The sequence below is a fragment of the Thiocapsa bogorovii genome (assembly GCF_021228795.1).
GTDB classification, from domain to species: Bacteria; Pseudomonadota; Gammaproteobacteria; order Chromatiales; family Chromatiaceae; genus Thiocapsa; species Thiocapsa bogorovii.
The window spans coordinates 5499489-5557159 of record NZ_CP089309.1; the positions used below are offsets into that span (position 1 = coordinate 5499489).

Annotated in this window: 45 protein-coding genes and 2 pseudogenes (1 of these 47 only partly in view); 20 read left to right on the forward strand and 27 right to left on the reverse strand. The window is 66.9% G+C overall.

Features of this window, described 5'->3' with window-relative positions; translation table 11 throughout:
* Positions 1-253: 253 nt before the first annotated feature.
* The 6 genes and pseudogenes from LT988_RS24480 to LT988_RS24505 all read right to left on the reverse strand — a co-directional run bounded on the left by LT988_RS24480 (position 254) and on the right by LT988_RS24505 (position 6435).
* Complete coding sequence (locus LT988_RS24480) at positions 254-1309, reverse strand: hypothetical protein (RefSeq protein ID WP_232408115.1); 1056 nt, start codon at positions 1307-1309, stop codon at positions 254-256.
* A 3-nt stretch (positions 1310-1312) separates the two neighbouring features.
* Positions 1313-2392: a trypsin-like peptidase domain-containing protein gene (locus tag LT988_RS24485; RefSeq protein WP_232408116.1), complete on the reverse strand. Its 1080-nt coding sequence runs from the start codon at positions 2390-2392 to the stop codon at positions 1313-1315.
* Between the two features lie 25 nt (positions 2393-2417).
* Complete coding sequence (locus tag LT988_RS24490; protein WP_232408117.1) at positions 2418-4049, reverse strand: hypothetical protein; 1632 nt, start codon at positions 4047-4049, stop codon at positions 2418-2420.
* 279 nt (positions 4050-4328) lie between these two features.
* A complete protein-coding gene (locus LT988_RS24495; RefSeq protein WP_232408118.1) occupies positions 4329-5243 on the reverse strand; it encodes a trypsin-like serine peptidase in 915 nt (304 codons plus the stop codon).
* A gap of 395 nt (positions 5244-5638) precedes the next feature.
* Positions 5639-5893: pseudogene (locus LT988_RS24500) on the reverse strand (toprim domain-containing protein); the annotation flags it as partial.
* Positions 5894-6144: 251 nt separating this feature from the next.
* A complete protein-coding gene (locus LT988_RS24505) occupies positions 6145-6435 on the reverse strand; it encodes a hypothetical protein (RefSeq protein WP_232408120.1) in 291 nt (96 codons plus the stop codon).
* A 309-nt stretch (positions 6436-6744) separates the two neighbouring features.
* Here LT988_RS24505 and LT988_RS24510 point away from each other — a divergent pair, with 309 nt between their 5' ends.
* From LT988_RS24510 to LT988_RS24520, 3 genes are all read left to right on the forward strand, one after another.
* Entirely contained in the window at positions 6745-7596 is an 852-nt protein-coding gene (locus LT988_RS24510) for a hypothetical protein (protein WP_232408121.1), read from the forward strand.
* Between the two features lie 374 nt (positions 7597-7970).
* Entirely contained in the window at positions 7971-8444 is a 474-nt protein-coding gene (locus LT988_RS24515) for a xanthine dehydrogenase family protein molybdopterin-binding subunit (protein WP_232408122.1), read from the forward strand.
* Positions 8445-8999: 555 nt separating this feature from the next.
* Positions 9000-10904 carry a DNA/RNA non-specific endonuclease gene (locus tag LT988_RS24520; RefSeq protein WP_232408123.1) on the forward strand — a complete coding sequence of 635 codons (1905 nt, stop codon included), beginning with the start codon at positions 9000-9002 and terminating at the stop codon, positions 10902-10904.
* A 48-nt stretch (positions 10905-10952) separates the two neighbouring features.
* On the opposite strand, the gene LT988_RS24525 is transcribed toward LT988_RS24520, so the two are convergent.
* The 3 genes from LT988_RS24525 to LT988_RS24535 all read right to left on the reverse strand — a co-directional run bounded on the left by LT988_RS24525 (position 10953) and on the right by LT988_RS24535 (position 16425).
* Positions 10953-12137, reverse strand: a complete 1185-nt coding sequence (locus LT988_RS24525) for a trypsin-like peptidase domain-containing protein (protein ID WP_232408124.1) — start codon at positions 12135-12137, stop codon at positions 10953-10955.
* 12 nt (positions 12138-12149) lie between these two features.
* On the reverse strand, positions 12150-15266 hold the full coding sequence (locus LT988_RS24530) for a coiled-coil domain-containing protein (protein ID WP_232408125.1): 3117 nt from the start codon (positions 15264-15266) through the stop codon (positions 12150-12152).
* A gap of 88 nt (positions 15267-15354) precedes the next feature.
* Positions 15355-16425: a hypothetical protein gene (locus LT988_RS24535; RefSeq protein ID WP_232408126.1), complete on the reverse strand. Its 1071-nt coding sequence runs from the start codon at positions 16423-16425 to the stop codon at positions 15355-15357.
* 435 nt (positions 16426-16860) lie between these two features.
* Here LT988_RS24535 and LT988_RS24540 point away from each other — a divergent pair, with 435 nt between their 5' ends.
* The 3 genes from LT988_RS24540 (at position 16861) to LT988_RS24550 (ending at position 20250) form a co-directional block, all read left to right on the forward strand.
* Entirely contained in the window at positions 16861-17436 is a 576-nt protein-coding gene (locus tag LT988_RS24540) for a hypothetical protein (RefSeq protein ID WP_232408127.1), read from the forward strand.
* 15 nt (positions 17437-17451) lie between these two features.
* Entirely contained in the window at positions 17452-18789 is a 1338-nt protein-coding gene (locus LT988_RS24545; RefSeq protein ID WP_232408128.1) for a hypothetical protein, read from the forward strand.
* An 84-nt stretch (positions 18790-18873) separates the two neighbouring features.
* Complete coding sequence (locus LT988_RS24550) at positions 18874-20250, forward strand: transposase (protein ID WP_232408129.1); 1377 nt, start codon at positions 18874-18876, stop codon at positions 20248-20250.
* A 201-nt stretch (positions 20251-20451) separates the two neighbouring features.
* Here the strand turns inward: LT988_RS24550 and LT988_RS25425 are convergent, their stop codons facing one another.
* A complete protein-coding gene (locus LT988_RS25425) occupies positions 20452-20601 on the reverse strand; it encodes a hypothetical protein (RefSeq protein WP_332460508.1) in 150 nt (49 codons plus the stop codon).
* 715 nt (positions 20602-21316) lie between these two features.
* On the opposite strand from LT988_RS25425, the gene LT988_RS24560 reads away from it, so the two are divergent.
* From LT988_RS24560 to LT988_RS24570, 3 genes are all read left to right on the forward strand, one after another.
* Positions 21317-23998, forward strand: a complete 2682-nt coding sequence (locus LT988_RS24560) for a S8 family serine peptidase (RefSeq protein WP_232408131.1) — start codon at positions 21317-21319, stop codon at positions 23996-23998.
* A gap of 81 nt (positions 23999-24079) precedes the next feature.
* Positions 24080-25327, forward strand: a complete 1248-nt coding sequence (locus tag LT988_RS24565) for a S8 family serine peptidase (RefSeq protein ID WP_232408132.1) — start codon at positions 24080-24082, stop codon at positions 25325-25327.
* Between the two features lie 57 nt (positions 25328-25384).
* A complete protein-coding gene (locus LT988_RS24570; RefSeq protein ID WP_232408133.1) occupies positions 25385-30238 on the forward strand; it encodes an HD domain-containing protein in 4854 nt (1617 codons plus the stop codon).
* Between the two features lie 110 nt (positions 30239-30348).
* On the opposite strand, the gene LT988_RS24575 is transcribed toward LT988_RS24570, so the two are convergent.
* Together LT988_RS24575 and LT988_RS24580 are read right to left on the reverse strand one after the other, a co-directional pair.
* A complete protein-coding gene (locus LT988_RS24575; protein WP_232408134.1) occupies positions 30349-30942 on the reverse strand; it encodes a DEAD/DEAH box helicase in 594 nt (197 codons plus the stop codon).
* Between the two features lie 521 nt (positions 30943-31463).
* Positions 31464-31739 carry a GNAT family N-acetyltransferase gene (locus LT988_RS24580; RefSeq protein WP_232408135.1) on the reverse strand — a complete coding sequence of 92 codons (276 nt, stop codon included), beginning with the start codon at positions 31737-31739 and terminating at the stop codon, positions 31464-31466.
* Positions 31740-32002: 263 nt separating this feature from the next.
* Here LT988_RS24580 and LT988_RS24585 point away from each other — a divergent pair, with 263 nt between their 5' ends.
* Together LT988_RS24585 and LT988_RS24590 are read left to right on the forward strand one after the other, a co-directional pair.
* Positions 32003-32458 (forward strand): helix-turn-helix domain-containing protein, encoded by a 456-nt coding sequence (locus tag LT988_RS24585; protein ID WP_232408136.1) that lies wholly within the window; start codon positions 32003-32005, stop codon positions 32456-32458.
* 453 nt (positions 32459-32911) lie between these two features.
* Positions 32912-33352: a YqaA family protein gene (locus LT988_RS24590; protein WP_232408137.1), complete on the forward strand. Its 441-nt coding sequence runs from the start codon at positions 32912-32914 to the stop codon at positions 33350-33352.
* On the opposite strand, the gene LT988_RS24595 is transcribed toward LT988_RS24590, so the two are convergent.
* The 10 genes from LT988_RS24595 to LT988_RS24640 all read right to left on the reverse strand — a co-directional run bounded on the left by LT988_RS24595 (position 33353) and on the right by LT988_RS24640 (position 43226).
* Positions 33353-33670: a hypothetical protein gene (locus LT988_RS24595; protein ID WP_232408138.1), complete on the reverse strand. Its 318-nt coding sequence runs from the start codon at positions 33668-33670 to the stop codon at positions 33353-33355.
* Between the two features lie 75 nt (positions 33671-33745).
* Positions 33746-34246 carry a lysozyme family protein gene (locus LT988_RS24600; RefSeq protein ID WP_232408139.1) on the reverse strand — a complete coding sequence of 167 codons (501 nt, stop codon included), beginning with the start codon at positions 34244-34246 and terminating at the stop codon, positions 33746-33748.
* A 52-nt stretch (positions 34247-34298) separates the two neighbouring features.
* Entirely contained in the window at positions 34299-37499 is a 3201-nt protein-coding gene (locus LT988_RS24605; RefSeq protein ID WP_232408140.1) for a conjugal transfer protein TraG N-terminal domain-containing protein, read from the reverse strand.
* Positions 37500-37514: 15 nt separating this feature from the next.
* Complete coding sequence (locus LT988_RS24610) at positions 37515-38957, reverse strand: conjugal transfer protein TraH (RefSeq protein ID WP_232406814.1); 1443 nt, start codon at positions 38955-38957, stop codon at positions 37515-37517.
* Positions 38954-39949, reverse strand: coding sequence for a conjugal transfer protein TraF (gene traF, locus LT988_RS24615; RefSeq protein WP_232408141.1), 996 nt, complete (start codon positions 39947-39949; stop codon positions 38954-38956). The genes LT988_RS24610 and traF overlap by 4 nt, the downstream gene beginning before the upstream one ends.
* Positions 39933-40541 carry a FlhC family transcriptional regulator gene (locus LT988_RS24620; protein ID WP_232408142.1) on the reverse strand — a complete coding sequence of 203 codons (609 nt, stop codon included), beginning with the start codon at positions 40539-40541 and terminating at the stop codon, positions 39933-39935. Before LT988_RS24620 ends, traF begins: the two co-directional genes overlap by 17 nt.
* On the reverse strand, positions 40538-40852 hold the full coding sequence (locus LT988_RS24625; RefSeq protein WP_232408143.1) for a hypothetical protein: 315 nt from the start codon (positions 40850-40852) through the stop codon (positions 40538-40540). Before LT988_RS24625 ends, LT988_RS24620 begins: the two co-directional genes overlap by 4 nt.
* Positions 40837-41967, reverse strand: coding sequence for a lytic transglycosylase domain-containing protein (locus LT988_RS24630; RefSeq protein ID WP_232408144.1), 1131 nt, complete (start codon positions 41965-41967; stop codon positions 40837-40839). The genes LT988_RS24625 and LT988_RS24630 overlap by 16 nt, the downstream gene beginning before the upstream one ends.
* Positions 41960-42229, reverse strand: a complete 270-nt coding sequence (locus LT988_RS24635) for a hypothetical protein (protein WP_232408145.1) — start codon at positions 42227-42229, stop codon at positions 41960-41962. The genes LT988_RS24630 and LT988_RS24635 overlap by 8 nt, the downstream gene beginning before the upstream one ends.
* Positions 42219-43226: a ParM/StbA family protein gene (locus tag LT988_RS24640; RefSeq protein ID WP_232408146.1), complete on the reverse strand. Its 1008-nt coding sequence runs from the start codon at positions 43224-43226 to the stop codon at positions 42219-42221. The genes LT988_RS24635 and LT988_RS24640 overlap by 11 nt, the downstream gene beginning before the upstream one ends.
* A gap of 491 nt (positions 43227-43717) precedes the next feature.
* On the opposite strand from LT988_RS24640, the gene mobI reads away from it, so the two are divergent.
* From mobI to LT988_RS24665, 5 genes are read left to right on the forward strand one after another with little or no spacing between them, the layout of a single operon-like run.
* A complete protein-coding gene (gene mobI, locus LT988_RS24645) occupies positions 43718-44863 on the forward strand; it encodes a conjugative transfer protein MobI(A/C) (protein WP_232408147.1) in 1146 nt (381 codons plus the stop codon).
* Positions 44860-47103, forward strand: a complete 2244-nt coding sequence (gene mobH / locus LT988_RS24650) for a MobH family relaxase (RefSeq protein ID WP_232408148.1) — start codon at positions 44860-44862, stop codon at positions 47101-47103. The genes mobI and mobH overlap by 4 nt, the downstream gene beginning before the upstream one ends.
* Positions 47100-48920 carry a conjugative transfer system coupling protein TraD gene (gene traD, locus LT988_RS24655; RefSeq protein WP_232408149.1) on the forward strand — a complete coding sequence of 607 codons (1821 nt, stop codon included), beginning with the start codon at positions 47100-47102 and terminating at the stop codon, positions 48918-48920. Before mobH ends, traD begins: the two co-directional genes overlap by 4 nt.
* 8 nt (positions 48921-48928) lie before the next feature.
* On the forward strand, positions 48929-49315 hold the full coding sequence (locus LT988_RS24660) for a hypothetical protein (RefSeq protein ID WP_232408150.1): 387 nt from the start codon (positions 48929-48931) through the stop codon (positions 49313-49315).
* Complete coding sequence (locus tag LT988_RS24665; RefSeq protein ID WP_232408151.1) at positions 49305-49973, forward strand: DUF4400 domain-containing protein; 669 nt, start codon at positions 49305-49307, stop codon at positions 49971-49973. Before LT988_RS24660 ends, LT988_RS24665 begins: the two co-directional genes overlap by 11 nt.
* 107 nt (positions 49974-50080) lie before the next feature.
* Here LT988_RS24665 and LT988_RS24670 read toward each other — a convergent pair whose 3' ends face one another.
* A complete protein-coding gene (locus tag LT988_RS24670; RefSeq protein WP_232406801.1) occupies positions 50081-50593 on the reverse strand; it encodes a GNAT family N-acetyltransferase in 513 nt (170 codons plus the stop codon).
* Between the two features lie 5 nt (positions 50594-50598).
* The gene (locus LT988_RS24675; RefSeq protein ID WP_232406800.1) at positions 50599-50880 is read right to left on the reverse strand and encodes a type II toxin-antitoxin system TacA family antitoxin; all 282 of its coding nucleotides are present in this window, start codon (positions 50878-50880) and stop codon (positions 50599-50601) included.
* A 205-nt stretch (positions 50881-51085) separates the two neighbouring features.
* Here LT988_RS24675 and traL point away from each other — a divergent pair.
* From traL to LT988_RS24695, 4 genes and pseudogenes are all read left to right on the forward strand, one after another.
* Positions 51086-51367: pseudogene (traL, locus tag LT988_RS24680) on the forward strand (type IV conjugative transfer system protein TraL).
* Entirely contained in the window at positions 51364-51960 is a 597-nt protein-coding gene (locus tag LT988_RS24685; protein ID WP_232408152.1) for a type IV conjugative transfer system protein TraE, read from the forward strand. The pseudogene traL and the gene LT988_RS24685 overlap by 4 nt, the downstream one beginning before the upstream one ends.
* A complete protein-coding gene (locus tag LT988_RS24690; protein ID WP_232408153.1) occupies positions 51957-52958 on the forward strand; it encodes a TraK domain-containing protein in 1002 nt (333 codons plus the stop codon). The genes LT988_RS24685 and LT988_RS24690 overlap by 4 nt, the downstream gene beginning before the upstream one ends.
* Entirely contained in the window at positions 52955-54286 is a 1332-nt protein-coding gene (locus tag LT988_RS24695) for a TrbI/VirB10 family protein (RefSeq protein WP_232408154.1), read from the forward strand. Before LT988_RS24690 ends, LT988_RS24695 begins: the two co-directional genes overlap by 4 nt.
* Before the next feature lie 645 nt (positions 54287-54931).
* On the opposite strand, the gene LT988_RS24700 is transcribed toward LT988_RS24695, so the two are convergent.
* The 3 genes from LT988_RS24700 to LT988_RS24710 form a co-directional block, all read right to left on the reverse strand.
* On the reverse strand, positions 54932-55126 hold the full coding sequence (locus tag LT988_RS24700; protein ID WP_232408155.1) for a hypothetical protein: 195 nt from the start codon (positions 55124-55126) through the stop codon (positions 54932-54934).
* Positions 55127-55372: 246 nt separating this feature from the next.
* Entirely contained in the window at positions 55373-56839 is a 1467-nt protein-coding gene (locus tag LT988_RS24705; protein ID WP_232408156.1) for a mechanosensitive ion channel family protein, read from the reverse strand.
* Positions 56840-56862: 23 nt separating this feature from the next.
* Positions 56863-57671 carry the end of a phosphoketolase family protein gene (locus LT988_RS24710; RefSeq protein WP_232408157.1) on the reverse strand. 1555 nt of this gene lie beyond the right edge of the window, so the window shows 809 of its 2364 coding nt (coding positions 1556-2364); its start codon lies off the right edge, out of view — the gene reads right to left on this strand; its stop codon occupies positions 56863-56865.

The following is a 57671-nucleotide window of genomic DNA, read 5'->3' on the forward strand; positions in this document are numbered from 1 at the left end:
TCGTAAAGCAATAGGCTCCAGCGGCTGCTCGCCTCGGGGTCCGCGGTTACCTCGCAGAGCGGACGAAGCTGCGCCAGCAAGTCCTCGGGCATCTTCGTGTCGTCGCCGACCGCGCGAAGCTCCAGCGGATCGAAGCCCGCGAGCACCGCTGCCGCGTCGCAGAAGGGCAATAGCCCGTCGTCCTCGGCGGGCAGATCGAGGAAACGCTCGAGGTCGTCGAGCGTGAGCTTCGCTTGGGGCTCCTGCGCCTGCGTCATGGCTGCAACCCCTGCTGCAGCTTCTCGCCCATCCGCTCGACCCGGGTCGTCAGCTCCATCATGGCGGCCTTGTCGAGAGCCTGGTACTTCTGAAACAGCAGATCGGCGATCTCCTTGGCACGGCTTCCCTGAAGCGGGTTCGGGCCGGAGCTCGACAGGGCCTGCAAATGCTGTGCGACGAAGGCCGGCTGTGGGTATTCCGCATCGTCCTGCGCGATGTAGCGCAGCTCCGGATTGGAGATCGAGTCGTTGTAGCCGAGCAGTGCAATCCAGAGGTAGTCCAGCTTGAGCTCTTCGGCCGCCTCCGCCATAGCGAAGGCCGCCTCGCGCACCCCGGGCGTCACAGTCGGCTCGTTGAGGTCGTCGATCACCAACCAGTAGCGCCGCTTCAGACCCACGATCTTCCCCTTGAACGTTGCCAACAGCGCATCGATGCGCGCGAGCTGCGGGTCGTCGTTCAATGACGGCAGCGCCGAGAGATCGAGGTCGAGCAGACGGAATACCTCTTCGAACAGATGGCGTGGCGTATAGGCCTCTCCCTTGTCTTTCAGCCGGAGACGGATCGGCTGGACGCCCACGGTCACATGCGCGAGATGCCGCAGATACTCCCAAGTGTAGGACTTGCCACCCGGCGTGCCGCCACGCACGACCAGCATGCGTGTCGAGAAGGGGCTGACGTCGGTGGTGAACTCGCGGATGCGGTCGCGCAAGATCCGGCGCGCAATGAAGGCCGCTCTGCCGAGTACGATCGCGTCGTGCGCGTCGCCGGTCGGGGAGTAGTAGGTCGGCGCCATCAACTGCGCCGCGACTGTCTTCAAGTGCGCATTGCCACGTTCGCGCACCATCTCGAGCAGCTCCGTGTCACGCGGCGGCAGTTGTCCGTTGAGATAGCGAATCAGCGTCGCGACGCGCGCACGGAAGGGCATGATGCCGTTGTTCAGATTCGCCCAGTTGACCCCGAGGTCGGTGGCCATCAACTGCAGCCGGCCATCGTCCGAATGCTCGTCGAGTGCATCGGCGAGCTGGCCGATCTGGATGTCATTGAGCGGCATGCATCAGGCCTCCTGCGAGGGTAGCTTCCAGATCTTCTTGACCACCGAAAACGGGATCGCCTGGTTCCACTTCGGCGGCTCGGCGGGGTCACGCGCGTGGTGCAGCGCCACGAGCCTAAGGTCGGCGTCGAGCACGGGAGAGCCCGACGAGCCACCCTTGCTATTTGCGTCGTAGCGCACGCGGGTACCGGCCTGGTTAAAGCCCACGACGGCGCCAACGGCGAGCTGCAGCGGCTCGCCCCGCGGGTGCTGAAGCAGGAACACCTGGTTGCCGGCGGCGAGCGCGGGGACATCGCCCGCCGTGTCGATGAAGCCACGCGGCTCGGCCTGCACATCAACCGTGTCGCCGCCGACCGGCAGGTCGCCGATCGCCTCCGCGAGGCGGAGGATCGCGTAGTCGCTTTCGCTCTCGCCCGCCTCGCCGAGGGCCGGCTCCCAATCGAATTCGCTCGGCGGCTTGGAGTCCGCCAGCCAATCAGTCGCGAGACTCACCGTTACCGGGTTCTTCCTAGTCGGCACCGAGCCGTCGAGTGCCTGTCGGTAGTCGAAGCGAAGTTTGACGTCCTCGGCCCGCGCCTCACCGTTGCGGATGCGCGCGACGACATGATAGTTGGTGAGGACCAGGTCGGCGGCGACAAGAAACCCGGTGCCACCGCCGCCGGGGATATCGATCCGGCACACCTGGCCCTCGAGCCGCGGCAGGCGCTCGGTGAAGACCGCGGGATTGATAAATCGCGCGTTGTCCCTGATGACTTCCTCGAGCGTCTTGCCCGTCGTGTTGGAGAGCCTTGGTCCCGCGATGGTGAGTCCCAGGGCCTCGGCAATGGAGGCGAGCGCGGCGTTCTTGGGGCGGCGCTCGCGGGCGGCCACCACGAGGTCGAGCAGCCAGTCCTCCATGCGGGCATTGTCCAGCACCTCCTGCACACGAAAAGCGAAGGTTTTTCCAAACCCCGCTGGGGAGATCTTCGCAAAATCCTCTCCGAAGTAGTCTTTGAGTAGCAGCGTGAACGAGCCCTCATCGAAGGCGCCGTCGAGCGCCGTCCTAAACCGTGAATTCCAGGGGCCGCTCGGTGTCCAGCTCATAGCTCGATGCCTTCTAATGCGCGTGTTATCCGGGAACCTTCACGTTCATTTGTGTCGTGACTGAGGTCGGGGTCAGGTTCTGGATGCCGCCGCCGAAGGTGGTCATGCCGAATCCCCAGGCGAAGCTCCCGACCAAGTCCAGCGCTGTCCCGAAGCCAGGGTCGTTGAAGATCCACGCGGCGCCGATGACCAGAGCGATCAGGCCCCATATTGCCCATGCGAGGAGCGACAGACCACCGATCTGGAAATCGAGATCGCGGACCGTGACGTCGCGGCTCGCCGGCGGCTCGGCGCCTCCAGACTCGGCGCCGCTCCGGGCTGTGATCACCCGGGTTCTCAGCGCTTCAACTTTGGTCGTTGCGTCCTGTGCGTTCGTCACGACACCCGCAAGCTCGTCGAGGTCGCCCGCGAATCCACGTGCGGCGACTTCCTGCCCGGCTGTCTTGAGTAGCTTGAGGATGGGCGGGGCACCTTTGCGTAACAGGACCAGCAGACCTTCCAGAACCTTCGAGACCTCGTCGAGCTTCGCCTTCAACGCCGCGGCCGTATCGGGAATCGCGCCGAATCCCGGTCCGATGGCGACAACGGGGGGCAGCAGGTTCAGCCGGCGGAGTTCCGCGTTGCCGATCGACTCGTCGAGGTTGTCGGCCACGCTTCGCATCCGGGGCATTTCGATGTCGGACGGCATGGTTCGGCCGAGCTCGTTCTGGAATTGCGCGATGCCCTGGCGCATTGCGGTCGCCGCGCGCTGCGCCTGCAGGCGCGCCATCAACGGTCGCAGGAGTGCGGTGAGGAACAGCGTCAGCAGCAAGCCGGCGAGGGTGAACGCAACACCGAGCCAACGCCTTCCGTTGGAGCTCGCCTGCACCTTCATGGACACGTCCTTCATCGTCGCGCTGCCATCCGCGGTGAGACGCACCGCCCCATCGAAGGTGCCGAACGGCCCCGCGGAATCGCCGTCCTCGAGGCGCAGAAAGACCGTGCGCGTGCTGTTGCCGGGCACGTCGAGCTGGTCCTTTTCATCGCCATTCGGCTTTTCCAGCAGCCGCAGGCGCTCAACGCCGATCGCTTGGCCCGCGCCATCTTTCAGCGTGCTCTGAACGAGGCGCAGGTTGGCGACCGGCTCAGCGGGATTCTCGATTGTGATTCCGAAGACGCGTGACGCGGGCTTGTCACTCCAGGACACCGTCCAGGTGTCAGTGGCACCGTGCGGCGTCCACTGCGGCACGGTCGCGCTCTTAGCATCGGCCGAAAACGCCAGCGCGTAAGGCTGCGCGGGCTTTCCGAAGCTGAGGGTGAGGACCCAAGTCTGCGATGTGCCGGGCGCAACCGTCGATTTTACCGGCACCCGCCACATCAGACCATCTGCGCCCGTTCGCCCCGCGAATTGGGGCTTTCTTAATGGGAAGCCATTTCCCGGATCGACGATTTGGAGCGAATTCCCCAGCTCCAAGATCGTCTCTGCGTTAAGGGTGCCAACGCCCGTCGCCGTGAGCGTCGTCGTTTCCGCCGGCATGCGGACCACGTTGTTGTCGCCCAGAACGAAGCTTACGGCCCCTGGCTGGGTGGCGTCTTGCCCCTGGGCAACGTTCGCCGCCATGCCAATCGCGGCGGCAAGTGCGACCGAAATGATCCCGCGCAAGTCCCATATATGCATCTGTCACCTTACCCTTGCCGCGGGGACGGCTCGACCCGAATCAGGATCTCGCCACCCTCGCCGCCTTCGACTTCTACCTCACCGGCTGAGCCAGACTCGGTAACCGCCTGCAATCGGAAGACCCCCGGTGGCAACCCGACGTCGAAGCCGCCGTCGCTGCCCGTGCGCCGCCCGATATCCCGCGAGGGGGACGTGCCCCGCTCGACCGACACCCAGGCCCCAGCGACGCTATGGCCTTCGTGGTCCACAACTCGGCCATGGCGGCGCACCCGGTTCAAATTACGGCGTCCCCCTCTTGATCCAACCCTTGAGCACATCCATGACGTCCGGCAGGATGCGCGGGCCTGAGTTGGCGACGACATGGAGGTTGGCCGGCACGCCGCCGACACCGTAGGCATGGATCGCCACCACTGTCGGTACCTCCGAGTTGCCGTCGAGATACGCCCACACAGGGGAGCCGCTCTGCCCGCCGATCGTGTCGACGTCGTAGAACACGCGTCGCGGGGTGACGGCCTTTACGCGGTTTGCGTGGAAGTATTGCTGTCGGCCGTTTCCCGGACTCACCGGGTAGCCGCTCACATTCACGAGGCGACTGCTGAGTTCGGCGTCAGGAAGCACGCCGATCCCGAATGTGCCCACTTTAGAGCCGAGGTCGGCATCGAGGTGGATCGCGGCATAATCGAAGTCGGGGGCCTCGGCCTGAGTTGCGAGCCACGTGTCCGTGGTCGAGAACCTTGCTGATTTCGCCGAACCGAAAGGTTCATCGTCGTCGTCGCGGCCCGGGATGACCTTGATCGACTTCGCCCAGCCGCCAAGCTCGACAGGATCGAACACACAGTGGCCCGCAGTAATGACCGTGCGCGGCGCGGCGAACCAACCGGTGCCGGTGTAGGTTGACCCATTCTGGCTGGTGATCTCAAGCGCGCAGATCATCCGCCAAGGCGTGAGTTCTGTCTCGAGGATCTGTTTTCTGCGATCGACGTCGGTCAGGAGGCTCTCAAACACCGACGCGGGCTTGCGCAACGGCTCGCCACGAGTACCGCGCACCAGGAAGCGCTTCGACGCTCGGGACGGCGCGGCGTCGGCCTCCCCTACAGTACCGCCGATCACGTCGCGCGGCTTCGATGTGGCCGTCTCTCTGTTGCTCTCGAAGGGTCCCAGTGGTTCTGGGCTGTCGACTGATTTCAGTGCCATAGGTCCTCCGGTGGAATGCCGTCCTGCGGGTGAATACCCAAGCAAAGGCCCCGGACCGGCGCCCGACGCCCCCGTTGCGTGGAACAGCTATCACGACGCTTCGTTTATTCTAGGCTAATTTCAAAAGCCACGCGGTTCCCCGGCTCTTCCGACAGCCCTGAAGCATGACCGGCCACTAGCGCAGCCGGCGGCGCCGGCGCGGTGGTGTCGGATGTCGCCGAGCCGTTGAGCGGCGTCGCGGGGCGGCTGTCCGTGGCCGATGATGCGCTTTTCGCGTTGGTTTTCGGTGTTGCAGCAGTTCCAGGACGATGGCGTGCCTGCGCTACGGAGCGCATTGCGAAGGGCCGCCCGGGTTGAAGAGAGGGGGGGAATAGCGGACGTACCTCGGAATGCTGTCAACCGATTGCGAGAGCCACCCCGCTCGCACGCAGAAGCGCATCGTTCCAGTCCTTGGCATCGATCGGGACAGCCCGCTCGACCGCCAAGTCCCCCCTCCCCGTCTCCGCAACCAAGCCCCCGATGATGACCGCAAACCCAGCGCCTTCCTCGTCGTTGTCCGTCGCCATCTGCACCGCCGCCCCAGGCGCCAGGCGCTCCAGGGCCGCCCGGAGCAGGGCCGGCCGAGAGGGGTTCATGGTACCCCCGAAGCTCGCATAGCGGGCGTTGTCGTCAAGGTGCGGTCGATGTTCTCGACAAGCTAGATCGCCAAACGCTGATCATTGCTGAGATCTCGCACGGCCACCTGCACCAGGGTCAGGGCGACGGGCGTCGATGCCGTCCGACAACGTGATATCACCTGGCGAGCCCCGCGAATACTTGCCATGATACCCCAGAAAGTCTGATGAGCACCGACTTAGCCTGGAGCGCCGGAGGCCGCAGCAGAAAGTGGTCGGAGTTATGATCAAGGCCCGTTTTTGCACACCAGGCATTGCGCCTCGCCGTGCCCCTTTCGCTGGAGCTCTGCAGCGAATTTAACCGCAGGTCGCAACCGGCAACTCTCGGAAGTGATTGTTTTACCACGCTTTTTCTGATGGAAAGTATCGGCTTTCTCCAGCCGGCCTGCCACGAGATGTGCGAGCAGGTCTAGCCCGAGTTCGGAGCCGCCGCGACGATCGTCCCGAATAATGCGCTTCGCGCCCGGCTGCCAACTGAACCGAGAGGTCTGATTTTGGATCAAGATGTGAATTCTCATGCCCGGTCTCAGCAGATCGATCGTGCACTGCGCCGCTCCAGCGGCCCATGTGACGGGAGTTGGACGGCTTCCCGCAGAGATTTGCATCTTCCTGAGCCGAGGGACGGAGCCGGATGCAGTGCGCGATCCCCAGTACCTACAGGAGTGTTATGGCACTTGGCGCAAGCGGATCCTTGGTCGTCTGAGCGTGGTCCCTGGCGTAAGGCGGAACGTGTGTTCATCCCAGGTATGCGGATCGTCGGCAAACGCCATAGGGCGCTCTGCCTTTCGGAGCTTTTTTCGACACCAACCGCATAAGAGCTGATTGCGATGGCTGACGACTCCCCAGAAGTGAAAGCACTCAAAGAACAGATAGCTTGCGCCGAATCGGAGCATGATCTGGCGAACGCGCTACTTAACGAGTGGCAGGCAAAGAAGAAGCTCGCCGACAGCAAAGCGGGCACCGATGTCCTTAGCAACGCGGCGCAGGCAAAGGCGCAAGCCGAAGCTCAGACTGCTGTCTTCTTGCAGGAAAAGGCTGCCGCCGACGCCAAGTCCGCGGCAGCGGCAGCTGAGCTTTCTGCACTGAAGGCTAGGTTAGGGACCGTTACCGCCAGCGGGATCAGCGGAACGGTAACGACAGATTCTGGGGCGGGAAGCGGTGAGGCAGGTCTCCTGGCAGCACAAGCCGTCGATGCTGCTGCTCGCAGGATCAAAGAGGTTCTGCCGGAGTTGGAAGCTGGTCAGCGCTACATCATCTTCGCCGGTCCCCAGCGACCGAATCTGGGCCACTGGCGGGGGTTTCAATTGCAGCGAGAGGTCGTCGCGGCAGCATTTCATTCTGCGCAACGAGCCAAGCAGCAGGCAGACAACGCCGCGGCGCGGGTGCCTATGGGTCCAGGCGCAGAGGAAGAGGGTGGCGTTGAATCCGTCGGTGCGGTCTTGACGGGCGCCGGAGCAATCCTTGATCTCGGGTCGAAGCTCGGGAGCTATTTCCAATCGGACTATAAGCTTGGGCAGGAGGCTGTGGCCGGCAGCGATGACGATTTGCTTGCTGTATCTGTTGCAGGGCTACTACAGGGCTCGTGGTTTCCGAACCGATGGGTTCCTCAGGGTAGCGAGACAACACTTTCCGCTCCGCGAGGCATGGAGAGCGGAGCGAGGCCGAGCGGCCCCCGGTAGGCGTCGGCGCGTGCGTGGCGCCGTAGTGGCGAAGCGGCCGTGGTCGCGAAGCCGCGGAGGCGGTATGCAAAGCGCATCGGACACGCCGTCAAGCCATTCGTCGCAGGGCCGTGCGCAGCCCGACCGCGCCCCTCGGGCGCACGTCGTGGCGCAGCGCGGCCCGGAGCGGGGCGAACCGGGGCCAAAACAGGTCGTCGCCAAGGAGCGAGTCCGTCCGGCCGCAGGAGCCCCCGGACGGATTCACGAGCGACACGCGACTCTCCGGCGAACTCTCTCCGCTGCAGGAGATTCGCTGGAACTCACTCGCAGAGCAGAGAGACGCCAAGAACAAGTCAGAGCGTTGGAAGGCGGATGCCGACAAGGAAACGGACGCATTGAGAAAGGCGGAATGCAACGAAATCTCAGGCCTGTACACCAAAACGGGGGATGCGTATTCGGCGGCGCAGAAGCGTTTTGACGACCTGTTGGAAAGCTTGGCAAAAAGCGATAAAGACGGTGTGCCCGCCGCCGAACTGGTCATGACTCAGAAGGCCGTATCGGACGCGCTGAAAAGCGGTAGTTACGCGTTGTTCTTGCGACTGAATTTGTCAGCAGGTGGCTACTACACGAAAAAGAACCTGTGGACCTTTTTTGGCAGTCTCCCATTCTACGTATCTGGTGGAGCGATTGCGAGCTTCGTTGCAGTGGATGGCGCTTCAGGAGACGTGAGGGCGGCGGGGCAGTTTCAGGTACACAGCGGCTACTATCCAGTTGACGAGGTGGAGGCAAGGTTCCTTATGCCAACCGGCCCTGGCGAAACGTCCGGAAGTCACGGGCACACGTCGGTCGAGACCGATGATCCCACCTAAGCTTGATTCGCGGTTTGCTAAGTTCGTCAGAACGTGTCGAGGTAGTGAAGAGAACTCTGATGCGTGCGCAGGTGCTAGGTATCGGGCCTCATGCCCACCAAGATTGTCGAGCAGGCACAGCGCATCCTGGTGCGACGTGCAATGACCAAGAGTCTGTACCAAATGGGAGCCAACTTCGTACCGCCAAAAATTCGAGCGAGGTAGGTTTCTGTCCTTATGAAAAAGGCGCTTTTCCCTTTCCCAAAGGTGCATCGAAAAGTCTTTAGATGATCCCCCGGTACGACCTGGCTCGGAGAAGCAAGGCATTTAGAGACGAGGTTCAAGGTGGAGGGAACATTCGGCAACCGAGTTAACGCTCGAAGGGAGGTAATGTTCCCATTCGCTTGGTCCTTCTCGAACGGAGGATATGCTATTGGGCGCCACTCCTCGCCTAGCACCGTCAGGGGGATAGAGGTCATTCCAAGGCGTTTTCGGTCACCCAAGTGGTAAGGAATCCGGAAATAGACTGAGCCCTAGTCACAGAGTCTTAACCCAAGACAGCGAGGTAGTGATGCCATGAGACAAATTGATTCGATCCGCAGGTTTGCCGGCAATTTCGAGCAGGAACTGGAGGAGGTCGCCAAGCAGGTCGCGGCGGAGTCCTTCGGCCTGGAATCGAGCTCCGCCGATAGCCCCGACCTGGCGCTGGAGGTGCTGCGCGGCAGCCGCCGCCCAGAGTCCGTTGGCGGCGAAGCCGACGCGCGCATGCTCGACTACATGGAGGCCATCATCCTCGATCGGCTGCGCCCGGCCTATTTCATCCAGGACGACGAGATCCTCATCGCCGGCGCCTACGATCATGCGCAGGTGCTGGAGGCCAATAAGGAGGCGCTGGAGACCATTGCCCGCGGCGTCGGTCGCGTGGACCTGGTTAACCACCGAACGCTGAGCTACGGCGGCACAGGCTGGCTGGTGGACGAGGATATCGTCGTGACCAATCGCCATGTGGCGGAGATCTTCACCGAGAAGGACTGGATAGGGCGCTACCGCTTCGCGCAGGGCGCCTTCGACGAGCAGATGGAGGCGCGGATGAATTATGTGCGCCAGCATCGCACCTCCGGGATCAACCGGCGCGCCGACGTGCTGGAGGTGCTCTACATCGCCGGTCCGCGGGAGCCGGATATCGCCCTGCTGCGGGTGGAGACCCGCGACGACCTCAAGCCGCTGGAGCTTTTCACCGGCAGCACCGAGCCCGAGCAGCCCGTGGCGGCGGTGGGCTATCCGGCCTGGGACGGGGGGCGCAATGATCCGGTGCTCATGGAGCGCCTGTTCGAAGGGGTCTATGACGTCAAGCGCTTTTCGCCGGGCATCGTCATGGATCATCGCTCCGATGGTGTGATCGTGCTGGGCGACTACACGTCCTTGGGCGGGAATTCAGGTAGCCCGGTCTTGGACTTGGCCAGCGGCAAGGCCGTCGGCCTGCACTTCGCGGGCGCCTTCCGCGACACCAACTATTCGGTCGCGGCGGATGTGGTGGCCGCGGCCCTGGCGCGCACCAGGATCGGGGTGACCGTGCCCGCGGATCTGGCCACCGAGGCCCCCACCAGCAGGCCGGAGGCCTTCGCGGGACGCAACGGCTACGCGGCGGACTTCCTCGGCAGCGGCGATCTCAGCGTCCCCCTGCCGGGGCTGGGTGCCCATGCGCCTGATGTCGCGCCGGTCTCCGACAGCGACGATGGGGTCTTGAGGTACCGCAACTTCTCGGTGATCCAGTCGGCCTCGCGCCGCCTGCCCCTGCTGACCGCGGTGAATATCGACGGCGACAAGACCTTCCGGCTGCGCCGCCAGGGCACCTGGAGCCTGGACGGCCGCCTCGCCCCTGAACATCAGATCGGCAACGAGCTGTATCGCCACAACCCGCTGGATCGGGGGCACCTGGTGCGGCGCCGGGATCCAGGCTGGGGCGCCACCCGCGAGGAGGCGCAGCAGGCGGAGATCGACACCTTCCACTACACGAACAGCGCACCGCAGCACAAGGATCTGAACCAGAAGGACTGGCTCGGCCTGGAGGACTACATCCTGGAGGCCGCCGAGACCAAGGACTTCAAGGTCAGCGTCTTCACCGGTCCGATCTTCCGCGACACGGATCGCACCCTGAGGTCCCAAGACGGCGCCGAGGACATCCCGATCCCCGAGGAGTTCTGGAAGATCGCCGTGATGGTCAACGCCGACACCGGCAAGCTCAGCGCCACCGGCTATGTGCTCACCCAGGGCCGCATGATCCGGGATCTCACCGAGGCCGCCTTCGTGCTCGGCAAGTACGAGACCTATCAGGTCCAGATCGCCCGCATCGAGGACGCCGCCGGGCTCGACTTCGGCGCCCTGCGCGACTCCGATCCGATGGGGGCGGAACTGGATCGCGAGGCGGTCTTCACGAGCGCCACGCGGCGCATCGGCGCGCCCTCGGACCTGCTGCTCTGAGCGCCGCCGAGCGGCGGGAGACGGATCTCCCGCGGCGGGCCAGGCCGCTCAAGCCTGGCCCGCGAGGATCTCCGCATGCAGGGGCGGATGATCCTGCGCGAGCCGCCCGAGCAGCTTGGCGATGGGGACGCCGTAGTTCTCCCGGCGCACCGGACGACCGCGGATCTCGATGCCCAGGCCGGCGATTTCGCGGGAGCCCCGGTGCAGGGCGGCGACCCACCAGGCGTCATCGCAGACCGGCGAGCCGGAGGAGCCGAAGTCGGTGTCGGTGAGATAGCTCAGCGTATCGTCGTCGCCGACGACGACGAAGTTGTCGCGGAAGCCGAGACGCATGGGCTCCCCGTTCGGATGCTGCAGGATATTGACGCAGGCGCTCAGGGCCGCGTCCATGCGCTTGCGGATCGGTTCGGAACGCAGCCGCAGGGGATCGCGTTGCGGCGCTTCGGGGGGCAGCCTGAGGATGGCGAAATCCAAGGTCTTGTCGCTGGCCAGCAGACTGCTCGGGCCGAGCTTGCAGCTGGCCGAGGGATGGTCCTTCTGCAGATAGTCGAACAGCACCTCGGTGTGCTGCACCTGCAGCGCGAGGTCCTCGGGCGTCGCGTCCGCCTCAGCGAGGAAGCCGGTGCGCCGGAAATGGATCACATGGTGATTGGTGATCAACAGACCCGGCCCGATGAGCCAACCGGTGCCGCCGGACAGCAGCGGTTCCTGGCCGGCGCCGAAGGTCTGGTTGCCGCCCATGAAGCGCGGCACCAGCAGCTTGACCACGGAGGCCGCCGCCTTCAGGCCCTGCTGGAGATACTTCACCTCCAGGGTTGCGTCGAACTCCGCGATCCTGGCCTCGAAGCTGACGTTCCGATCGAGTTGCGCAGCGTCGGTCAGTCGCTTGTCCGCCGGCGGCAGCTCGGGGGCGTTGTCCCGCACCCGATCCAGCGCCCGCTCCAGTACGCCCACCTGCTCCAGGTCGCCGGCCAAGGCGACGGCGGACGACAGCCATTGCTCCAGCGGAACATCGCCGTTGCGCAGGTTGTGCACGCGGTTCATCGCGTGCAGCTCTTGAAACAGGCGCAGGTTGGACGGGAGCCCGAATCCGGGGAGCATGCCGCGGTAGAGCGGCGCCAGCACCTGGGAGATGGCGTCCAGGATCGGGCCGGTGCTGAGTCCGGCGTCGATCACCGCCTTGCGGACGGCATCCAGGTCGGCATCGGGCAGGTGTCGCTCCCAATCGCTCATGGGCTCGCTCCGTCACAACAGGACATTGGCTGCACCAGCGCCTCGGGCCTCATCTTCTGCGGTGGATGCGCGGAACATGGAAAAGGTCTGCTCGCGCACCTGCGCATCGTCACCAGCGACATCCAAAACGGATGCGATCGTGTCACCCAGGCGTCCGCCGTGCACGGCGTTGTTGGCGAGATCGCTCAAATCGAACTTCTCCCTGGACAGCCCCATCTGGCCGGCGAGGCCCGCGAGCAAATCCTGCCCCGCAGCGCTGGCCGTCACCGACCTCAGCAACGCCTCCAGCTGGAAGGCGTCGGACTTGATCAGCTCCTGATCGGAGCGGTTGCCGAAGGCCATCGCCGCCTTGCGCAAGATGTCCTTGGAATAGGCCCCCAGGGTACGCATCACCTGCTCGCTCAGCTCCGGCGCGGCACGCAGCTGGTCGTCGTCGAGCTGGCTGTAGGTCCGCTCCAGCGCCAGGGTCGAGTCGGGATCATGAGCCTCGCCGCGCTCCTTGCGGGCGCGCACCTGAAGCTCCTGCGCGGCCAACAGTCCGGCATCGGAGCGGATATTGGCCGCCATGCGCGCCGCCTGGTCGACGTGGCGCTGGACGTCGTCCCAGGCGCGCCGTTGCAGCGAGATCTCTGCGGCGACCTGATGCAGGGCCATGGCCCGGTCGAAGCGCTTCGCCGCGACGGTGCTGTCGATGCCGCGCCGGCATTCGTCCATGGCCTCGTCCAGGCGCCCCAGGCGGCGCAGGGCCTCGGCCTCGAACCAGTGCAGCGCCGAGCCCGGCAGGCGCTCGCGGCGCGCCGCCAGGGTGTCCAACACCATCTCGGGCTTGCCCATGGCGAGCAGCTCGCGCGACTCGCGCAGGGCCACCACCTCCCAATCGGCGAGCCGCAGGGCCTCCATGTCCTGCGGCAACTGGCCGATGCGCGGTCCCAGCCAGGCCCGGGCCCGTTCCGGCAGGGGCTCGTTCCAGCTGCTGCTCAGCGATGCCTCAAGCTCCCGGTCCCAGAGGGAATCCAAGGCCTCGGGCGGGTCGTCGCGCATGAGCCGGTGGTAGAGCAGTTCGGCGCGGCTGATGGCATCGTCGCGGGGCGCGTAGTAGTCGATAGCCCGGTCGTGGATCTCCGCAAGCCGATCCCGCCAAGCCGGGTCGTTGAGCATGAGTTCCAGCATGATCTCGCGCACATCCTGACGATGGCGCAGGGCGGCGGGCTCATCCGGCGCCGTCGCTCCGTGCTCGAACAGGGACACATGGTCGCCCAAGCGCTGAAACAGCAACTCGGCGTCCCCCGGATCGATGTCGCAGAGTTCCGCGAGCACATGGCGGATGATGGCGGGGGTGACGCGGCGCACGATCAGCCCGGGATGGGCAAGGCGACGCACCGCACCGTCGTCGATGTGGCCTAGGATGCGGGTGTAGAGCTGCCCCTGGATGCCGGTTTCCAGGGCCGCCAGGGAGAAGTCCTCCATGTCCTCCGCGGCGAGCCGACCGACCTCCATGGCCTCGGCCGCGAGCCGCAGGTTCAGGGGGCCGGTTCCGATGCGCGCCAGGATCAGGGCGCGCAAATCGGCGTTGTCCACCCCCATGGCTTGGAGCACCTCATCCGCCTCCGCGGGTTTCAGGTCGCCGAGCTGGATCTGGTTGTCCTGCGCCGCGGGGATGGCCGCGCGCCCGGAGACGATGACGCGCGTATAGGGCAACAGGCGCTGGAGTTCGGCGATGAATTGCTCCAGCGCGCCAGTGACGCTGCGGCCCCGGGCCTGGACCCGCTCGAAGGTATCCATGACCAGTAGCAGCGCGGGCGTGTCCCAAGATGCGTCCCGGATCGCTTGGTCCAGCGCCCGCAGCAGCCCCTCGAGGCTGGTGTCGTCGATGTCCGGGGTGAAGGAGAACCGATCGCCGGCGGAGATGGATTCAAGTCCGCTGAAGGCCACCGCGCTGCTGGCCCCCACGTAGAACCAGCTGATCTGCCGAGCCATGATCTCCACCAGGTTGCGCCCGCGGGTCGGGTCGACGCTCGCATCATCGAAATCCAGATAGACCCAGGGCAGCACGGGGGCGCCGCTGGAAGCTGCGAATTGCGGGACCTCTCCGAGCAGCTCCAGCAGAAACTTGCCGAGCAGGGCGGATTTGCCCACCCCGCCGACGCCCCAGAGGCCGAGGATGGGCTGCGCCGACTGGCCTCGGGCGTGCAGGTTCAGCGTCTCCAACGCGTCATCGCGACCGCGGAAATGGGTTCCGAGAAGCTTGCTCAGGGGCTGGGTGGTGCGGTAGCGCTCAAGCAGGATCGCCGCGAGATCCGCGTCGATGGGCCTAGCCGGCACGTCACGGAACCAGTCCGTGAGCTCCGCGGCGGCCGCGACGTGTGCGTAGTCCCTGTAGTCCGAGCGGCCGATCTGCGCCCCTTGGGCCAGGCGTTCGAGCAGGTCGCGGTGGGGGGAGTCGTCCGGGTTGGCCGACAGCGCCGTTTGCAGACCGCCGTCTCGCCAGAGCCGGGCGATGGCCGCTTGGCGGGGCTCGAGGCGCAGGGTCCAGCTGCCGTCGATTAGCGTGGTGCAGTAGGACGCCAACGCGGTGAGCGCATCGGAGGGCGTGGCTGGTCCCTCGGGGTCGCCGCCGATGGGCCGGAGCCGGTTCGGGTCGAAACGCGGCAGTACCGCGGCGGCGTTGAGCCAATCGCGGGGCTCCGACGGTTGTTCGCGGGCCGCGCTCAGGACGTTCTTCAGTTTGGAGCGCCAAGCCGCTCGCTCGGGGCTCACGGCCTCCACTGCGGGCCCCAACCAAACCTGCTCAGCCGGAATGGCTTGAGGCCGGATGGCCTGGGGCTCGGGCGAGTTGGTGCCTTCGGCTTGGTCGGGCGCATCGGCATGGAGAAGCGCGCGTCGGACCCGGGCGATGTCCTCGGCTCTCTCAGGGCTGTTCTCTTCGAGTATGTCGAACAGCGTCTCGGTGATCTCTCCTTCGGCGTCGAGCCATTCCACCAGTTCCCGCACCTGCCGCTTGATGCCACCCTTGCCACCGAGGATGTGCAGACTCGACTCGCCGATGTAGTGGCGGGCTAATCGGGCCAGTTCCCCGGAGCTGTATAGCGCCAGGAGCAGGGACGCGAGCTGATTGAGTCGACTGTTCATAAGCAAGATCGGCGGTGGGGCCTGGCGCGATGGCGACGCGGCCTCCCACCAGGCCAGGAAGCCGGCCCGGGATGGCCGCATCGGCGCATCAGTCGAGGAAGGCCGTAGTGGCCATGCGCGTGCACAGGGCAAGACCCCTGAGGCGGTCGACCCCCATGCTGGCGGATTCGGCGATGATCATGTCCACGGCGTCCTCGTACATGTATTCGGGTTTCTCCGGGAAGCGACGCGCGAGCCATTGCCGGATGTGGTGCGCTTCGATGTATTCGAGGGTGTAGGCGTCGAACTCAAGCCCCGCCTGCCGCAGCAGCTCGTGGTCGTATCCGAGCAGGATCACGCGCAGGCGTGCATGGGTCGCGGGGTCGGTCTGGATCTGCCGCACCAGTTCCTGCACGAAGGTATGCACTGCATCCGAGACCGTGGTCTCGTGTTCCTGATCGAGGATCGCCAGGGCCGGCAGCGCGGACGGGGTGCTCGTCCAGGCGGCGATCCAGCTCGCCAGGTAGCGCGCGTAGCTGTCCGGGGAGGCATGCGAGCGGGGCCTGCGCGCCATGTCGGTGCCGAGCTCTAGCCCCAGGCGCAGGGCCGGTTCCTGCGGGGGCAGTCCGGTGCCGGCGCCGCCGATCTCGGCGAAGCCGACGCGCAGGCCCGGGCGCTGCGCGCTCAGGCGCCGGCAGAAGCGCGACAGATAGGTCTTGCCCGCCCCCTTGTCCCCCTGCACCAGCAGGCAACCTGGCCCCTGCTCCGCACCCAGCCGCGGCAGCCGCCGGCGGAATCCTTCCCGGTCGAGGAAAGGGCTGCCCAGCTCATCGACCTCAAGCGGGTCCGCCTCCAGGCGCCAGTCCGGATTGGTCGCGTCGGAAAGAGGAACCCATCCGGAGGGATCGGCGTCGAGCCTGTTGGCCAGAGTGCTGATCGACGCCGCGCCGGCGTCCAGATCATCGACCGCACGGACCATCTTGACGAAGATGCTCGGCGAGGGCTGCAGGAGTGCCTGCTCGACCATCCATTGGGCCAGCTGCAGCGGATACAGGTATGTTGGCATCTGCCGCGCGAGATCTGGGCCGAGGAAGGCGGCGACGGCTGTGTATCCGGCAACGCCGGGCAGCGCGCCCAAGACCTTGATCTCCAGTACCTTACGCTCGTCTGTGCTCAACATGTCGCCACCATGTCCGGGCCCTGCGGGTGAGAACCGGTGCAGCTGCCGCTTCAGCAACTGCAATGCAGACATTATGCCATACACCCGAAGCAGTAACGGATCGCGGCCCCCCTGCGCGCCCGAGGCGGCGTCGGGAAGAGAGGCCGGCGAGAGCCGAGGTGCTGGTCAAGCACGCGGAATGCCGCACACCGTCCACGCACGCAAGTAACCCTGCACCGGAATGATCTCATCTGTGCCCGGTTTTCTTGCCCGGTTCTCGTCAAGTGGGAATACCGCGGCATCGCTGACCGAAGCCAAGATGACAGCACCTGTCCCTCGTCGCGGCTGTTCGATTGTAGTCGAGGACTGAATCCTGTAGGTTCACTCGTCACGAGTACGGTTTTTCCCATCGTTCACCGGCTCATCGCCGGCCGAACCCATCGTCGAGATCGAGCAATGACCACCGCAAGCCCGGCAGACACCGTCAGCGACCGTCCATTGACAGCCGATTCGATATCGAGTCCACCGACAGAAGACGAGCTGCGATACGAGATTGCGAAGCTGCGCGAGCAGCTCGCATCGGTGAGCCAGGAGCGGCGTTTGCTGATCGAGGCCGTTCACTCGTTGAGCCGAGTGATCGGTGCCGACCGTCCGCCGCTCCCGATGCAAGACGTCGAGCCCGACGATCTGGCGCTGAGTCTGGAAGCTCCGATGTCCTTCGGACCCCGTTCGCGGGAGACCGCACGCACCTGCGACATTACGGAGGCCAATATCGAGGCAATTGTGTATGGCACGATCCTCACGATTGACCACGCGGCGCCGACAACCATAAACGATGACACCAAGCTCGATGATGTCCCGGGCGGACTCGGCTGGGACGCCAAAACCAAACGTCTGATGTTTAACCCGATCCGTGCTGGGGTGATGCGCCACGGTTGTCATCTCGGGGCGACGGCGGGGGAACTGGAATCCGCCAAGAAGGTTGGCGATGTCATGGAATTGGTCAAGAGCCGAGTCCTGCGCACGGCCTGAATGAGGGAGTTCAGCATGCACAAGCAGCGAGCCATCACGTGGCTGCCGTCGTTGATTGCCCTGGCCGCCCTGTCGGCAGGCCCGGCCGCGGCGGATCGGTCCGACGAACTGATCGCCCGAGCCGAGCGGGCCATCGCGCAAGTCAAGCAGGCGAAGGCGGACGGCGATTCAATCGGGTTGCAGCAAGCCGTGAGCGATGCCCAGCAGGCGTTGGCCGCAATTCCCGAGGCAGGCGCCGAGCTCGACGGCAACCGCGCCGCGACTGCGAACGCATCGGGACAGTCGACAGCGGCTGTTGCGGCTGCCGACAGGTCAAGCCCCGAGCCCGAGTCCGAGCCTAAGCCGGAAGAACCTAAGAGCGTCTTCAAGAAACTCTCGGATCACGGCTTTCGCATGCAGCGCGAGTTCGGTACGAGCGGTCCCGCCGCGGAAGCGGCGACCTTCGCTTTCGAGCAGGACGTGGCAGCGGGTACCCAGACGGACCTCAGCGCCAATTTCCTGATTGGCTGGAATTCGGCCGCGGTCAAGAGATCGGGAATCGACCCGCTCACCGGCGAACCGAGAACCGTCACAAGCGGCAGCAGCAGCTTCGACGGTCGCTCCGACTTGACCTGGTACTGGGACACCTCGGTGCAAGGCAAGCTGACGTCCGGAGAGGATACCGCGCTGGATTCCTGGCGCTTCCGTATCGGCCTGGATGCCGACCATACGTCTGGCTGGTTGATAGATGAGTCGCTCGACGCGGCAGTTGTCTTTCAAGGCGTCCGGGATCGCGGAGGCACGAAGCAGGATGCTGCGCAGGCGGTGCGCGCGCACCAGCAGCGCGTGCGCGAGCGCGGCGCCAAGCGCGGCCTCTATTTGGGAAGCTGGTGGTCCATCGCTGCCAAGCTCGAAGCAGATCGGGATTTCGACAACCAGCGCCTCGGCGTAGAACTTCTGACCACACCCACCACCTCACTTCCCGGGAACGGCATCATTTACCCGCGCAGCAGAAATGCTGCGGCGCAGTTCATCTGGCGCCCCTACCTCGGCATCGACGCGGCGGGCGTTGTCGCATCGAACGGCGACTTGGACGACGTGAACGATACCCTTCGGTTCGAAGGGCGGCTCGATGCGATGCTGCGGCTGAATTTTCTTGCCGAGGCACTGGGGTTGCCAAATGTCGAGCTCAGCGCCAGCGATCAGGTCCGTTATCTCGCCGAGTCCGGCGATGCCTACAACTATCTGTCCAGCCAGTTCAGATTCGGTCTCGCGGAGGGGGTGAGCTTCGCCTTGACATATGTGAACGGTGAGGATGCACCCAGCTTCGAGCGCGAGGAGCGGTTCGGCGGCTCATTGGCGGTGAAGTTCTAGTGTGCTGAACCAGCTCTTTTAAGGTGTTCACAATATCCTGTAACCTACCGATATTGTTGAGATTCCTTGAGGAGCCACGAGGCCATGTTTGGCGACATCCTGCAGAGGTTCGTCCAGAAGAGCCCGGCGACGGTGGTGGTGCGCGGGTTGCTCGAGCGCCTGCTCCACCCCGAGGCCCTGGACCGCTGGTTCGAGGCCACGGCGCAGGCCCAGTACACCCGCGACATCCTGTTCTCCTCGCTGGTCGGGCTGATGCTGCAGATCGTGTGTCGCACCCAGGCGAGCGTGCACGCCGCCTACCGCCACGCCGAGATCGCTGCGTCGATCGTCTCGGTCTATGCCAAGCTGCGCGGAGTCGAGTTGACGACCTCGCAGGGTTTGGTGCGCCACATTGCGCGCGAGGCCCAGACCGTGATCGAGACGATGAACGGTGGGCGCCCTGCGGCGTTGCCGGGCTATCGGCTGAAGTACCTCGACGGCAACTGTCTGGCCGCCAGCGAGCATCGCCTCAAACCGCTGCGCACCACGGCCGCAGGCCCCTTGCCGGGGACATCCCTGGTGGTCTTCGATCCCCAACTGGGCTTAGCGGTGGATGTCTTTCCGTGCGCCGACGGACACGCCCAGGAGCGCCCCCTGTTGGCGGCGGTGGCTGACATCGTCGCGCCAGGCGAGGTCTGGGTGGCCGACCGCAACTTCTGCGTCTCGGGGTTCTTGCACGCCATCGAGCGCCGCGCGGCGTTCTTCATCATCCGCCAGCACGGGGGCCTCACCACCAAGCCGTTGGAGCCGATGCGGCGGGTGGGCAGCAGCGACACCGGGGAGGTCCACGAGCAAGCCGTGCAACTGGATTCGCCAGCAGGTGAGCGCTGGAGCCTGCGCCGTATCACCGTGACCTTGAAGCGCAAGACGCGCAACGGCGACACCGCCCTGGTGATCCTGACGAATCTGCCCATCGCGGTGGCCGACGCCATGACCATCGCGGCCTGCTACCGCGCCCGCTGGGGGATTGAGACCGCCTTTCAGAAGCTCGAAGGCCACCTCAACTCCGAAATCGGGACCTTGGGCTACCCCCACGCCGCCCTGTTCGCGTTCTGCCTGGCCCTGGTGGCGTTCAACCTCTATGCCGTGGTCATGGCCGCGCTGCGCGCCGCTCACCCCACCCAGGCGATCGACGACACCGTCTCGGAGTACTACCTGGCCGGCGAGATCGCCACCACCATGACCGGTCTCGCCATCGCCGTCCCCGAGCAGGAATGGGCCTCGCTCGCACAGGCCAGCCCGCAGCGCTTCGCCGCCTGGCTCCTCGACCTCGCCACCCACGTGGATCTGCGCAAGCTTCACAAGACGACCCGAGGTCCGAAGAAACCCCCAACCCCACGAAACCGATTCAAAGGTCAACCCCATGTCTCGACCGCAAAGCTGCTCGCTGAATCTAGGCGGTCCGGCGGGGTGCGACCTTAAAATGGCTGGTGTGCTGAACCAGAGATCCGCAGACAGAACCGTTCGGTTGAGGCGAGCATGTCGCCGGCGGATTTGTATCAGTCTTTGACTGGCGTTGTCGGTCTTGACGTAGCCGCGGATCGCAAGCTCCAGTTGGACAGTTGAACGATGGGTGACGCGGTGGATTTGCTGCTCGCTCGGCAGTTCCAACGAGCGTTCAACCTAGTTGAGCCAGGACGCGGGGGTGGGGATGAAATGCAATTGAAAGCGGGGATGTCCGGCGAATGACGCGCGCACCTGCGGCGTCTTTTGGGTGGCGGAGTGGTCCATGACCACATGCAGATCGAGCCCGGCGGGTGTCTCATGGTTCACGTCGCGTAGGAACGCGAGGCACTTGAGTACGCGGTGAAGCCGGTGCAGTTGGCCGATTACCTCGCCGGTGGCGACATTTAGCGCGGCGAACAGGGGCGTGGTCCCGTGGCGCACGTCGTCCAGGCGTGCGCTACGCGGGCAGCCCGGGCGCGAGCGGCAGCATCGGCTAGCTGGGATCGAGCGCCTCGATCTGACTCTTCTCGTCCAGGCACAACACCAGCGCCTGTTCCGGTGGGGCGATGTAAAGCCCGACGATTCCGCGCGGCTTGAACTCGGGTGAAAATTGTCCTGGACAGCGGGCTGCCTGAAGTGTCCCGTACCGGCAGATTATCTGCCCCGAAGAAGTTATCCTTTCTTCGAGGCTTGATGGGGGCTCGAGACGATCATGGCTGTCCGGTCCCATCGGATGTGGGGCCGGGAGGCGGCCGGAAACCGGACAGGAGGCCACGGCCTGGTGTGGTTCTCGCGTTCGATTCCCGATTCGCCCTGACGCGAGGAGGCGGGAATCGCGTTGGCTCGGGGCGGGGTTTTTCGTAGGCTCTGTTCGCGTTAAGTGGTGATCGCCCCATCTGACGCGACATTCTCGCACTTCGGCCGAAGCGGGTGAGCCCTTGTCGCGCCTGGTCTCGCGACTCGCGCAGTCAAATCATCTCCAGCTAACGCGAACAGAGCCTTTTCGTATGTGTAGCAGGCAGACTTTCTTCGGGAGTGGAACATGTTCGATCGAGATGCATTGAAGTCGGAGGCATTCTCCTGGAAGAGCGCGCTTTCGCTGGTGCTTGCTAGCCAGCTCGCCTACGTCCGCAGTCCGGAGGAGGTCGTCGGCATCGCCACCGCAAGCTGGGGATTTGACGGGTGCATCCCCTTCGCGGTGGGAGATACCGAGGGGTTCGTCGCCTGGGACGCAGCGTCCGTAGTGGTCAGCTACCGGGGCACTACGAGCGTCGGCGACTGGCTCATGGACTTCGATGTCGCCCAGACGGAGCGGCCCTATGGTGCGGTGCACGGGGGCTTCTCGGACGGCTTCGAGGCGGTGCGCGATTCCCTGGAGGCCGCGCTTGCCCAAGCGGCCGCCGACGGCAAGCAGCTTTGGCTCACCGGACACAGCCTGGGCGGGGCGTTGGCGACCGTCACGGCTGCAGAGCTCGCCGATCGCTTCCCTCGGCTGGGCATCTACACCTACGGCCAGCCGAAGGCCTTAGGGGCGCGGGCGGCGCGGTTCGTCCGCGAGCGCTTTGAGGATCGCTGCCAGCGTTTCGTCAACGACGACGATGTGGTACCGACGGTGCCACCGGGCTATCGGCATGTGGGCCGGCTGTTCTGGTTCGACGCCCAGGGCGGGCTCAAGGCAGCCGGCACGGACACCGAGGCAGCGGATGCGACGAGCGCGCCCCGTGAGCTCAGCGATGCGGAGTTCACGGCATTGCAGGCGGAACTTCGTTCGGTTCGTGATGCCATCGACGCCGAGCCAATTGCGGCGGAGTCGGTGGCCGGCGCCGAGGGCGTCGAGGCCGAACGGCAAATGCTCTTCGATGCGAGCGTCGAAGGCCTGCTGCCCAGCTTCCGCGATCATGCACTCAAGCGCTACATCGCCAAGATCCGAGCCCAGCTGGAGCGGCCGGCACAGGTGGATGAGGCCATTGCCGAGGTCATTGCGGGGGCGCTGCCGGAATCCCTCGGACTAGAGAGCGTCGTGCCTCTGGAGCAGCCTGGCGGCCGGCGCGTCGCCGGACCGGTGCCGGTGCTGTTGCGGGTGCGCGACCCCGCCTGGGAGCCCCCGCAGGGCGTTGTGGTGCAGTCGCGACTCGGCAACATCGTCTCGGCCACCGCTTCGGCAATGGAACTGGAGACCCTGCGTCAGGACCGGGGGGTCTTGTCCATCGACTCGAGTCGTGACGGCGGCACCCCCGAGCTCGCCGACTCCAAGACCTTCGTGCGCGCGGCCGATGTCCATCGACCGCCTTTGGCGGAGCAAGGCGACGCGGCCATCGTCGGCATCATCGACGCCGGCATCGACGTGCTGCACGAAGCCTTCCAGGACGATGCCGGCAAGACCCGCATCCTCCACGTCTGGGATCAGCGCATCCCGTCCGGGCCGTCGCCAAGCGACCTGGACGGCGCCCCCTTCAGCCAGTCCTACGGCCGGCTCTACAGCCAGTCGGAGATCCAGGACATGATCGAGCAGGACGCGGCCCCCGCCAACCTGCGCGACTTCTCCGGCCACGGCACCCACGTCGCCAGCATCGCCGCCGGGCGGCCGGTGGGCGGCTTCGCCGGCGGCCTTGCCCCTGCGGCCAAGCTCGTCGTCGTGATTCCGCACATGCGCTCGGAGCCGGGGGCGCCGCCGAGCATCGGCTACTCCAGCAGCCATGTCGATGCCCTGGCCTTTGTCCAGGCCGTCGCCGCCGAGGCGGGGCTGCCGGTTGCGGTGAACGTGAGCCTGGGCATGAACGCCGGCGCTCATGATGGCAGTTCCACGCTGGAGGCGGCCTTCGACGAGTTCTCCGGTAAGGGGCGCCTGCCCGGCGTCGCGCTCGTCAAGTCGGCGGGCAACGAGCGCGGCCACAAGGGACACGCACGGGTCGACGTGCCCCTGAACGGCCTCGCCGAGATCGCATGGGAAGCGAGTGCGGACGCACGCAACGAGGACTACATCGAGGTCTGGTTCAACGCCTTCGACGGCATGGACTTCACCCTGATCACCCCGTCCGGACGGGCGCTGCCGACGGTCTCCGAGACCAACCCAAGGCTCAATACCACCAGCAACGGCAACCTCTGCCGCATGACGCTGACCCGCAACCACCGGGACAACGGCGACAACCTGCTGGTCATCAGCATCGAGCCGGACGGTCGGCCGATCCAGCCCGGACGCTGGCGCCTGCAACTCCTCGGCAAGTCCATCCTCGGTCAGGGGGGCGGCGTGACGCACGCCTGGGTGGAGCGCGAGGGCAGCCGTGCGGTTGCCTTCGAGTCCGGCGACAACGACGAGATGACCCTGAGCATCCCCGGCACCGCGGATTACGTCATCACGGTGGGCGCCTGCGGCTCCGCGTTGCCGGTGATGCTGACCGATTCCTCGTCCTGGGGACCGACCCGTGACCAGCGACCGAAGCCGGACCTTGTGGCCCCCGGCGCCGACATCGTGGCGGCGCGGGCCGGGATGGACGACCATCAAGCGACGGTGGGCAACACCGGGACCAGCATGGCCGCCCCCCATGTGACGGGTTCCATCGCGCTGGTCTTCTCGAAGCGGCACAAGGACCCCGCCAAGCCTCAGGTCAACGCGGTGCAGATTCGACACGAGCTCATTGCGACGGCACAGAACTTCAACGGCGTCTTCAACAAAAGCGTCGGCTTCGGCGTTCTGGACACCTTGGCGTTCTTCAACCGATTCTGACCTGCCGCCGCGGCCGATTGCGGGCGGCCGAACCGGTCCGATGGATAGCCCGCCCCCCGAACAGATACTGGAGTTCAGCGCATGAAATACCTGGTGCTGCGCAGGCGCCCCCAAAGGCCGCCGGATCCGTTCATCGAGCTCGTGTCCGCTGGTGCCGGGGCGTCTGCCGAGGAGTCGCTCGTCGAGGCGACGGAGGAGGAGCTGGACGAGGGTGCCGCCGCAGAGCTGCAGGATGACGAAAACAAACACGCCTATCTGTCGCTCCCCTTCACGCTGATTGCGCCGCTCAAGCACTCCGGCGCCGATGAGGCGAGCTTTGACGCAACCCTGACCGGCGCCCAAGGCAGGCTGGTCACCTGGGGGGTCAAGGCGGTTGGCGCCGACACCAGCCCCCAAGACGGCGCCGGCGTCACCGTTGCGATCTTGGACACCGGCATCGACCAAGCTCATCCGGCTTTCTCCGGACTGGCCTTCCCCTCCGAGAATCTGAGGGATTTCGCCGACAACATCCAAGGCGTCTCCGGCGCGGCGCCGGACGAAGACGGCCATGGTACCCACGTGGCCGCGACCATCCTCGGTCGCGACGTCGGCGGCACCCGTATCGGGGTGGCCCCCGGCATCACCGAGGTCCTGATCGGTCGCATCACCAGGCGCCACGGCATGTCTTCCGTGACTATCTTCAACGCGATCCAGTGGGCGCTGGGCCGCGGCGCGGACATCATCTGCCTGTCCCTCGGCTTGGACTTCCCCCAACTCATCAGATACCTGACCGAACACGAGCGCTTCCCGCCGGAGATCGCCGCGGAGCAAGCCCTGTCGGGCTACATCTCCAACCTGCCCCTGTTCGAGAGTCTGGCCGGCGGCAGCGCCAAATGGCTGCCGAATCCCAAGCCCAAGGGCGCACTCATCGTCGCCGCGGCCGGAAACAGCAGCCGGCGCGCCGATGACCCCAGGTTCACCGTCAAGGCCCTGCTGCCTGCGAGCGCGCCAGGATTCATCTCGATTGGGGCTGTCCAGCCCGGACCCGGCCCCGGTGCGCCGTTCGCCGTTGCGTCCTTCTCCAACACCGCCTGTGATTACTCGGCGCCGGGCCATAGCGTGCTCTCGGCGGCGGCCGGCGGGGGCTTGGTCGCCCTCAGCGGCACCAGCATGGCGGCGCCCCACGTGGCCGGCGTCATCGCCTTGTGGATACAACGCCTGTTTCCGGATGGTCGGCGCCCCGACGGCTGGGAGAAGGACGTGGAGAAGCAGCTCACGTGGCATGCCCTGCGCTCCCCCGAGCAGGCGCGGCTCGATTTCGGCGACGGCGTGGTGCAAGCCCCGCAATAGGCCCTGGGCTTGTTGCGCCCCGGGGGCATGTACAGGACCGTCGGCAGCAGAGTAACTATGGTTGATCAACCGATCTCGGATCGTTTTCTGATGGGCAGCTGTGCGATTGTTCCGGCGGACCAGGCCAACATCGCGCCATTGGTCCATGGCATGGGCATATTGGTCTCGGACACGGAGGTCATCACTTGCGCCCATGTGCTTGAAGACGCCCTGGGCAAAGACTGGCAGCGGCGTGGTGTCGTCGGGCGGGTGGGGCTCTGCTTCCTGCTCCCGGAGGGCGTGGCGTTGCGCATGGGCGAGGTCGACCAAGCCCGGTTGAATCCCGTCCACGGCGGTGTCGACCCCGCCATTGCCGATACCGCGGTGGTCACCATCGCAAAGGGCGAGCCCCTCCGGGCGCGCCGCGCTCGTCTCTCGGAGACCGAGAGCGCCGCAAGCACGCAGCTTCGGGCCTTTGGATTCCCCTACGTGGAGCAAGCGGACCAGGGGTACAGCCATCCGATCGGTCAATGGGCCTGGGGCAGGCCGGCCCCCAAGGTGTTCGGCGGACGGTCTCAGTTCGATGGCAAGACCGGAGAAGGCGCCTTCATCACCAATGGCTTCAGCGGTGCCGGGGTCTATGATCCGGACCAGGACGCCATCGTCGGCATGGTTGTGAGCAAGGATTTGACCCCGGAGACCAAGGTCGCGCAGCTGATCGATGTCCGCTCCCTGCGCCGCGCCTGGACTGGCACCGACTCCGTGCCCGAGGCATTTCTGCGCGGCGCCTGGGTCGCGGGGGCCTGCAACAGTGGGCTCTGGCCCATGGTGCACACCCCGGACGCCTTGCTTGCGGATCGGCTGCGGACCCTGATCCAGCGGGCCGAGGATCTCTATCTTGAGGCGCGCCGTAGCCTGCCACGGCAGCGCTGGAGCGACTGGGAAGCGTCCTTGCGCGCGCTGCGGTGTCTGTGGCTGCTGCTCGACCCGAAGGCTGCCGAGCCGCCGCTCAAGGCCGCCGAGGCGGCCGTCGCGATATTCGTGCCGTTTCTCTACGAGGCCGTGCTCGCCGCCGCCGAACTCGGTTTGGCACACGAAGGCGACGTGTTTAAGCCGGCCGACTACGGACGCGACAGCAAGCAGCGCATGGCCCTGGCGCTGCGTAACCGCCTTGATGCCGAGCGCGCGCGCGGCCGCCGCCGTGATCAGCTGAACGCCAGCGGCGAAAAAGCATCCGCGGATGACCTCACCGCCTGGCAGATGCTGCGCTTCCTCCACGCAAGCGGCGAGCTCTGGCATCACGAGCGCGAGACTGCCGCTTTGCTGCGCGGCTGGGTCGCCGACGATCTGGACGCCCTGTTCGCCGACGCCCCGCCCGATCATCCCGGCGAAGGGGAGACGGTGGTCAACACCTTCGATGTTGCCCGACTGCTGGGGCTCACGCGCGTCAGCCTGTCCGGCTACGAGCAGATCCTTGCGGCATCGATGCGCGGGAACAGGGACCAATCGCCGCGGCTCACAGCGGATCGGTACGTCGGTGATGGGCAGGTGATCAACGAGACCAAGCTCGCGCACCTGCTGCACCTGGCCTTCGGCATGGCACTGGACCCGCGGCGGATGCCACCGGTGCTGCTGGAGCACATCGGTCTGGACCCCGCGGTCAATGCCCGCGCCTTGACGCTGAGTCTGCGCGGGGTGGACCGCAACTGGACTCCCAAGGACGCCGCCCTCGATCTGCGGCTGAAGTGCCCCAGCGCGGCCCTAGACGCGGCGCTGGAGATCCAGATCGATGAGCTGAATCAAGACCTGGACCGGCTGCTGCGCGACGAGGAACCGGCGCGGGACCGGCCGCCGGGCATGCCCGAGCATCTCGGCAATCGGGTGGAGGCCAAGCTGCTGGACAATGACCCCGTCTACGAGCGCCCGCACCTGAGGTTTCAGCTGGACCCGACCCGGGTTCGCGAACTGCTGATGGGCGAGAACCTCTACCAAGATCCGATGCTCGCCCTGCGCGAGCTCTACCAGAACGCCCTGGACGCCTGCCGCTACCGTCGCGCCCGAGATCGCTATCTGCGCGCGAAAGACGAGGAGCTCGTGGAGCAGGGTGGGAAACGGCCGGAGCGCGAACCCGAGCCCTATCGGGGCAGGATCCTGCTGTGGATGGACACCGATGCCGACGGGCAAACCGTCATCGAATGTCGCGACGACGGCATCGGCATGACCGAGCAACACCTGCGCAATCTGTTCGCGCGGGTCGGCAGCCGCTTCACCGACACCGACGAGCTGCAGCTGGAGCGGGCGGCTTGGCAAGCGAAGGACATCGCCTTCCATGCCAACAGCCGCTTCGGCATCGGCGTCCTGAGCTATTTCATGCTCGCCGACAAGCTGGTGGTGTGCAGCCGCCGCTGGGCAACGGACGGCCTCGGTTGCGAGGACGCCATCGAGGCCACGCTGGTGGGGAGCGGCAGCCTGTTCGGCGTCAAGTCCCCGCGCCGCCGCGGTGTGGAGAGGCCGGGGACATCGGTCAGGCTCTACCTCAGCCGCCCAGGGCTCAAGCCGCGGGACCTGGCGGAAGCGGTCCTCGAATGGCTCTGGCTGCCCGAGATCGACACGGTGATCAAAGGTGCCACCACACTGGAACTGCGCGCCGGCGAGCCGACACCCTCGATGCGCAGGCGCTGCGGCGAGTTGGCGCCGATCCCTGAGCCGGACCGGGAGTCCAAGCCGGCACGATTCTGGTGGTCGTCCGCGCTTATTGCCGACGCGGCCTCGAACGCCCGCCGCGGACCAGGACTCGGCGACGGGCAGGGCTGCACCTTGGCCGATGGCATATTTGTCCGGAACGCCGATGAGCGCGGGTTTACGGTGGGCCTGGTGGCCAACCTGACCGAGGAGCTGAACCCGGAACTGAGCGTGGATCGGCGGCAGGTGACCGCTTGGCCGGCTGGTCAAGCACGACTGGCGGAGCTGCTCGGCGGTGCAGGCGACGGCCCGGACCGGCTGCGGGTGGCGGCAAGCCTGCTCGCCGTTGCCGGGGTCGGGCTGGAACAGATGGGTGGGATGCTGGAACAACATCCGGGGCTGATTCTTGCCCTCGACCGCGGCCTGCGCGAGGGCACCTGCCCGGCGCCCGCCGAACTGCGCTGGGGACCGGAGGACCTGCAATGGGGGCCGGAGTCGCAGCCCCCGGCCCGAGTGGCCGCCCACGCGGGCCTCTTCGAGGCGGACCAGGAGCTGGTGTTCAGTGTGCAGAACCGGATTCGCTTTGAAGGGGCGAAGGATAGGGTCCGCACCACGCTAAAACGGCTGCGGCTCGGGGCCTTGCAACGCGCGGGGCTGGCGCTGCCGGCGGTCTTGTCGCGCTTGGTCGCCGCGGAGGTCGAGGCCGGCGTAGTGAGCCCCCGCGCCGGCGCCTGGAGCTTCTTTGATCGATTTGTGCTCGCCCGGCGGGACAGCTCCGCGGATCGGCTCTACCCCGGCCGAGTTCGACCCGACACTGCCCCGCGCGCGCGGATGGCCGCATTCGCCGCCTGGACGGAACAGCGCGGGGCGTCGGTGGCCGAGATCCTCCGCCCACTCGTCGAGGTCGGGCTCGTGCCGGGGCTGGCGTCGGCGGACCTCGATCTGCTCGCGGGCCTCCCACCGATGGGCAGAGCCCAGCTTGAGCTCATGTCCGAGCGTCTCGACGGCCGTTGGCCTTGGGTGGACGCCGTCGGCCCGGTCCAGCTCGGCCGCGCCGCGCGCCACTGGTCGCTGCCGCTGCGCGAGGTTGCCGAGTGCGCCAGGCCGCTGGGGACGCTCGGACTGGTCCTGGCGGACCTGGACCGGTTCGCGGCGGCGCCCGAACTGGACGAGCAACGGCTCATCCTGCTGGCGCGGGACCTGGAAGGAAACCGCTGGGAGTCGGAGTTCTCGGACCCGACCGCCGCCACCCTGTCCGTGGCCGATCTGGTGCGGGCCGCACAGCGCTGGTCGAAGCCGGTCACCGAAGTCGCAGCGATGGCGGCGGACCTGGCCTGCTTGGGCGTTACGGTGCCGACCTTGGCTACGGCCGTGTCCGATCAGGTTCCGACGGAGCGCCAAGCGGCGTTGTTGACCTACAACATGCGCATCCCCGGTGCCCCCCTCGACAGCATCACCCTGGCCCAGGTGGCGGGCGCAGCCTACACTTGGTCCCTATCCGTCGGTGAGGTCATCGACCAGCTGGCGGGACCGCTCCAGGCGCTGGGCGTTCCGGCACCGGGTCTCGAGGCGCTGCCCCGGGACCTGCGCATCAGTGAAGCGCAGGCGCGACTCTTCTCGCGGGGTCGGGATGCCGAACCACCCTGGCTGGAGCGCGTCGGCCCCGCCGAGCTGGCGGTCGCCGTCGCGGAGTTCTCGAAGTCCCCGCAACAATGCGTCGAATGGCTCCGCCCCCTGGTGGTCTTCGGGCTCGCATCCGACCCGCATCTCGACCAAGTGCCCGCAGAGCTGCCGGTCCCTATCGATGAGCGCCATCTGCGGCTGATCCGCGATGGCTGGGGCGACGAGACTGGCGGGGCGAACACCGTCGGCATCGCGCAGATCATCGCCAGTGCCGACGCGTTTCGGGGTCTGCCGCTGGCGCAGATCATCGCCAAGGCCCGCGAGCTCAGGCCCTTGGGATTCGAGGTCGCCGAGCCCCCCGCGAGCGCAGCGGCATGGCTTGCGGACCCCGACGTGGATCGAGCCGCACGGGTCCTGCTCCCCGAGATCGACCCGCAAGAGCAATACCTCTCGCCGTTGAACCTCGCCTACTGTTGCCTCGCAGACCGCAAGGAGCCGGCCGAATTCCACCCCGCGCTGCTGTTGCTCCGGGCACTGGGCGTCGATGTGGCCGATTGCCTCGACTATGTTGCGGATGGTAAGCCCCCGCGAACCGCGCCGACGGTCGACGGACACACCGGGGGCTGAGAGACCGTATCCATGCCGAAAGCGATGAGCGACTTGACCAGCGCGATGGTTTGTTTCTCGGTGTTGCGGCGGTGGTGTGACGGCCACGCATGCGGCCCGCGGAGCGGACCCTATGGCCCCTGCACAAGGGCCAGCATATCGGCGTAGCTGAGGTGGCTGGTGTCGTCGGTGCCCTCCAGCAGGGCGTCGGCGAGGTCGCGCTTTTTGGCGTGGAGCTTGAGGATGCGCTCCTCGATGGTGTCCTTGGCCACCAGCCGGTAGATGGTCACCGGGCGCTCCTGGCCCACGCGATGGGCGCGGTCGGAGGCCTGGTCCTCGACGGCTGGGTTCCACCAGGGGTCCATGTGGATGAAGTAGTCGGCGGCGGTGAGGTTGAGGCCGGCGCCGCCGGCGCGCAGGCTGATCAGGAACAGCTCGCCGTCGCCGGCCTGGAAGGCGTTCACCGCGGCGCGGCGGCTGGGCTCCGGGGTGCTGCCGTCCAGGTGTTGGTAGCGGATGCCCCGGGCGTCCAGGTGCTCGCGGATGAGCTTGAGGTGATCCACGAACTGGCTGAAGACGAGCGCCTTGTGGCGGTTCTCGATGAACTCGTCGACGATCTCGACGAAGGCGTTGAGCTTGCTGCTCGGCAGCGTGCTGTCCGGCAGCGCCAGACGCGGATGGCAGCAGGCGCGGCGCAGGCGCATGATCTCGGCCAAGAGCTGCATGACAGCCTATTCTGCCCCGGTTCGCCCCGCTCCGGGCCGGCGCTCCGCCACAAGCTGCGGCCGCGGGCCGCGCTTGGGCTGCGCACCGACCCTACGCGAATGGCTTCACGGCGTGTCGGATGCGCTTTGCATATCGCCTCCGCGGGAACTGCCGCCGGCGCGCCGGCGCGCCTCGGACCAGTGTATAGAGACCTGACAATCTCAATGAGCAAACCGTGAAGGACCGATGTGGTTCGGGAACGGCCTGTTGCCCAAGCGGGAGTTTCTGCAGCCCGAGAGGGTGAAAGCGTCCGCGGGAGAACGCCGCGCACGTCCGCTTTGTGGAACCTCTTCCGGATCGTCGCTTCGGCAGTCAGTGACGGCATTGCGTCCGGAGCAGCCGCCTGGGACGAGGCGCCGAGCAGTAGATCCGAGTCGGCTCCTCGCCCGATCACGTGAACACTCCGGGTGCCCCACCAAGCAGCAGCCGCGCGCCTGCTTGCGCTTGAGCCGCTACAAGCCTTCAGGCCGATCCCTCGGCGCTAAACCTGCGGCAAGACCGAAACCGGGCCGAGTCCGTACCAGTCCCGTGTGCCGTCCGAAAGGGTGACGGGCGAGAAGGCGATGTGGCCGACGACACGGCCATCGACCACCGCGACGAGCGAGAGGGTCATGGCCTCGGCAGCGCGGAGCGCGTCGATGATAAAGTGTTCAGTCTGGTTGCTGATCTGAAGGTCCCGAAACGCCGCGACCGTCACATCGTCGATTGCGGCGATATCGTCGTTCGTCTCGTTCCTGATCGTAATGTCCGACGTCATGATCGCGTTCTCCGCTGCTCCGAAAACCACCGAGCTTTCTCGGACGCACGCGCCCCCGCCTCGGCTCACGCGCTCGAGGGCGTCGCCGCCGAAGCGGTCGGCGGGTACAAGGTCCATGGTTCGTAGTATCCGGTCACGGGCATTCCGTTGTCGATCCGGGAGGAAATCCTTTGGGCTCGTCGGCAACAACGACATCCGGGAGGTTATCGGGGGCGTCAACTGACCGGCGACCGGCAGTCGCCTGCCGATTGGAGCGGGAACGGGTGACGGGATCGCGGGAGCGGTTGGTAGAGAGGATCGGCAACTCGACGTACCTTTGCGTCGATCTCCCGTGCAACCGAAACGCCGGTCAAAGGGCAGCACTCGCAACCCTCTGGATCATCACAGCATTTCTCATTCTCGACAACCTGGCCTCTTTGCCTGGAATGGATAGCACAATGTCAGCTCGCCCTCCCCTAGCTAGCCCTGCCGCAGCCGTTAAGCACAAGGTTCTCGACGAGCGGATTCGTGCGCGCCACAGAGGGCTTGGCATCGATGCCACAGTCATAGCCGAGGCGGCCGGTACGTCGCGGATCACGCTGGATCGGATCGAAAAAGGCGAACCTGCACCCACGATAGGTGCCTACCTGAATGCCGTCGTCGCGTTGGGTCTGGATTTCGACATCCTCACGCCGGTTAACCCAGGCGACGCCGTCGGTGACGACGCGAAACCAGGCTAATTTCCGGTTTGTGTTCGACTCTGGGACTATCAGCAACTCTAGCGCCTGGCTTGGCACATTCATGAAACGGACGTGTTGACGCCGGCAGAGGCAGTGGGAATCAACGAGCGCAACCGGCGCCAACTGGACTTTGATGCCCCGGAGCCGCGCGAGCGGGAACTGATCGACGGGCTACGCCGCGCGCTCGGGGACACGGACAAACTTGTTTGAACGGCCACACCCCCCGGTTTCGGGATCATTGTCGCCTCCGCCGGGAAAGTCCATGTCAGCCCATGTGCGGAGTTTCAGGCTGAGAAGCCGTTATTCGGCAGCCTGATCAGCACGCGTCGGCCTCCTGACCAGAGGAGCCGATCCACGATTGCCGGAGTCGTCATGCCTCAACCCGATGATCACTGATCGCAATGCCCTCGCCGAGCGACCCGAGTATCCCGCAAAAGCGTCCTTATTGAGCTGATGGCGGGACTCCCTGGTTACCTCGGTCTTTTTCTCGCCGCGCTCGGTTCCGCGACCCTGCTGCCGTTGCAGTCCGAGGCCGTGCTGGTCGGGCTCCTGCTCGCGGATGCCCATGCGGTCTGGGCGCTGCTGACGGTGGTGACCATCGGCAATGTCCTCGGTGCGGTGATCAACTGGGTCCTCGGACGCGGCCTGGAACGGTACCGTCGTCGACGCTGGTTTCCGGTCAGCGCGCATCGGCTGGCGCAGGCCCGGGGGTTCTATCGACGCACCGGCCATTGGTCGTTGCTTCTGAGCTGGGTCCCCGTCGTCGGCGACCCCCTTACCCTGATCGCCGGTGTCCTGCGCGAGCCCCTCTGGCGCTTCCTCGGCCTGGTCACGCTCGCCAAGGGCGGGCGTTATCTCGTCTTGAGTGCGCTCGTGCTGGGATGGCTGTCCTGATCAAGACTGATCGGGGTAATCCACCGAGGTGTCTTCACCGAACAAATAACCCGACGAATCCACGCCGCCGGCCGAATCCATCATCATTCCGGTAGAAGGATTGATCCAGAAGTCGTTGCTTCGCTTGATCGTCTGTCTCTCCATTTTTTCACGCGGAAAGGTTAACGCCAGGACGACCATCCCGACCAACAACGACGTCATACCTAAATGCCTGTCGAGGAGAAACAAGAGAGCAAAAACAACGGGTGTGCAGATGATCCACCACACCCTCGCTGGTATGGATCCGAATGCTCGCGCCCAACGCTCACTGCTGTTCATGACCAACCTCCAATACTCTGCCGCGTCCTGTTTCGGCGGATAGGCCTCACCGTTCGACCAGGACGAGACGACATTTCAGGATCCCGATCGCCCGCGAATCTCACCGAGCTTCGCGATCACGACACCGTAATCGATGTGGGCTTTGTTGACACCGTCTTTTTGATAGAAGCTCTCGTTCGAGGCATCCTTCGGTAGCCCGGCCCAGATGCGGGACAAGTTGTGGGCGAAGTCGTGATCGCTGATCCCGCCACGCAACCAACGGCTCATGCCGGCATCGTTTGCGAGTCGCAAGGCCATCCGATCCTGGAGCTGACGGCTGAACAGCTCCTCCCCCGTCAACCCCATCCGGTTGATCAACCCATCGAACGTGCTCGGAATGATCTGATAGCGACCGATCGCCGAACCTCCGTTTCCGCTCTCCAAGAGTCGACTCTGAAGCGCCCGTACCTCGGACACCGTCATCCGGGTCAGGTCGATCTCGCTCTGGTCGGCCTTGCCGAACCACGCGTTGTAGTTGCCGCGTGATTCGGGTTGGGCCAGAAGATCCAGCACCTCGCCGCGAGGTCCCGGCGTCACGCTGGGTTCCGTGATTGGGGTTCCGCTTGGCCGGGAAGCGCCACTTAATCCATCAGTCTTTTTTTTTTGAGCCCAGCCCTTGCGTATTGTAGTTGCCGATCAGGCGGAGATGGCTATCGTCCTGCGATACCGCCGAGCGTTCGACGAGGTCGGCCACATGTTGACCCCTCGCACCGCCTCCGGCCTCGTCGATGACCGCTTGACGAGCCGCCTGCTGCGCAGCGCTCGGCGCGAAGGCAAACACGGAAGTCGTGGCTTCCCGGAACAGGGTCTGCTGGGAATCCGTCAGACCATGCTCGGCAACCTGTTGCAGGCGGGCATCGATCATGGCGCCCCGTGCCTGCGTCCAGCCGACCTCGCCACCTGCAGCCTCCCGTCCGGCAGCGACCGCCGCGGAGACATCGCCTCCGCTCGCCAAGGTGGAGCCGAAGGCCTTCACGGCCGCGACGGTCTGTCCAATGGCAGCACTTGCCCCTGCGCGCGCCAAGGCCCCCGAGTCCGCAAGCTTCACGAACGTGCCCCCGACTTCGTTGTGGATGGCCTGCGCCGCGGGTCGCGGCAAGATCGCACGCCGGTCGATCTCCGCCCCGATGCGCTCGCGAACCTGCTCACGCACTTGATCCTGTCTGGCGGCAAGGCCCTCTGCTGCAGACTCACGGTTGGCGGCATGGAAGTTGTCGGCGGCACTTGGCCGATACCGGGTCTCGACCGAACGCCCGTGCGCCTCGATGTCGCCACGCAGGCCTGCGACGTTCTCGCGAGGATCCCGCACATCGCCGTTCTCCACGGCGCCTCGGGCGGCGCCGAAGCGCGGAGCGGACTCGCGCAGATCATCGTTGCCGTGCGGGTTCACCGAAGGCGCGTGTGTTCCAAAGGTGTCCGCCAGAATGCCGTAGCCGGCCTCCTTCGCACTTTGGGCCTCCGCGGGGGTGAATCGCCGCAAGGTCGTTCCGTCCGCGTGTCCGATCAGCAGCGCGACACCGGCCGCCGCGCTCGCCGCGTCGCGGTTCAGATTCCGGGCGTAAGCCCATGAGCCCGAGAGTTGCTGGTGATCCCCGGTCAGATTGCGCCGGTCGATTTCCCGGTGCAGCCGATCCATGAGCTCCGGGTTGTTCGCGATCGCATTGCCGATCTCGGCGGCGCCGTAGGTGCCCATAGCGCCGTAGCGGCGCGCCAGCGACTGCTCGCGCTCCAGCGAACGCGAGGAGGAGACCACATCGGCTGCGTCCTTCTCCAACCGCGCGCTTTCGTCGCTGGAGAGCCGCTCCGCGAAGACGTTGCGACTGCCGGATTGGGAGTCGGCGCGGACCGATTCGGCAAGACGCGCCTCGAAGCCGGAATCGCCCGAAACACGGCGCGCGATATCGGCAGCCATCGTGTCGGCGAGTTTGACGTCGGTGATGTACTGGCTTCGGAGTTGGCTTGAGAGATCACCCGCGAGGGTGCCCTCGTCGCCGCCCGAGCGGCCCTTCGCTGCGATGGCTCCGGAGACGATACCCGCCATTTGCTGCGTGCTCATCCCGCTCTGCTCATACTTGTCCGTAAGCCCCCGCGCTTCGCTCATGATCGCGCGATCCGTCGCACTCCCTGTCGCCCCGTAGTCCCAGTTCATGGACCGTGAGGCAAAGGACTCGCCGGACCTCGACGCCGACGCACTCGCGGTGCCGGCCAGCGAGGAGGAGAACCGGGAGCTGGCCTGCTGCACCGCCTGCTCGCCGGAGCGCACGCTGTCCTGCATGGAGCGCCCGACATCCGCCGACCAGAGCACGGAATTGGCGTTCGGCGTCGTCGTGCCGGTGAGCGGGGCGTGGGTCTTGAGCGACCCCATCGACAAGGCGGCCGCGGGATTCACCGCATCGGGGCTCGCGATCTTCTCGTTGATGTGGTCCCCGCCTTGCAGGCGTCCGGCCAGATGGGTCGCGGTGACCGCCGAGCCGTAGATCAGCATCAAGGAGATCGCCGGCGTGCTCGCCGCGAGCATCCCGCCGACCCCGAGATAATCCGAGAGGATGAAGTCGAGCTTCCAGAGCGCGAAGATCGAGGGCAGCTCCAGGTTGCCCATCCCTGCATTGCGCAGGGCGTCGAGTTTGCCTTGGGTCGTCAGGATGACGTAGAGGTTGATCACGGCGAGGATCGGCTGCCAGAGCTGGATCCAGAGGCCGAACAGCAGGTACTTGCCGATCATCCGGATGCCGATGGTGCCGAGCCCCACGGCGAAGACCATCAGCGGGGAGACGGCGAACAGGAACGCCTCGAAGAAGGTCATCATGGGGCGCACGATGCGCGCGAACAGGGTCTCCTCGGCGGCCCATTGGGTGTTGCGCTGCTGGGCCGCCTGGGTGATGGTCGCGGCCGTTTCCCAGCGCCCGAGCTCCTCCCACACCTGCGCCTCGCCCTTGGGCAGGACGCTCGCCGCCACCGACATCACCATGTAATTCTGCGCGTCCACCCCGGCACCGGCGACGGCATCCAGAGCGGTCTGCACGGCGTTGTCCACCTCCCCGGCCTGCACGGCGAGGGTGGCGGCGAGCGAGCCGCGCAGCGCCGGCAGAAACTCGGTCGTCGTGTAGGCGGACAGATCCGCCCAGGCGTCGTCGCATTCCTTCACGGTCGGGGCCCCGCCCAACCACAGCTCCGTGGTCGGCATCGGATTGGCCACGGCCAGGGCGCCGGTCCAGCTCGGATCGCGCAGCACGCTGTCCAGGGAGCGCTGTCCGGTGTCCACGTCGTAGAGCACGCACTCGGCGATGTAGTTGACGAAGGAGCGCTCGATGTCCGCGCCCGGTGTCGGGCTGTTGGCCGCGCCGAGCCGCGCGCGCGAGAGGGTCCCCGCGCGCACGCTCTGCAGGATCTGCAGGGGTGCGGCGAAGCCGTAGTCGGTCATCGCGGGGGTGGAGAACGCCTGCTCGAAGAGCCGGGTGACGCCGTACCCCACCTGCGACAACGCCGAGCCCACGGCGGCCACGCCCAGGGGGACGTTGTCGACCCGGTGCACCGCTCCGGAATAGAGGTCCTCCACGCTCACCCGCGCGCTCGGACCGAACATGCCCAGGTAGATGACCAGCGCGATCAGCATCTGCTGGTACTGGGGGGCGCGCGCCTGCACCAGGCCCTGGAAGGTCACCAGGATGACGCCGATCAGGAAGCCGACCCCGGCGAGCTGGCTCATGTGGCCGGTGCCCATGAGCATGGCGACCGCATTGAGAACCGCCGCGAGGTAGGCGGCGTCGCCGATGGAATAGATTTCGAACATGGAAGCCTCCGTGCCTCAGCGCTGGTTGGGGGTGGACTCGGCCCGGCCCTTCACTTGGGCGGACAGGTCTTGGTAATAGGCGAGCAGGGTCTGGGCGTTGCCGTAGCGCTCGGCGAGTACGGCGTATTCGCGATACACCTGCTCGCGCGCGCTCTTGATCTGCTCGGCGACCTTGGCGGTGTAGGCGCTTCCACCCATCGCGAGTGCGTTCTCCGCGGCACGCAGCAGGTCGGACATGATCAGCTGGGCCATTTCCAGCGCGATCACCGGCGCGGCCTGCTTGGCGAAGATCCGCGCCAGGCCCGCGTCGTGGCGGGCGAGGTTGCGCAGTTGCGCCCCGATGCCGTTGGGGGCGAGCTCCATGAAGGCCTGCTCGCGGGCGGTCGGCGCGCTCGCGCCCAGACGAAACTTCTGCACCAGACCGACGCTGCCGGCGACGTTCGGATCGCCCAGCAACAGATGATCGGTGTGCTGCACCAACCCCACGGTCTGCGTATCGGCGATCACGCTCGGCGCCATGCAGCCGTTCACCGCCGTGTCGTTGCAGCTGTAGCGGCGCACGACATGGTTCACCGTGCTCTGACCGGGCCCGGTGTCCTCGTGCGCGCTGCTGCCCCAGAGCAGATCGCGCACGCTCATGAGGTTGCCCGGCAGCGGGGTGACCCGGAAGTTGTCCCCGGCCCCGTCGGGTGCGGGCTCGGGCGGACCGAGGATCACCGAGCCGGTCACGCTCATGATGGCTTCGAGCAGGGCATCGTCGCCGCCGACGAACCAGCCGGCCGCGCCCCGGCGTTTGAGCGCCTGCCAGACCAGGTTGCCCTGCAGATCGGCCTCGGCGCGCTGCTCGTCGGTCAGGTTGTTCGCGACCTGGTTCACCGGGCTCTCCCCGGAGGTCAGGCTGCGGGTCTCGAAGACGTCGCCGAAGCCCTTCACCATCGCCACCAGCGAGGTGTTGTCCTTGTGCTGCACGTCGAAGGCGCTCGCCACGTCGTTGACCAGACCCTTGGCGAGCTGACAGGAGTTGGCGTAGCCCTGATTGAGCGCCTGGAGCTTGCGCTGCAGCGACTCCATGACCTCCACACAGGTCGGGCACATGGCGGTCAGGGCGACCTCGAAGGCGTAGCCGGTCGCGTTCGCCGCGATCGAGCGCATCAGTTGTTGGAACTGATCCGCGGAGATGAAGCTGAAGGAGCCGGCGAACATGTCGATGCCGCCGCAGCCGGCCTCGAAGGACGGCGGCACCACGTGCCAGAGCGACTCGCTCATGAGGCGGTTGCGGTTCACGACCGACCCGCCCGAGAAGGCGCCGCGGCGCTGTCCCATGTGCGCGGAGGGGTTGGTGAGATTGACCATGCTGTCGAACATGACGCTCGACTGGGTGGCGATGCCGGCCGCCTCGGCGGCGGGCGTCGCCGTCGCGGCGATCAGGACAAGGGTCGGTGCGAATCGAATCTTCATCGGGGGGCCTGGCTGGTGTCGGTTCGGGTGTCGGGAAGGACAGTGGCGCGCAGGGCGTCGAGCAAGGCGCGCGGATCCTCGGGGAGTGCGGTGAGTGTCGCGGCAGCGCTGCCCCGCTCGGCCGGACCCGCTCGGAGACGGCTCGCCTCCGCCTCGCTGACCCAGCCGGCCTGGACGGCGGCGAGGACGATGCGATCGCGCAGCTGGGCGAGCGAGAGCAGTCCCTGGGCGATCGGGGCCACCGCGCCCTGGTCCGGGCGGGCGAGGAACATCGCCGGGGTGGAGATCACGCCCAGCGCCTCGGCCTGACCGCGGTCGATCTGGAATGCGGGAAACGTCCCGTCCGCGAGGCCCGCCCCGTCGATCGAGACCGCCAGCACCGCAAAACCGTAGCGCTGCGCGAGGGCCTCCAGGAGCGGGGCCTGCGCATCGCAATAGGGACAGTCCGAGCGGAAGAAGAACCAGAGCGCGGTCTCCCCGGCGAGGCGTTCGAGCAGCGCGTCGCCGGCGGCGCTCGCCTGCTTGTCGGCCAGGTTCGCCCCGAAGTTGGCGGTGGGTCGGCGGGTGATCTCGTCGAGGACGGGATCGCCCTGCACCACGCGCTCGGACACCCGGGCGAAGCGCGAGGACTTGTCCATCGCGATGCGTTGCAGGTGCAGGTAGACCGCCACGTTCTCGGGGGACGGATAGTCAATGGCGCGGTCGCGGTAGGTGTCCAGGTGCTCCCGGAACCATTCCGCGGAAAGAGGCGCCGGTCCGGCGGACACCTCCGCGACGGGCTCGGACGGCGCCCGCTCGGACCGATCGAGCTCGACGGACACAGGCGGTGGCTCGGCGGTCGGCGGCGGCACGACCGGCACCGGCGGCTCTCGGTACCAGAACCAGCCTTCGGCATCACGCGCGTAGAAACCGCCCGCGGGTGCCGCCGGCGTCGGTCCTGCCGTCAGCGCGATCAGGAGGCCCGCGGCGAGGGCGTCAGCGCGAGGTCGCATCGGGGTGCCCTGCTCGCCGTGGAGAGGCGCGTCCGCCGGCCCGCGCATAGAGGGCGCACAGCGGACAGCCGATCAGGATCGCGTCGCGCAAGGCGATGTACGGGGCCTCGCAGGACGGACACCAGGCGATCGCGGCGAGCCCGGCGCGCAGATCCCGCGCGACGATCCAGGCTTGGTTGATGCCCAGAACACCCGCATGCGGGCCGTCGATCAGCGCCAGGTAGAGCTCGTAGGCGCGTACCAGCCCTTGCGGGTCGATCATGCGCCCGATGGCGCCGTCGCGACGCTGCTCGGCATAGACCACGCCGAAGAGCGAAGCCGCGGCATGCTCGGTGCGGGTGCGGATCATCGACCCGGCGCTGTCCGGCAGCGGACCGCGCGGCGGTGCTCGCCCGTGCAGCTGTCGATACCAGCCGGCAAGAACTGTGCTCTTCAGACCCGTGGCCCAATGCACGACCCCGACCCGCGCGCCGTGCCGCAGCAAGGCGAGTGCAAGGGTCTCGGCGTCGTGTCGGGCGAGGCGGGCATCCGGCAGGCGTGCGGACAACGGCCCGAGGATCATCGGCCCGGATGTCGAAGGGTCGGCGCTCAACCCGCACCCCCGGCGGCACGCAGCGCCAGATGCAGGTTGCGCAAGGTCGGCGGGACCTGCGCCCGGGCAAGCGGTGCGTCGAGGCTCGCGCGGAAGGTCACCACGGGTGCCTCGGCCAGATCGAGGACCGCCTCGAGCGTGGCGCCGGCGAGCCACTCGGCCAGCTCCGGGGTCACGCCGAACAGGGTTGCGGCCACCTGCGGCGAGACCCGGGCGGCATCCCGTGCGCCGATCCAATAGAGGCGATTGCAGCGCCGCACGGTGTCCTGCAGGTCGGGGATTGCCGGGGACGGCATCAGGGCTGTCGGCATTGCAGATACTCCGATCGGGATTCGAGAACGCGGGGGACATAGGTGCGGGTCTCGCGATAGGGCGGGATGCGATAGCCGTGCTTGATCACGGCGCCCTCCCCCGCGTTGTAACCGGCCGCGACCAACGCGGGGTCGCCGTCGAACATCCCCGCCAGATCGCGCAGGTAGCGCACGCCGGCGTCGATGTTCTGTTCCAGATCGCGCGGATTCGCGCCGTAGCGCGCGGCCGTCGCCGGCATCAGCTGCATCACGCCGGTCGCACCCTTCGGGGAGACCGCCGTCTGGCGGAACGCGCTTTCGCGCCGGGCGATGGCGAGCGCGAACGCCGGATCCACGCCGTGGCGGCGCGCGGCGGCTTCCACGAGCGCGGCCACGGGTTGTTTGTCCGGGTCGATGCAGCGGGCGTGATGGGGTGCAACGACGGTACGAATGCGCGGGCCCTGTGCCGTAGCGCCGGAAGACGCGGGCGACGGTACGGCGGGCCGTTCGGACGATTGTTCGGGGGATTCGACAGGAGATGCCGCAAACCCGCTGCCCGGTTCGCTCAGCGCCTCTGCAAGTGCAAAGATCCGTGCACCGAGGGTCTCGGCCGCGGTGTCCGATGCCGCGCGATACTGACCGATCCCCCGCGCCGGGTTGCTCGGATAGGCGCGCAGGCCGACGGCGATCAGCGCGGCCCCGCGCGCGAGGTTGCGCGCCGGATCGAGCAGCTCGGCCGGCGTGCCGCCGAACCACAGGTGGCGCACCGGCACGGCCAGGAGTCCGACCGCGAGGTCTGTCGCCGCGTCCGACGAGGCGTCGTCCAAGGCGCGTTGCGCGTCCTCGCGGGTCGCGTAGTGCACGCGACGCCCGTCCACGACGAGCGTCCAGGGCCACGGCGCGGCCTGCCCGTTCGCGATCCGCCCGCTCGCCGAGAGCGCGGCGGCATAGAGCAGACGCGGTTCGATCCCTCGACTCCGTGCCGGTTCGGCCCAGGCCAGCGGCAGCGATGCTTGGGCGGGGCTGTCGGGCGTGCCGACGGGTGCGCCGTCGATTGTTTCCGGCGCGGCATGGACCGGCACGGTCGTGGCCAGCACACCGCAGAGGACACCGGCAAACCAGGCGCACTTAATCATCGACGCGCCCCAGTCGGCCGACGAGCCGATCCCGGCGCCGTTGCGCCGACGCCTCGGGGGGCGTCGACGGCGCCGGTGCGACCTTGGCGAGTGCGCCGGCGCCGCCCTTGATCGCCAACAACCCGACGGCGGCGAGGTGACGCAGCCGTGCGGCCCGCGAGCGCTTGGGCAGCTGCACGAGATCCTCCAGCAGCTCGGGCTGGGACGGGCCGATGTTGACCACGGCGCGCAGCAGATCGCACGAGCGCGCCTCAGCCGGCATAACGATGAAACCCGCGCGCGTTCGCAGCGATCGGATCCGGGGCCACTACCACCGTTGCACCCGGAAACAACCCGGCCGCCGCCCGCAAGTAATAGCTTCCGCCGCCCCCGGCGATCAACACGAGATCCACGCTCGCGCTCTCGCGGCGCAGGGATCGGCGCAGGCTCTCCAGGGCGACCGCGCAGACCGGTCCGGCCGCACGCCCGAGGAGGGTCGGCACCGACAGGCGATGTCCGGCCTGCAGCACATGCCCACGCCCGGCACGCAGCGCCGCCTCCAGACCGAGCGGCTGGGGTTTGCCGCCCGCCTCGGCCGCAGCCTCCTGCGCGGCCCGCTCCAGCAGCACCGACATGGCCTCCAGGCTGGTGCCGCTGGCGCTGCGGCGCAGTTCCCCTTTGACGACGAGCGCCCAATCGAAGGAATAGAAGCCGGCGTCGAGCACGATGACGGTGCCGGTCTCGATGCGCTCGAGGATCTCCTCGTCCGTGGCGGTATAGACCAGATCGAGGTAGGCGCCGATCGGCTGCGGAACGACCCGCACCTCCCCGACCTCGAGGCTCGCCTCGCCCAGGCCGTGCCGCCCCGTCAGGAGGCGCTTCAGGCGCTCCCGACGGCGAGGGTCGCCGGCTTGGGTGACCGGCAACCCGGTCACGACCACGTCGATGGCGCGCTGCCCCGTCAGCTGCAGCGCGGCCAGGGCCAGGGCGTGGTAGCTCGGGGTGGCCGGATAGTCTTCGTGCAGCGGGCGCTGCCAGTCCTCGAAGCGCTCGGGCTCGATCGCCGCCGCCCAGGGCACGCCGTCCAGATCGACCGGGACCGGTCGATCGGCGGTCGCACCCGTCGCGCTCCCGGCCCCCTCCTCCGCGCCGATGCGCTCGCCCAGCCGCTCCCGCGGAGCGGCCCCGGCCGGGCGCAGGATCAGTCGCGGCAGCGCTCCGCGAGGTCCTGCCGCGATCTTCACATTCGAATAGCCGATATCCAGTCCGACGACGTACATGGCTCCGCCCGTTGGGTTCACACCGAATGCACGGGCGGTACACGAACGCGCGTCACGTCGTCGCCGCACCGATGCATTCCAATGGCAAGGTTCACAAGACATTCGCGATCGGCGTACAAGAAGGCGACAGCGAATGCTCGGCATTCTTGGCGTCGAGGCGCTGCAACGCCAGCCGTTTAAATGACCGAAAACGGTGTCTTTCCGGGCGGTGCCCGACGCATGACGCGTGCTAACCTCCCGGCGCCTGACGGCAATGGAGAACGGCATCCATTCGCGGGAAAGAGAAACGGAGGCGAGCCGATCATCGGATAGGTTTCGGAAAAGAAACGGAATACCGATCGGCGAGAACGCGGCGACCGCGTTTGCGGTCCTGCAGTGGAGAACAGGGAGCCACGAATGAAAACCCGAGCGGCGTTTCGCGCCCTCCGGCGACACCCACCCAATGGATGAGCGAATACGAACGCCCGTCTCGAGCGATCAGGGATCAACGCATGACACGACGACCGAACGGCAATACGGAAGACGAGAACGCGCTTGCGCCTTCCGATCGAGGGGAGCGCGACACCGCAAGCGTCCGAGCAACCACGGCGCTGCCTGCCCTGACCGGAAGCTGCCCGCGGCAAGTGAGAACAGCGGGCGCTGTTTCACCAAAGATAAGAGGGTGCGAACGCCCGGCCAGCGTGCCGCCTGCCCACAGGCTCGAGGCAGCCTTCCGGGCAGGCCCGCTCGGCGCAACGGGCAGGGACGCCGAGGACGACGACGCCACCGAGGAGGATGCGGCACCGAGCGCTGTCGCGGAGGCGCTCGACGCCTGGATCGCGCACAACCTGGCCGCCCTGCAGGAGCGCGCCGAGCAAGGCTGCAGCGCCTTCGAGCAACGCCTGGCGGAGGCCGGTCAGGGGCTGCCGCGCAGCGCCCGGGGTCGCATCGGCGTACGGGTGCGTCGGCAGCGGGCTGAGCGCGCCACCCCCGGCGCCTTCTCCATCGAGTGGGTCACCTACCGCCATGTGCACACCGCCTCGGGCGTCGTCTATTTGTCGGACTACATCCGCAAGGGCGCCGGGGATCGCTACCCGAAGAGCGCCTTTCGCGGCATCGCACGGGACTGGCAGCGCCCGCTCGTGGAGGAGGCCGAGCGGGGATTCCCGGAGAGTCGCGCGTCCCTCGTGATACCTCGCGGGGGCATCCTGCTGCCGCGAGGACTCGGTCCTTGGCGACCGCCTTTTGTGCCCGGGTTCGCCCTGCGGTCGCAGCCGTGCCCGACTCCCCGTTGGTCCGCCGGGCACGACAGCGCCCTCAAATGGCTTGACGGCGTGTGGGATGCGCTCTGCATGTTGCCTCCGCGGCGTCGGGACTCCCGCCCCTTCGCCACTGCGGCAACACGCTCGCGCCCACGCCTACCCAAGACTACGCGCCTTCGCTTCGCTCTCCATGGCGCGCAGCGGGCGCCATCCGCGCCGCCGCGCGCCAACTCGCCGAGGTGCGCACCCGCTTTCGGGCCGCCGCCAAACGGTGCCGCGAGCTGGGTCTGGACGACGAGGCCGCCCGCTGACGGGCGGTCCGCCGCAAAACAGACCCGGACGCGCGGTTATCGCCATGGCCGGGCGCATCCCGCGCGGTGCAGGATGCCCGAATGACACTCTTCGATCTGTTTCGCCGTTCCAAGCCGGCCGCACCGGGCCCCGAACATGCCCGGCCGACGCCCGCACCCCTACCGGCACCGCAGACCGATGCGATCCCCGAATCAGCCCCCGATCCGGACGAGGACCTGCTGCGCTATCCGCCCTTCATCAAGGGGCTGCCGGCCTCCGACGTGGACGCGCTGCTCGCCAAGCAAACCGAGTTGATCCGCCGCCTCCAGGACGGGGTGGGCATGACCGATGCGGATTACCGCGAGCTTGTCCTGCCGGTCGTACGCCGGCTCGCCGCCTTCGTGCATCTGCTGCCCGCCTCCGAGGCCCATCATCACCGCGGCTCGGGCGGGCTGCTGCGCCATTCTCTGGAGGTGGGCTTCCTCGCCTCCCAGGCGTCGATGCGCCACGTCTTCGCGCTGGATCGCGAGCCCAAGGACCGCTATCACCTGGAGCCGCGCTGGCGGGTCGCGAGCGGTCTGGCCGGACTGCTGCACGATATCGGCAAACCGGTTGCCGACCTGACGGTGTCGGATCGCGACGGCACTCTGACCTGGTGCCCGCATGAAGAGCCGCTGCTCGACTGGGCCCGCCGGCACGCGCTGCAGCGCTACTACCTGCGCTGGCGCGAGACGCGCCGCCACAATGCCCATCTGCAGATGGGCACCTTGGTCGTGCACGCCATCCTCACCCCCGAGATCAAGACCTGGCTGAGTCGCGATCCGGCGATCCTCGCCAACCTGATCGCGGTCGTGGGCGGACAGGAGGAGACCTCGGTCGTGGGCACGGTGGTCGGCAACGCCGACCGCGCGAGCGTGGCGCGCGATCTGCGCGAGAACCGCATCGATCCCGACGCCTTCGCGCTCGGCGTGCCGGTGGACCGTTACCTGATCGACGCCATGCGCCGTCTGGTGCGCGAGGGCACCTGGACGGTCAACACGCCCGGCGCGCGGCTGTGGATGCTCGCCGACGGGCTGCATGTGGTCTGGCCGCAAGGCGGCGAAGACATCGCCGGCCTCCTGGCGCGGGACAAGATCCCCGGTATCCCCAAGGCACCCGAGACGATCGCCGACATTCTGGTGGAGCGCGGTCATGTGAGGACCTATCGCGAGGAGGAGCGCGATCGCTTCTACCGCCGCATCGCCCCGGCGCCGCTCGTGAAGGACGGCAAGCCGGTGCACTTGACGATGCTGCTGCTCGCCTCGCCCGAGCTGGTCTTCGCCGGGCATCCGCCGGCGCCGGTGGCGCGTTGGCAGGATGGTGCGCGCTGCGCGCCCGTCCGGGACGAGGACCCGGTCGAGCTCATCATGAGCGACACCGGTACGCTCGATGATCCGGACACCGACGTGACCCGGAACGCGCGGTTCGACCGGATCACCGATGCGGAACGCTCGGTCGGTTCGGACGCTCCGGTAACCGTTACGCCGTCACCGCCGCACCCTGGTGCCGAGTCCACCCCCATGACGCATCCTGCGGGCGTCGTCCGACCGCAACCGACGTCGAACGACCCCGCCGCCTCGGCCCGCAGCTGGCTCGCCGACCGCGGCACTGGCGGCCACGCCTTGATCACGTTGTTGCGGTCCATCGCGGACGGCGAACGCCCCGCCGAGATCCTCGCCCGTCACGATCGCCATCTGCTGATCCCCTACCCCGAGGGGTTGACGGCACTCGTCGTGCCCGGCATCGGGAGGGAACCCGCCGACCTCCTGCACGCCTTGTGGGACGACGGTCTGCTCGCGATCGATCCGCGCCGACCCTTGCTGCGCGTGCGCGAGATCGACGGGCGGATGCGGGCGATGCTCACGGTCGAAGCCAGTGCCGCGGTGACGACGCTTCTCGATCAGCTGGTCGAGCCGGCGGTTGAGCCGCTGGATGTGCCTCCATGCGATCGCGTTGCGACAGATCCCCTCGGAGTTGCGCCGGGCACGGACGACCCGGCCGGGGCAGCAGACGCCATCGACCCGCCCGAGTCACGACCCGGCGCCACCGCCCTTGCCACCGATCCGCCCAAACCGCCCCCGCGCAAAAGCGCCGCACGCGCCTTCGCCGAGGACCTGGCGGCCCAGTGCCGCGCCGGGCGCGTGCCGACGACGGCGCTCCCGAACGGTCTGCTGATCGACCACGCCACCCTCGCGGCCTTGGCCGCCGAGCACCGCATTCCGCCCTCGAAGCTGCTCCGGCGCCTCAAGCATCAGCCGGACTTCATCCCCGACACGCGCGGGATCATTCTCGCGGGGCGTGCGTGAGGACCTATGCCAATCCCTGGCGCCCGCTCTTCGAGCTGTCGGCGCTGCTGCTGTGGACCGGCATCGCGGCCGTGTCCTGGGCCACCGCGGAGCTGTGGGATCTGCACCCGGCCTCCTTCCGGTGGCTCGGGGTCGGCAGTCTGGTCATGGCCCTCACCTGGCTTCCCGGCACGGTGCGCGGCATCAACCGGCGCGACTGGCTGCGCGGGCGCCCGCAGCAGTTCATCGACCCGCAGGTGTTCGCCGCGCGTGTGCCCTCCTGGCCGGGGTTGCTGTGGATGGGTCGGGGGTTCGATTGGGAGGCCCGACATGCCCAGGAGGCGCTGGATCTGATCCGGCTCGGACCCGAACGGTTTGCCCCGCGCGATCCGGCCCGTCTGGGTGCGACCTGGATCCACGGTCTGGGCGGTGCCGATGCGGAGATCACCGTCCCGCTCGCCCACACCGAAGGCCACCTGCTGATCGTCGGGACCACCGGGTGCGGCAAGACGCGTTTGTTCGACCTGCTGGTCACCCAGGCGGTGCTGCGCGGGGATGCGGTCGTGATCCTCGATCCCAAAGGCGACCGCGGTCTGCGGGCCGCCGCCGAGCGCGCCTGCGCGCTGGCCGGCACGCCGCAGCGCTTCGTCTCCTTTCATCCGGCCTTTCCGGCCGAGTCGGTGCGGCTCGATCCGCTGCGCCACTTCCAGCGGGCCACCGAGCTGGCCAGCCGGGTGGCCGCCCTGATCCCCTCGGAGACCGGCAACGATCCCTTCAAGGCGTTCGGGCAGATGGCGCTCAGCCATGCCGTGCACGGACTGCTGGCCGTGGAGGAGCGCCCGACCCTGGTGACGCTGCGCCGCTATCTGGAAGGCGGTGCGGACGCGCTGGTCGAACGTGTTCTGCTCCGCTACTTCGATACTCACCTGCCGCACTGGCAGGAGCACGCCGGTCCGTACCTCAACAAGGCCCGCGATGCCAATCGACGCGCGCGGGGTCTGCTCGCCTTCTACCGCGAGCGCGTGCGCGGCGAGCATCCCTCGACCGTCATCGACGGACTCGGGGGCCTGCTCGAGCACGAGGCCGTGCATTTCGGCAAGATGGTCGCGAGCCTTATGCCGGTGATCGTGATGCTCACCTCCGGACACCTGGAAGGTCTGCTCTCGCCCGACGAGACGGACCCGAACGATCCGCGCCGAGCGGCCTCGATCGGGGAGATCATCGCCCGGCGCGAGGTCCTCTACGTCGGTCTGGACAGTCTCTCCGACCCCATCGTGGGCAGTGCGATCGGCTCGATGCTGACCGCCGATCTGGCCGCGGTGGCGGGCGCCATCTACAACCACGAGGCCCACCCGCGCCCGACCGACATCTTCATCGACGAGGCCGCCGAGACGGTCTCCGATCCGCTGATCCAGCTGCTCAACAAGGGGCGCGGGGCCGGGCTGCGTCTGACCATCGCGACCCAGACCTTCGCGGACTTCGCCGCGCGCATGGGCAGCGAGGAGAAGGCCCGTCAAGTGCTGGGCAACCTCAACGGGCTGATCGCGATGCGCGTGATCGATGCCAAGACGCAGGAGTACATCGCCGAGAGTCTCCCGGCGGTGCGGCTGTGCACGGTAGTGAAGAGCCAAGGCTCCACGACCGCGAGCGACCGACCGTTGCTCTTCACCGGCAACGCCGGAGAGCGCCTCGACGAGGCCGAAGCGCCCTTGTTTCCGGCGGCGCTGCTCGGGGAGCTGCCCAACTTCGAGTACCTGGCCCGCTGGCCCGGCGGGCGCGTCTCCAAAGGTCGCTTGCCGATCCTGGGCGAGCCCCTGCCGCCTCCGGCGGAGCGGTGACGACGGGGATGCCACGCCGTCGCGATCCGACCGGCCGACTGGCGCTGTCGTCCCTGTCGCGGGCCGACGCTCGGACGCTGCGCACACTGGAGCTGGAGTGGCCCGATGCCGTCGGGCTGATGGCGCGGGTCGCGCTGCTCGCCTGCCCGCCCTTGCCGTCCGAGGACGACCTTGCCGAACCCGCGCTGGCGATGGTGCGCGCAGGCATCGCCGCCTACCGTCGCGCCCGCGGCGACGGCGAGGACGATCTTGCACGCTTCGCGGCCTTCGTCGACGGCATCACCCTTGCCTTGGCGCGCCGACACCAGTATTGCGTGGCGCGGGCGCTGACCGAGCACCAGCGCCGGGTGCTGGCCCGGAGCGTACCACCGAGGCAGACCTCCCGTGTGGGATAGCGCGAACACCAAGGAGGGTCGCGGCGTGTGGCTGTGGGCGGTCGCCTCGACCCTGCTGCTCTTCGTGCTCGAGCTCGTCCTGTTCGCCTCCTTCATCCCGAGCGACTGGGCGCACGGCGTCGAGCAGACCGAACGGCGCGTGCTCGTGGAAACCCTCGGGACCGATGCGGCGCAGGCGATTCAGGCCCGCGGCGCGCGGTGGTACGACACACTCTTCGTGGAGACCGGCATCGCGCCCTGGACCTATCGCCTGGTCGCGACCGGACCGGGCGTGGAGTCCGGTTACGGCCTGGAGCCGATCGGCGCGAGTCCCGCCTGGGCCTGGTTGCGCGCACGCCTGGACGTGATTTGGGGCGCGTTCGCGCAGGCCCTGCGCCGGTTCGCGCTGCTGCTGGCCTGGTGGCCGTTCATGGCGATCATGCTGGTGGCGGCGATCGGCGACGGCTGGCTGCGCCGTCGCATCCGCCAATACGGGTTCGTCTACGCCAGCCCGCTGGCGCATCACACCGCGCTGCGGATCCTGCTCGCGCTCTGGCTGATCGTCGGTCTGCTGCTGTTCGCACCGATCGCGATGCCGGTCCTTGCGGTCCCGTTACTCGGTGTCGCCTCGGCGCTGTGCGTGGCGTTCGTGGTGACCCATACGCAGAAGCAGCTCTGAACCGCGTCGGTCCTCGAAACCGCTGCGGGTGTCTCACGGCCGGTCAAGGCACTCGGTCCGTGAGCCCGTACGGATTCGGGACCCATCCGAGGCTCGGATCGCGATGGTCACTTTCCCTGTTCCGAGAGCCGCTTTGCAATCTCGCGGATCGGGATGAAAAGGCGGTTGGATTGGCTTGTAAGGCGATGAAACCCCAGGCGAGCATAAAACGCGGCGGCGTGATCGTCCTTTGCGTCCACGACAAGCGCATAGATCGCCGGTTCTGCCCGGACGGCGCGCGCAACGGCATCGACGACAAGGAGTGCACCCAGACCCTGTCGTTGATGACGACGGTCAACGGCCAAGCGCCCGATCAGTCCGGCAGGAAGTGATGGATAACGCGGCAAACGCTTGGTCAGGCTCTCGGGCAAGTCGGTCAGCGGGATGCCCGCCGCCGCAAAGGTGTAGTAACCGGCAACCTGGTTGTCGGCGTCCAGCAACACAAAGCAGTTGCTCACGCGACGCCGGACGTCCTGCGTGACGCGTTCTCTGAAATACCGATCCAGTGCGTCGACGCCGCTGCAAAAGGCCCCGCGCTCCTGCGCTCCGAGAAGCTCGATACGAAATCCCTCTCCGCGCACGCGCGTTACGCGTTCTGGCGAAGGTAACGCGCGACGGCGCGCTCCATCGAGGGCGTGAGCGGTTCCGGGTTCAGTAACGCCTCCGCGAACCTGTGCTGATCCTCGACGGACAGTCGGATGATGCAGGCCTCCTCGATGGCGCGATGGGCCGCGTCGCGCGCGGCGTCGACGACAAAGTCGCTGACACTGCGTCCCTGGAGCTCGGCGGCCCGTTTGACGACGGCCAGCACCTCGGGCGATACCCGGGCCTCGAAGCGGGCGGTGCGGATGGTTTCTCTCGGCATCATGGTGTCCTCGGTTTCTCGTATTAGTGTACGTAACTAAGCCGTACATTGTAAACCGCCAAGGTCGCGACACCTCCTCGCCGTGACTGTGGACAAGACGCCGTTCCACCTGCGGCAAAGCGTATGCTTTCGGAGGGTTATCGCCGTCGCCGGCCGGTTTGGCGTGACGCACCATGGGCTCACGTCAAGACCGCGCCACAGGCACCCGATGGAGACCCTCGACTTTCCCCACCACATCGACGAACCGCCCACGCTGCTGTTGTGGCGTATGGACGACCTGATGCCCCTGGTGCTGGCGCTCGTCGCCGGCATCCTCGCCGGACAGCTCACCATCGCCGTGCTGCTCGGCGCCCTGCTCTAGCACGGTTATCGGCGGTTTCGCGATCGCCGGGCCGACGGCTACGCGCTGCATCTGATCTACTGGTTCGGCCTCATGCCGCTCGGGGCGCGCTCCACGCCCAACCCCTTCGCGCGGCACTACGTGCCATGACCCTCGGCGAGTTTCTCTCCACTTGGCGCGGCACGACACTGGAGAACCGCGTCTGGCGCATCACGGTCCTGGTTCTGGTCGCCTCCAACCTGATCCTGGTCGGACTCGTCGGTCAGGTCGAGCGCACCGTGGTCTTGGTCCCGCCGGTCTTGGAAGGCGAGGTCACGATCGCGCGCGAATACGCCAGCCAGGCCGTCGAGGAGTCCTGGGGCGTCTACGTCGCCCAGCTGCTCGGCAATGTCGGCCCGACCACCGTCGACGGGCTCGTGCGCGTCCTGGATCCCCTGCTCGCCGGGGGACTGCATCGCGAGGTCATGAAGTCGATCGCCGATCAGACCGAGGCGATCAAGCGCGAGAACATCGCCATGCACTTCGCCCCGCAAACGGTCGCCTACGACACCGCCACCCGCACCGTTTTCGTCACCGGACAGCACAAGACCGAAGGCCCGGCGGCCGCTCCCGTGCTCAACCGACGCACCTACGAGCTGCGGGTCGAATTCCGCAACTACCGCCCGCTGATCACCCACCTGGAGGTGTATCGCGGCGATCCGCGCAGCACGCGCGATACCGATCCCGAGGACGCGAACACATGATCACCCGACGTCTCTGTATCCTCGCCGCCGTCCTGGCCGCGTCGAGCGCACACGCCGATCCGGACTTCGAGATTCCCCCGGTCCCCTGCACGCTGCTCGACGCCGGGTGCACGCCGAGTGCCGTCTCCTCGGTCCTGCAGACCTCCGGCTCCGAGGCGTCGCCCGAGGGCCTGATCCGCACCGTCATGGGCGGCGGAGCCACGCCGGCGCGGCGCACCGGCGGGAACCTGCCGGTGACCCTTGAGCTGGGTCCGCGCAACCTCGACGTCACTCCGGGTACCACGGTGCTGATCGAGATCGCCATCGGACACCTCAACCGCATCGTCACGCCCTTTGCCGACCCGGTCGTGCATACCGTCTCGAACGCCTCGACACAGGTCGACGGCAGTGTGGTCTATGTCGCCACCGATACCGAAGAGCCGGTGGCTCTGTACATCGGCGACGGCCAAGGCAGCAACCTCGCCTTGGCACTGACCTTGGCGCCGCGGTATGTGCCGCCGCGCGAGGTCCGCCTCACGGTGCCGGGGTATCAGAGCAAGCGTGCCGGGAACGCGACCGCCACGCGCGCCGCGGTCGAGCCGGTGGCCGTGATGCCGATGCTCGCCAACGCCTCCGACCGGGACGGCGACGGCAACGGGCCGTCCTATGTGTCGGACCTGGTCGAGCAGCTGCGGGCATTGGCGCAAGGTCGGATGCCGGCGGGCTTTCGGATCGCGAAGGGTTCCGGCGGTGCGAAGCTGCGCTGCGCCGAGGGGCTGAAGGTCCGTCAAAGCGAACGCGCGCAGGGACCGGCCTCCGACCTGGTGAAGGCCCGGGTCGCCAACACCGCCGCGAGCTCGATCACGCTCGAGCACGACACCTGTCGCCCGGACACCGCCACCGTCGCCGCGATGGGCGCCTGGCCGCACCGGGTGCTCAAGCCCGGCGAGGAGACCGAGGTCTTTTTCGTCCTCGCCCGCGACGCGCGCGCGTATCCCGCGGCCGGGCAGCCGCAATGATGCTGCACCGACACTGGGAGAACCTCTCGCCCAACGCCAAGCGGGTTGCCGTCCTCGGCGGCGGCGTCTTCGTGGTCTCGGTCCTGACGGCGGGGAGCTTTCTGTTTGCCCCGGCGCAGACCATGGGGCTGCAGTCCCCCTCGCCGCGCGACACCCTGGTACGCAACATCCTCACGGATGCGGATCCGCGGCAACTCGGGATCGAGGCCCTGGTCAATCGTCTGGAACGCATGGAAAAGCGCATGAGCGAGGTGCAGCGCAACCTCGAGCGCAGCGCAACCGCGGCACCGAGCCCCGCCGCGCTCGGGCCTTCGCAAACCGAGCAGGATCTGGGCAACGCGCGCGAGCTCGAGGCGCTGCGCGGGGAGATCGATCAACTGCGCGAGGCCCTCGCCGTCCAAGCGCGGCAGTCGGCGAGCCCGCCGGAACTGCCGCAACCGGCGCGGACCGACGCTGCGGATCCGGCATCGCCGAGCGGCCCCACCGCGCAGCCGCACCGACCGGCGCCGATGGAGGCGCTGTTCGGACCGCCGACGACACCGCCGTCCGTGCCGGGCGCGGCACCCTCCTCCGCCGTCCCCGTCCAAACACCCAGGCGCACCCTGCAGATCCGCACCGTCGCCGCGCCGGCCGCGACGGCGCCGCCCGTCGCGACGCCCCCCGGCACCGCCGAGCCCGGATCCGTCTATATCCCTGCCGGCGCCATCATCAAGGGAGTGCTGCTCAACGGCATCGACATGCCGACCGGGCAGAATGCCCGCAAGGATCCCGTGCCGGCCCTGATCCGGGTCAAACACCAGGCGATCCTGCCCAACCGGGTCCGCGCGGATCTGCGCGAGTGCTTCCTGCTGGTCGGCGGCTTCGGCGATCTGGCCTCCGAGCGGGCCTATCTGCGCGGGGAGACCTTCAGCTGCATCCGCAACGACGGCGGCGTCATCGAGATCCCCATCGACGGCTACGCCGTGGGCGAGGACGGCAAGGTCGGCGTGCGCGGGCGGGTGGTCTCCAAACAAGGCGTATTACTCGCCAAGGCGCTGCAGGCGGGCTTCCTGCAATCCTTCTCGCAGATCTTCAACCGCATGCCGACCATCCCGATCAACACCGGCACCGGCACCGGCACGGACCTGCAGTTCCAGTCCATGCTCACGCCCCAGGCCCTGAGTGCCGCCTCGGCACAAGGCGTCGGCGGCGCAATGGATCGTCTGGCGAACTACTATTTGGACATGGCCGAGCAGCTGCTGCCGGTGATCGAGGTCGATGCCGGACGCGGGGCGGAGTTTATTCTCAACCGCGGGGTGTCGATGAAGCTGGCCGACGCGGTCGAGTAACATGCCCGGCCGTTCGACTCGTTCAATTGCGACCGCCGGCGCCTCAGAGTCGTTGACGGGTTTCGCTGGTCGGGGCACCGCACGAAATGGGGGGATCGATCCTTCCGATCTCCCGGCACATCAACCCGTAGATTGAGCAACGGCGCGCTTAGGTACAAACACGATGTTGTACTTGCTGTCACACCTCACGAAGGAATGACTCTGCCATCCTCTCATGAGGATCGCTCTCCAGTTTGGCTAGTCGGATGCACACCATCGACTCCCCCCTCAGCACGCCGGAACGGCGGAGCCTTTCCGCGAGGCATGGAGAGCGGAGCGAGGCCGAGCGGCCCCCGGTAGGCGTCGGCGCGTGCGTGGCGCCGTAGTGGCGAAGCGGCCGTGGTCGCGAAGCCGCGGAGGCGGTATGCAAAGCGCATCGGACACGCCGTCAAGCCATTCGTCGCAGGGCCGTGCGCAGCCCGACCGCGCCCCTCGGGCGCACGTCGTGGCGCAGCGCGGCCCGGAGCGGGGCGAACCGGGGCCAAAACAGGTCGTCGCCAAGGAGCGAGTCCGTCCGGCCGCAGGAGCCCCCGGACGGATTCACGAGCGACACGCGACTCTCCGGGAGGAGCCCACCGCCAAAGGCGGTGGCTTGACTGTTGCGAGTTAGTTCTTGCCCGGTGTTGTCGCGTCCTGAACGCTATCGCCGGCCTGTTCCACCTTCTGACCCGCGCCTTCTACGGCATGGTCAATTGTTTCGCCGGCATTCTCTGCGGGGCCTTTCTGCTGCTCGCAACCGGGCAGTGCGACAAACAACGCCCCCATCACCAACGCGGTACTGACGATTACGGCTAGTTTCATGATGACTGCCTCCAGTTGGACGGGATTTTGGGTTCTGAACCGGCAACCGGTGTCGGCACAGGTTTCTCCGGGCCAAGACCGCACGGCCGTTGCGCATGGCGGGGTGGCGCCACGGGGCCGCCGTCGGCACTTGGACCCAGACGGCTCGACGATACGGACAATCAGTGGCGCCGTCCGTCTGCTAACGCACATTGCCGCCAATCTTTGTCCCGTCACTAGCGCAAGAAAGCGGCAGAAACCCCTGCGCTACGGTCTTGTTTCATTCGTGCGCTTCTCGAAGGCAGCCGTGCCGGACGCCGCAGGCAAGAGATTTTCCCCTTCCTTCAATGGTCTTGCCTCCCGTGCCTGCTCCTCAATGACGCTCGATTCGCTGTACAAGCCCGCTTCCGCTTTCGTCGACGCCACGTCGAGGTCTTGGCGCCGCGATTCGGCGGGGAGCCGCTTTGCGGTTGCTGCACCCTGCTCGGGCGTCGGTTTCTCGGCGCGCATGGTCACGGGGACGCCTTGAGGGAAGACGACCTCTCGGGCCTCGTCCGGCATCTCGATGCCGTGATTCTGAAAAGCGAGCTTCACCAGCCGGATGACCGAAGAGCGCACCTTCAGCCAGCTGTGCTCGCGCCCGTTGAGCCAAAAGTAGACACGCAGATTCACCGTTGCGCTGCCGAGGCTGTCCGCCAGTACCGAGGGCTCCGGGTCGTTCAGCACGGCTGGGTGGTCCGCCAGAACCTTGCGCGCAATCTCCTGGGCCTCATTGATCGCATCGTCGTAGCCGATGCCGACAACAAAGTCTTCACGCCGGTTGGCGTTCGTCGTGAAGTTGCTGAGGATGCTCTTGTAAACGGTGGCATTTGGTATCTGCGCGAGGTTGCCGTCGAGGGTCATCAAGATGGTTGTGCGCATATTTAACTGCTGCACATAACCGGTCACGCCGGAGATCTCGACCAGGTCGCCCGTCTCGAATGGCCGCTGAACGCTCAGGAAGATGCTGGACAGGAAGTTCTCGGTGATGTCGCGGAAGGCGATGCCAAGCACCAGGCCGATCAGACCGGTACCTCCGACCAGCGTCAATGCCAGTTGAGTCAGGCCGGAGACCCTCAGAATGAGATAGACGCCACAGAGAACTACGAACCCGCCTGCCGCGCGCGCGATCACGTTCTGCAGGAGTTTCGTCCGAACCCTTTGGCGGAGCAGTGATCGGACGCCTCGTGTCGCCAACACAGCGGTCCCCACCGACAATGCCAGGATGAGCAGTCCGAAAAGCATGAACGGCATCGCGCGGATGAAGTCGCGCCAGAGTGCGGCGATACCGCTCGACGTCCGGCGGAAATCCCAAGCCGACGGTTGGGGCACCTCAATCCGGTTGGCAACGGCGACGACGTCCTGCGTATTGCGTGCGAGATCCCCGGCCCATTTTTTAAGCTCATCGGACTGCACCTGACCGCTGAGAAAGACGACGCCTTCCTGAACCCGGACCTGCGGGTCGGTGAACCAGTCGGTGGCGTCCAACACGGTTTGGAGCCGCTTGCGGATCTCTTCATCTTGCGCGACGGGTTTGACATCAACCTTCGCTGGTGCGAGCGAGACCTCTTCTTTTGCCGGGCTGATGGGTTTGTGCGGCTCGGCTCCCGTGCCGACCGGCTCCTGCGCCACGACCGAGGAGATGACCCCGCAGTTCAGGGATCCGAGCAATACCGCCTGCAAGAGTAACCTCATCCCGCGGCAGAGCCATGGCGAGGTCATCCCTGCCAGGTCCAGTTGCGGATCTCCGGCAGGTCCCGGCCATGCTTGGCGATGTAGTGCTTGTGCTCGATCAGCGTGTCCTGGACCAACTGCTTCAGGTACGCCCCCTTGGCGCCCAAGTGCGGTAGGCGATCGACCGCGTCCTGCACCAGATGAAAGCGATCCAGCTCATTGAGCACGCGCATGTCGAACGGCGTAGTGGTGGTGCCTTCTTCCTTGTAGCCGCGTACATGCAGGTTCTGGTTGGCGCGCCGGTAGGTCAGGCGGTGGACCAGCCAGGGGTAGCCGTGAAAGCCGAAGATGATGGGTTTGTCCCGGGTGAAGAGGGCGTCGTAGTCGCGGTCGGTCAGGCCGTGCGGGTGCTCCAGGCTCGGCTGCAGGCGCATCAGGTCGACGACATTGATCACCCGGATCTTCAGCTCCGGCAGATGCTCGCGCAGGATGGTCACGGCGGCGAGGACCTCCAGTGTCGGCGTATCACCGCAACAGGCCATCACCAGGTCCGGCTCGCTGCCCTGGTCGTTGCTGGCCCAGGGCCAGATGCCGATGCCTTCCGTGCAATGCACCACCGCCTCCTCGATGCTCAGCCATTGCGGCATGGGGTGTTTTCCCGCAACCACCACGTTGACATAGTGCCGGCTGCGCAGGCAGTGATCGACCACCGACAGCAGGCAGTTGGCATCGGGCGGCAGGTAGACGCGCACGATGTCGGCCTTCTTATTGATGACGTGATCGAGGAAGCCCGGGTCCTGGTGGGTGAAGCCGTCGTGGTCCTGCTGCCAGACGTGAGAGGTCAGCAGATAGT

Excerpts from the sequence above, each read along its gene's own strand:
- LT988_RS24480 (WP_232408115.1), bottom strand. The coding sequence starts at position 1,309 with ATGCCGCTCAATGACATCCAGATCGGCCAGCTCGCCGATGCACTCGAC.
- LT988_RS24485 (WP_232408116.1), bottom strand. The coding sequence starts at position 2,392 with ATGAGCTGGACACCGAGCGGCCCCTGGAATTCACGGTTTAGGACGGCG.
- LT988_RS24490 (WP_232408117.1), bottom strand. The coding sequence starts at position 4,049 with ATGCATATATGGGACTTGCGCGGGATCATTTCGGTCGCACTTGCCGCC.
- LT988_RS24495 (WP_232408118.1), bottom strand. The coding sequence starts at position 5,243 with ATGGCACTGAAATCAGTCGACAGCCCAGAACCACTGGGACCCTTCGAG.
- LT988_RS24505 (WP_232408120.1), bottom strand. The coding sequence starts at position 6,435 with ATGAGAATTCACATCTTGATCCAAAATCAGACCTCTCGGTTCAGTTGG.
- LT988_RS24510 (WP_232408121.1), top strand. The coding sequence starts at position 6,745 with ATGGCTGACGACTCCCCAGAAGTGAAAGCACTCAAAGAACAGATAGCT.
- LT988_RS24520 (WP_232408123.1), top strand. The coding sequence starts at position 9,000 with ATGAGACAAATTGATTCGATCCGCAGGTTTGCCGGCAATTTCGAGCAG.
- LT988_RS24525 (WP_232408124.1), bottom strand. The coding sequence starts at position 12,137 with ATGAGCGATTGGGAGCGACACCTGCCCGATGCCGACCTGGATGCCGTC.
- LT988_RS24530 (WP_232408125.1), bottom strand. The coding sequence starts at position 15,266 with ATGAACAGTCGACTCAATCAGCTCGCGTCCCTGCTCCTGGCGCTATAC.
- LT988_RS24535 (WP_232408126.1), bottom strand. The coding sequence starts at position 16,425 with ATGTTGAGCACAGACGAGCGTAAGGTACTGGAGATCAAGGTCTTGGGC.
- LT988_RS24540 (WP_232408127.1), top strand. The coding sequence starts at position 16,861 with ATGACCACCGCAAGCCCGGCAGACACCGTCAGCGACCGTCCATTGACA.
- LT988_RS24545 (WP_232408128.1), top strand. The coding sequence starts at position 17,452 with ATGCACAAGCAGCGAGCCATCACGTGGCTGCCGTCGTTGATTGCCCTG.
- LT988_RS24550 (WP_232408129.1), top strand. The coding sequence starts at position 18,874 with ATGTTTGGCGACATCCTGCAGAGGTTCGTCCAGAAGAGCCCGGCGACG.
- LT988_RS24560 (WP_232408131.1), top strand. The coding sequence starts at position 21,317 with ATGTTCGATCGAGATGCATTGAAGTCGGAGGCATTCTCCTGGAAGAGC.
- LT988_RS24565 (WP_232408132.1), top strand. The coding sequence starts at position 24,080 with ATGAAATACCTGGTGCTGCGCAGGCGCCCCCAAAGGCCGCCGGATCCG.
- LT988_RS24570 (WP_232408133.1), top strand. The coding sequence starts at position 25,385 with ATGGTTGATCAACCGATCTCGGATCGTTTTCTGATGGGCAGCTGTGCG.
- LT988_RS24575 (WP_232408134.1), bottom strand. The coding sequence starts at position 30,942 with ATGCAGCTCTTGGCCGAGATCATGCGCCTGCGCCGCGCCTGCTGCCAT.
- LT988_RS24580 (WP_232408135.1), bottom strand. The coding sequence starts at position 31,739 with ATGACGTCGGACATTACGATCAGGAACGAGACGAACGACGATATCGCC.
- LT988_RS24590 (WP_232408137.1), top strand. The coding sequence starts at position 32,912 with ATGGCGGGACTCCCTGGTTACCTCGGTCTTTTTCTCGCCGCGCTCGGT.
- LT988_RS24595 (WP_232408138.1), bottom strand. The coding sequence starts at position 33,670 with ATGAACAGCAGTGAGCGTTGGGCGCGAGCATTCGGATCCATACCAGCG.
- LT988_RS24605 (WP_232408140.1), bottom strand. The coding sequence starts at position 37,499 with ATGTTCGAAATCTATTCCATCGGCGACGCCGCCTACCTCGCGGCGGTT.
- LT988_RS24610 (WP_232406814.1), bottom strand. The coding sequence starts at position 38,957 with ATGAAGATTCGATTCGCACCGACCCTTGTCCTGATCGCCGCGACGGCG.
- traF (WP_232408141.1), bottom strand. The coding sequence starts at position 39,949 with ATGCGACCTCGCGCTGACGCCCTCGCCGCGGGCCTCCTGATCGCGCTG.
- LT988_RS24625 (WP_232408143.1), bottom strand. The coding sequence starts at position 40,852 with ATGCCGACAGCCCTGATGCCGTCCCCGGCAATCCCCGACCTGCAGGAC.
- LT988_RS24630 (WP_232408144.1), bottom strand. The coding sequence starts at position 41,967 with ATGATTAAGTGCGCCTGGTTTGCCGGTGTCCTCTGCGGTGTGCTGGCC.
- LT988_RS24635 (WP_232408145.1), bottom strand. The coding sequence starts at position 42,229 with ATGCCGGCTGAGGCGCGCTCGTGCGATCTGCTGCGCGCCGTGGTCAAC.
- LT988_RS24640 (WP_232408146.1), bottom strand. The coding sequence starts at position 43,226 with ATGTACGTCGTCGGACTGGATATCGGCTATTCGAATGTGAAGATCGCG.
- mobI (WP_232408147.1), top strand. The coding sequence starts at position 43,718 with ATGACACGACGACCGAACGGCAATACGGAAGACGAGAACGCGCTTGCG.
- mobH (WP_232408148.1), top strand. The coding sequence starts at position 44,860 with ATGACACTCTTCGATCTGTTTCGCCGTTCCAAGCCGGCCGCACCGGGC.
- LT988_RS24660 (WP_232408150.1), top strand. The coding sequence starts at position 48,929 with ATGCCACGCCGTCGCGATCCGACCGGCCGACTGGCGCTGTCGTCCCTG.
- LT988_RS24675 (WP_232406800.1), bottom strand. The coding sequence starts at position 50,880 with ATGATGCCGAGAGAAACCATCCGCACCGCCCGCTTCGAGGCCCGGGTA.
- LT988_RS24685 (WP_232408152.1), top strand. The coding sequence starts at position 51,364 with ATGACCCTCGGCGAGTTTCTCTCCACTTGGCGCGGCACGACACTGGAG.
- LT988_RS24690 (WP_232408153.1), top strand. The coding sequence starts at position 51,957 with ATGATCACCCGACGTCTCTGTATCCTCGCCGCCGTCCTGGCCGCGTCG.
- LT988_RS24695 (WP_232408154.1), top strand. The coding sequence starts at position 52,955 with ATGATGCTGCACCGACACTGGGAGAACCTCTCGCCCAACGCCAAGCGG.
- LT988_RS24700 (WP_232408155.1), bottom strand. The coding sequence starts at position 55,126 with ATGAAACTAGCCGTAATCGTCAGTACCGCGTTGGTGATGGGGGCGTTG.
- LT988_RS24705 (WP_232408156.1), bottom strand. The coding sequence starts at position 56,839 with ATGAGGTTACTCTTGCAGGCGGTATTGCTCGGATCCCTGAACTGCGGG.